The sequence below is a fragment of the Oceanobacillus halotolerans genome (assembly GCF_010993955.1).
GTDB classification, from domain to species: domain Bacteria; phylum Bacillota; class Bacilli; order Bacillales; family Amphibacillaceae; genus Oceanibacillus_A; species Oceanibacillus_A halotolerans.
Genome location: NZ_WIXL01000002.1, coordinates 288,358 through 346,028 on the forward strand (window position 1 = coordinate 288,358; position 57,671 = coordinate 346,028).

At 36.2% G+C, this 57,671-nt stretch carries 54 protein-coding genes, 1 other RNA gene and 2 other annotated features (1 of these 57 running past the window's edge); of the genes, 13 read left to right on the forward strand and 42 right to left on the reverse strand.

The genetic code is table 11. From position 1 onward, the window contains the following. Positions 1-35: 35 nt before the first annotated feature. The 9 genes from GHC26_RS04440 to GHC26_RS04480 all read right to left on the reverse strand — a co-directional run bounded on the left by GHC26_RS04440 (position 36) and on the right by GHC26_RS04480 (position 5,807). Complete coding sequence (locus tag GHC26_RS04440) at positions 36-626, reverse strand: helix-hairpin-helix domain-containing protein (protein WP_226376847.1); 591 nt, start codon at positions 624-626, stop codon at positions 36-38. A 151-nt stretch (positions 627-777) separates the two neighbouring features. After that, complete coding sequence (locus tag GHC26_RS04445) at positions 778-1,536, reverse strand: class I SAM-dependent DNA methyltransferase (protein ID WP_163970060.1); 759 nt, start codon at positions 1,534-1,536, stop codon at positions 778-780. A gap of 3 nt (positions 1,537-1,539) precedes the next feature. Further along, positions 1,540-1,896, reverse strand: coding sequence for a ribosome silencing factor (gene rsfS / locus GHC26_RS04450; protein ID WP_163970061.1), 357 nt, complete (start codon positions 1,894-1,896; stop codon positions 1,540-1,542). After that, the gene (gene yqeK / locus GHC26_RS04455; protein ID WP_163970062.1) at positions 1,896-2,471 is read right to left on the reverse strand and encodes a bis(5'-nucleosyl)-tetraphosphatase (symmetrical) YqeK; all 576 of its coding nucleotides are present in this window, start codon (positions 2,469-2,471) and stop codon (positions 1,896-1,898) included. The genes rsfS and yqeK overlap by 1 nt, the downstream gene beginning before the upstream one ends. Continuing rightward, positions 2,464-3,027, reverse strand: a complete 564-nt coding sequence (locus tag GHC26_RS04460; RefSeq protein WP_163970063.1) for a nicotinate-nucleotide adenylyltransferase — start codon at positions 3,025-3,027, stop codon at positions 2,464-2,466. The genes yqeK and GHC26_RS04460 overlap by 8 nt, the downstream gene beginning before the upstream one ends. Before the next feature lie 15 nt (positions 3,028-3,042). Further along, a complete protein-coding gene (gene yhbY, locus GHC26_RS04465; RefSeq protein WP_163970064.1) occupies positions 3,043-3,333 on the reverse strand; it encodes a ribosome assembly RNA-binding protein YhbY in 291 nt (96 codons plus the stop codon). A gap of 1 nt (position 3,334) precedes the next feature. Continuing rightward, positions 3,335-4,177 carry a shikimate dehydrogenase gene (gene aroE / locus GHC26_RS04470; RefSeq protein ID WP_163970065.1) on the reverse strand — a complete coding sequence of 281 codons (843 nt, stop codon included), beginning with the start codon at positions 4,175-4,177 and terminating at the stop codon, positions 3,335-3,337. A gap of 11 nt (positions 4,178-4,188) precedes the next feature. Next, entirely contained in the window at positions 4,189-5,289 is a 1,101-nt protein-coding gene (gene yqeH, locus GHC26_RS04475) for a ribosome biogenesis GTPase YqeH (protein WP_163970066.1), read from the reverse strand. A 2-nt stretch (positions 5,290-5,291) separates the two neighbouring features. Continuing rightward, positions 5,292-5,807 (reverse strand): YqeG family HAD IIIA-type phosphatase, encoded by a 516-nt coding sequence (locus GHC26_RS04480; RefSeq protein ID WP_163970067.1) that lies wholly within the window; start codon positions 5,805-5,807, stop codon positions 5,292-5,294. Between the two features lie 1,323 nt (positions 5,808-7,130). On the opposite strand from GHC26_RS04480, the gene sda reads away from it, so the two are divergent. From sda to sigK, 8 genes are all read left to right on the forward strand, one after another. After that, positions 7,131-7,271 (forward strand): sporulation histidine kinase inhibitor Sda, encoded by a 141-nt coding sequence (gene sda / locus GHC26_RS04485; RefSeq protein ID WP_163970068.1) that lies wholly within the window; start codon positions 7,131-7,133, stop codon positions 7,269-7,271. Between the two features lie 352 nt (positions 7,272-7,623). Continuing rightward, positions 7,624-9,957, forward strand: a complete 2,334-nt coding sequence (locus GHC26_RS04490) for a Na+/H+ antiporter subunit A (RefSeq protein ID WP_163970069.1) — start codon at positions 7,624-7,626, stop codon at positions 9,955-9,957. Between the two features lie 3 nt (positions 9,958-9,960). Then, positions 9,961-10,299 carry a Na(+)/H(+) antiporter subunit C gene (locus GHC26_RS04495; protein WP_163970070.1) on the forward strand — a complete coding sequence of 113 codons (339 nt, stop codon included), beginning with the start codon at positions 9,961-9,963 and terminating at the stop codon, positions 10,297-10,299. Then, on the forward strand, positions 10,292-11,773 hold the full coding sequence (locus tag GHC26_RS04500) for a Na+/H+ antiporter subunit D (protein ID WP_163970071.1): 1,482 nt from the start codon (positions 10,292-10,294) through the stop codon (positions 11,771-11,773). Before GHC26_RS04495 ends, GHC26_RS04500 begins: the two co-directional genes overlap by 8 nt. Positions 11,774-11,779: 6 nt before the next feature. Next, complete coding sequence (locus GHC26_RS04505) at positions 11,780-12,256, forward strand: Na+/H+ antiporter subunit E (protein ID WP_163970072.1); 477 nt, start codon at positions 11,780-11,782, stop codon at positions 12,254-12,256. Next, complete coding sequence (locus GHC26_RS04510; RefSeq protein ID WP_163970073.1) at positions 12,253-12,564, forward strand: Na(+)/H(+) antiporter subunit F1; 312 nt, start codon at positions 12,253-12,255, stop codon at positions 12,562-12,564. Before GHC26_RS04505 ends, GHC26_RS04510 begins: the two co-directional genes overlap by 4 nt. Before the next feature lie 7 nt (positions 12,565-12,571). Next, positions 12,572-12,922, forward strand: coding sequence for a monovalent cation/H(+) antiporter subunit G (gene mnhG, locus GHC26_RS04515; RefSeq protein WP_264175951.1), 351 nt, complete (start codon positions 12,572-12,574; stop codon positions 12,920-12,922). Positions 12,923-13,935: 1,013 nt separating this feature from the next. Continuing rightward, entirely contained in the window at positions 13,936-14,643 is a 708-nt protein-coding gene (gene sigK / locus GHC26_RS04520) for an RNA polymerase sporulation sigma factor SigK (RefSeq protein WP_163970075.1), read from the forward strand. 34 nt (positions 14,644-14,677) lie between these two features. On the opposite strand, the gene GHC26_RS04525 is transcribed toward sigK, so the two are convergent. From GHC26_RS04525 to cymR, 18 genes are all read right to left on the reverse strand, one after another. After that, positions 14,678-14,905, reverse strand: a complete 228-nt coding sequence (locus GHC26_RS04525) for a YrhC family protein (protein ID WP_163970076.1) — start codon at positions 14,903-14,905, stop codon at positions 14,678-14,680. Positions 14,906-15,029: 124 nt separating this feature from the next. Then, entirely contained in the window at positions 15,030-15,719 is a 690-nt protein-coding gene (gene mtnN / locus GHC26_RS04530) for a 5'-methylthioadenosine/S-adenosylhomocysteine nucleosidase (RefSeq protein ID WP_163970077.1), read from the reverse strand. Between the two features lie 26 nt (positions 15,720-15,745). Then, positions 15,746-16,411, reverse strand: coding sequence for a YrrS family protein (locus GHC26_RS04535; protein ID WP_163970078.1), 666 nt, complete (start codon positions 16,409-16,411; stop codon positions 15,746-15,748). 126 nt (positions 16,412-16,537) lie between these two features. Continuing rightward, on the reverse strand, positions 16,538-17,014 hold the full coding sequence (gene greA / locus GHC26_RS04540) for a transcription elongation factor GreA (protein WP_163970079.1): 477 nt from the start codon (positions 17,012-17,014) through the stop codon (positions 16,538-16,540). 136 nt (positions 17,015-17,150) lie between these two features. Then, positions 17,151-17,792, reverse strand: a complete 642-nt coding sequence (gene udk, locus GHC26_RS04545) for a uridine kinase (protein WP_163970080.1) — start codon at positions 17,790-17,792, stop codon at positions 17,151-17,153. Continuing rightward, on the reverse strand, positions 17,771-18,448 hold the full coding sequence (locus tag GHC26_RS04550) for an O-methyltransferase (RefSeq protein WP_163970081.1): 678 nt from the start codon (positions 18,446-18,448) through the stop codon (positions 17,771-17,773). Before GHC26_RS04550 ends, udk begins: the two co-directional genes overlap by 22 nt. A 464-nt stretch (positions 18,449-18,912) precedes the next feature. Further along, positions 18,913-20,031 carry an endolytic transglycosylase MltG gene (gene mltG / locus GHC26_RS04555; RefSeq protein WP_163970082.1) on the reverse strand — a complete coding sequence of 373 codons (1,119 nt, stop codon included), beginning with the start codon at positions 20,029-20,031 and terminating at the stop codon, positions 18,913-18,915. A gap of 136 nt (positions 20,032-20,167) precedes the next feature. After that, on the reverse strand, positions 20,168-20,452 hold the full coding sequence (locus GHC26_RS04560) for a DUF1292 domain-containing protein (protein ID WP_163970083.1): 285 nt from the start codon (positions 20,450-20,452) through the stop codon (positions 20,168-20,170). A 12-nt stretch (positions 20,453-20,464) separates the two neighbouring features. After that, entirely contained in the window at positions 20,465-20,881 is a 417-nt protein-coding gene (gene ruvX / locus GHC26_RS04565; protein ID WP_163970084.1) for a Holliday junction resolvase RuvX, read from the reverse strand. Then, complete coding sequence (locus tag GHC26_RS04570; protein WP_163970085.1) at positions 20,882-21,148, reverse strand: IreB family regulatory phosphoprotein; 267 nt, start codon at positions 21,146-21,148, stop codon at positions 20,882-20,884. Between the two features lie 85 nt (positions 21,149-21,233). Beyond that, positions 21,234-23,870 (reverse strand): alanine--tRNA ligase, encoded by a 2,637-nt coding sequence (gene alaS / locus GHC26_RS04575; RefSeq protein ID WP_163970086.1) that lies wholly within the window; start codon positions 23,868-23,870, stop codon positions 21,234-21,236. Between the two features lie 465 nt (positions 23,871-24,335). Beyond that, positions 24,336-24,545: a binding site (T-box leader), on the reverse strand. Positions 24,546-24,609: 64 nt separating this feature from the next. Then, complete coding sequence (locus GHC26_RS04580) at positions 24,610-25,677, reverse strand: AI-2E family transporter (RefSeq protein ID WP_163970087.1); 1,068 nt, start codon at positions 25,675-25,677, stop codon at positions 24,610-24,612. Between the two features lie 53 nt (positions 25,678-25,730). Beyond that, entirely contained in the window at positions 25,731-25,922 is a 192-nt protein-coding gene (locus GHC26_RS04585) for a hypothetical protein (RefSeq protein ID WP_163970088.1), read from the reverse strand. An 867-nt stretch (positions 25,923-26,789) separates the two neighbouring features. Next, a complete protein-coding gene (recD2, locus tag GHC26_RS04590; RefSeq protein WP_163970089.1) occupies positions 26,790-29,114 on the reverse strand; it encodes an SF1B family DNA helicase RecD2 in 2,325 nt (774 codons plus the stop codon). A gap of 17 nt (positions 29,115-29,131) precedes the next feature. Then, positions 29,132-29,800, reverse strand: a complete 669-nt coding sequence (locus GHC26_RS04595) for a tetratricopeptide repeat protein (RefSeq protein ID WP_163970090.1) — start codon at positions 29,798-29,800, stop codon at positions 29,132-29,134. A gap of 85 nt (positions 29,801-29,885) precedes the next feature. Then, complete coding sequence (gene mnmA / locus GHC26_RS04600) at positions 29,886-30,998, reverse strand: tRNA 2-thiouridine(34) synthase MnmA (protein ID WP_163970091.1); 1,113 nt, start codon at positions 30,996-30,998, stop codon at positions 29,886-29,888. A 14-nt stretch (positions 30,999-31,012) separates the two neighbouring features. After that, entirely contained in the window at positions 31,013-32,155 is a 1,143-nt protein-coding gene (locus tag GHC26_RS04605) for a cysteine desulfurase family protein (protein ID WP_163970092.1), read from the reverse strand. A gap of 26 nt (positions 32,156-32,181) precedes the next feature. Beyond that, complete coding sequence (cymR, locus tag GHC26_RS04610; RefSeq protein WP_163970093.1) at positions 32,182-32,601, reverse strand: cysteine metabolism transcriptional regulator CymR; 420 nt, start codon at positions 32,599-32,601, stop codon at positions 32,182-32,184. 376 nt (positions 32,602-32,977) lie between these two features. Here cymR and GHC26_RS04615 point away from each other — a divergent pair, with 376 nt between their 5' ends. Further along, complete coding sequence (locus GHC26_RS04615) at positions 32,978-34,258, forward strand: replication-associated recombination protein A (protein WP_163970094.1); 1,281 nt, start codon at positions 32,978-32,980, stop codon at positions 34,256-34,258. Positions 34,259-34,361: 103 nt separating this feature from the next. Next, on the forward strand, positions 34,362-35,024 hold the full coding sequence (locus GHC26_RS04620) for an RsfA family transcriptional regulator (protein ID WP_163970095.1): 663 nt from the start codon (positions 34,362-34,364) through the stop codon (positions 35,022-35,024). Between the two features lie 754 nt (positions 35,025-35,778). On the opposite strand, the gene ssrS is transcribed toward GHC26_RS04620, so the two are convergent. The 4 genes from ssrS to GHC26_RS04640 all read right to left on the reverse strand — a co-directional run bounded on the left by ssrS (position 35,779) and on the right by GHC26_RS04640 (position 39,971). Next, a non-coding RNA gene (ssrS, locus tag GHC26_RS04625) (6S RNA) lies at positions 35,779-35,958 on the reverse strand. Between the two features lie 127 nt (positions 35,959-36,085). Continuing rightward, a complete protein-coding gene (aspS, locus tag GHC26_RS04630) occupies positions 36,086-37,846 on the reverse strand; it encodes an aspartate--tRNA ligase (RefSeq protein WP_205599195.1) in 1,761 nt (586 codons plus the stop codon). Beyond that, on the reverse strand, positions 37,843-39,129 hold the full coding sequence (hisS, locus tag GHC26_RS04635) for a histidine--tRNA ligase (protein WP_163970096.1): 1,287 nt from the start codon (positions 39,127-39,129) through the stop codon (positions 37,843-37,845). The genes aspS and hisS overlap by 4 nt, the downstream gene beginning before the upstream one ends. A gap of 364 nt (positions 39,130-39,493) precedes the next feature. Continuing rightward, positions 39,494-39,731 (reverse strand) — a binding site (T-box leader). Between the two features lie 66 nt (positions 39,732-39,797). Beyond that, positions 39,798-39,971 carry a helix-turn-helix domain-containing protein gene (locus GHC26_RS04640; RefSeq protein WP_163970097.1) on the reverse strand — a complete coding sequence of 58 codons (174 nt, stop codon included), beginning with the start codon at positions 39,969-39,971 and terminating at the stop codon, positions 39,798-39,800. Positions 39,972-40,068: 97 nt separating this feature from the next. Between GHC26_RS04640 and GHC26_RS04645 the strand changes: the two genes are divergently transcribed. Then, complete coding sequence (locus GHC26_RS04645) at positions 40,069-41,118, forward strand: N-acetylmuramoyl-L-alanine amidase (RefSeq protein WP_163970098.1); 1,050 nt, start codon at positions 40,069-40,071, stop codon at positions 41,116-41,118. A gap of 144 nt (positions 41,119-41,262) precedes the next feature. Here GHC26_RS04645 and dtd read toward each other — a convergent pair whose 3' ends face one another. From dtd to GHC26_RS04680, 7 genes are all read right to left on the reverse strand, one after another. Next, the gene (gene dtd / locus GHC26_RS04650) at positions 41,263-41,709 is read right to left on the reverse strand and encodes a D-aminoacyl-tRNA deacylase (RefSeq protein ID WP_163970099.1); all 447 of its coding nucleotides are present in this window, start codon (positions 41,707-41,709) and stop codon (positions 41,263-41,265) included. A gap of 23 nt (positions 41,710-41,732) precedes the next feature. Beyond that, a complete protein-coding gene (locus tag GHC26_RS04655; RefSeq protein ID WP_163970100.1) occupies positions 41,733-43,934 on the reverse strand; it encodes a RelA/SpoT family protein in 2,202 nt (733 codons plus the stop codon). 253 nt (positions 43,935-44,187) lie between these two features. Then, positions 44,188-44,700 (reverse strand): adenine phosphoribosyltransferase, encoded by a 513-nt coding sequence (locus GHC26_RS04660; protein WP_163970101.1) that lies wholly within the window; start codon positions 44,698-44,700, stop codon positions 44,188-44,190. Further along, a complete protein-coding gene (gene recJ / locus GHC26_RS04665) occupies positions 44,690-47,029 on the reverse strand; it encodes a single-stranded-DNA-specific exonuclease RecJ (protein ID WP_163970102.1) in 2,340 nt (779 codons plus the stop codon). Before recJ ends, GHC26_RS04660 begins: the two co-directional genes overlap by 11 nt. 75 nt (positions 47,030-47,104) lie before the next feature. Beyond that, the gene (locus GHC26_RS04670) at positions 47,105-47,440 is read right to left on the reverse strand and encodes a LapA family protein (RefSeq protein ID WP_163970103.1); all 336 of its coding nucleotides are present in this window, start codon (positions 47,438-47,440) and stop codon (positions 47,105-47,107) included. Positions 47,441-47,989: 549 nt separating this feature from the next. After that, positions 47,990-50,248 carry a protein translocase subunit SecDF gene (secDF, locus tag GHC26_RS04675; protein ID WP_163970104.1) on the reverse strand — a complete coding sequence of 753 codons (2,259 nt, stop codon included), beginning with the start codon at positions 50,246-50,248 and terminating at the stop codon, positions 47,990-47,992. Between the two features lie 53 nt (positions 50,249-50,301). After that, on the reverse strand, positions 50,302-50,610 hold the full coding sequence (locus tag GHC26_RS04680) for a post-transcriptional regulator (protein WP_163970105.1): 309 nt from the start codon (positions 50,608-50,610) through the stop codon (positions 50,302-50,304). Positions 50,611-50,740: 130 nt separating this feature from the next. Here GHC26_RS04680 and spoVB point away from each other — a divergent pair, with 130 nt between their 5' ends. After that, a complete protein-coding gene (gene spoVB / locus GHC26_RS04685) occupies positions 50,741-52,294 on the forward strand; it encodes a stage V sporulation protein B (RefSeq protein ID WP_163970106.1) in 1,554 nt (517 codons plus the stop codon). 1,050 nt (positions 52,295-53,344) lie between these two features. Here the strand turns inward: spoVB and GHC26_RS04690 are convergent. Next, positions 53,345-54,646: an ArsB/NhaD family transporter gene (locus GHC26_RS04690; protein ID WP_163970107.1), complete on the reverse strand. Its 1,302-nt coding sequence runs from the start codon at positions 54,644-54,646 to the stop codon at positions 53,345-53,347. A 139-nt stretch (positions 54,647-54,785) separates the two neighbouring features. Between GHC26_RS04690 and GHC26_RS04695 the strand changes: the two genes are divergently transcribed. Beyond that, positions 54,786-55,172, forward strand: coding sequence for a TIGR04086 family membrane protein (locus GHC26_RS04695; protein WP_163970108.1), 387 nt, complete (start codon positions 54,786-54,788; stop codon positions 55,170-55,172). Positions 55,173-55,281: 109 nt separating this feature from the next. Here the strand turns inward: GHC26_RS04695 and yajC are convergent, their stop codons facing one another. The 3 genes in view from yajC to queA are tightly spaced (at most 19 nt apart) and all read right to left on the reverse strand, a layout consistent with a single transcriptional unit that may run on beyond the window. Further along, a complete protein-coding gene (gene yajC, locus GHC26_RS04700; protein WP_163970109.1) occupies positions 55,282-55,545 on the reverse strand; it encodes a preprotein translocase subunit YajC in 264 nt (87 codons plus the stop codon). Positions 55,546-55,564: 19 nt separating this feature from the next. Then, entirely contained in the window at positions 55,565-56,704 is a 1,140-nt protein-coding gene (gene tgt / locus GHC26_RS04705) for a tRNA guanosine(34) transglycosylase Tgt (protein WP_163970110.1), read from the reverse strand. A 17-nt stretch (positions 56,705-56,721) separates the two neighbouring features. Then, positions 56,722-57,671, reverse strand: partial view of a tRNA preQ1(34) S-adenosylmethionine ribosyltransferase-isomerase QueA gene (gene queA / locus GHC26_RS04710; protein ID WP_163970111.1) — the 3' portion only. The gene runs 79 nt beyond the window's last position; 950 of the gene's 1,029 nt are visible here — the last part of the coding sequence; its start codon lies off the right edge, out of view — the gene reads right to left on this strand; the stop codon is at positions 56,722-56,724.

The following is a 57,671-nucleotide window of genomic DNA, read 5'->3' on the forward strand; positions in this document are numbered from 1 at the left end:
TTAGTGTACAACTCCCTATCAAAACCGTCAATCCATTATGGAAGTTGAATCATTTCTCTAATTGTTTCAAGTGTCTTCTCACCAATTCCAGTAACATTTAATAACTCATCTGCCGATTGGAAGTAGCCATTTTCTTCACGATATTGAATGATTGCTTTAGCCTTTGTAGGCCCAATTCCAGCTAAACCTTCTATTTCTTCTTGTGTTGCAGCGTTTAGATTAACTTTATCCGAACCTCCACTTGAAGTAGATTCAATAGATTGGCTTGGTTGATCTGTAATATTGGGAACAATAATTAACATCTCATCCTGTACTTTTTGAGCAAGATTGACTACTGTTTGATCTGCATCTGGTGTGAATCCTCCAGCTAAAGCAACGGCATCATTTACACGAGCATTTCGCTTGAGTTCGTACACACCTGGTGTTTTCACTTCCCCTTTTATATCCACAGTAACCATTTCTTCTATTGCTTCAGTTGGATTATCACTTTCGTTTGAAGCCAATTCGATCGGATCCATCTCTTGTAACTCACCATTTTCACTAGAATCAGGGGGAAGCCATAATAATAACAATACGACAGCAATTACAATAATGAAAAAAATACCTTTCTTCAGTAACTCATTCAAATGGGATCACACCTTTTGAGGAAAAGCCAATGCTTTTTTATTTTGAGGAGTATGTAGAAAAAACGAGGAATTTGTCAAAATTTTATTTCTTATATTATAACTGTTTGTTTTTAATTTTGCAAATACTCCAACCACAAAAAAATCGAGATTATCACGCTCTCGATTTTTTTTCGGCAACTATAAAAATCCTCTCTGCCTTCTCATCTATTGTAGTATTATAAGTGGAAAAATCGTTGTAAACTGACAAATTATAAAAACCTGCTTCCTCTAACAAATGTTTATACACTATTATTGGATAGGTTCGTTGATGATGATATTCCTCAAAACGTTGGTAAGAGCCACTTTCCATTTCAACAAAAAAGGTCAAATCATGATACATTTCTCCTCGTTGATCTCCTTCAATACAAAACCAAATATAAGATACCTCATCTTGAACATCAGCAAATGTTTGATTTACATAAAAATTCTCGACATGATTGATAGAATGAATATCAAATAAAAGTAAACCACCTGGTCTTAAGATTTGCTCGATTTGCTGGAAAACAACCTGGAGATCATTTTTATCTGTAATATAATTCATAACATCACAGTAACTAATAGCTACATCTATGTTTTCCACCCCGTTTATATCACGTAAATCTTGCTGAATAAATGTGATAGGAAGTTGTTCTTTACTTGCTCGATGCTCTGCTGCCGTTAACATATTAACAGAATTATCGATCCCGATCATTTGGTATCTTTGTTTTGCCAATCTGGCCGTTATTTGACCAGTTCCACATCCTAAGTCCACTATCTTTTCTGGCTTGACTTGATATTTCTTTAACACCTCTTCTGTAAACGTAACCCATGCATCATATGGTGCGTCTTCCATTAAACGATCATATAACGATGCCATTTGTTGATATGCCATTGGTCACCCTTCTTGTCCAACACTTAAGGGCACACGTATTGCATCTCCCCATAAGCGTTCTAAATTATAGTAAGCACGCTCATCCTTATGGAATATATGACAGACAATATCCCCGACATCTACTAATACCCAACGAGCTTCTTCCAATCCTTCTAAACGTTTCACATCAATGCCTTTTTCTTCTACCGCATCTTTAACTGCACGAGCAATAGCTTGAACTTGTCGCTCATTACCCGCATGACATATCAAAAAGTAGTCTGCCACTAAAGAGACATCTTTCATATCCAGTGCAACAATATCTTCTGCTAGTTTATCATCACAAGCTTCTGCTGCAATTTCTAGAATTTCTTTATAGTCCATCAATCATTACCTCCATTTAATTGTCTGGTTAAATCATTGTAGGCGTGAAAGGTATCAGGATAAATTGTAGCGTTTTTTTGCATTAAAAAGTTAATCGTATTTCGTGTCGCTAACCAAGAAGCACGATATAGATCATGATGTACAATATCACGAACTTCTTGAACACCTGGAAAGTCCCTGCCTGGTTCACTATAATCCGCTATAAAAATAATCATTTCTAACATACTCATGTTGGCTTTTCCCGTGGTATGGTACCTTATTGCTTGTTGTACATCAGAATCGTTTATTCCGTGCTCTTGCTCTAATAATAAAGCACCAGCCGGTCCGTGCCAAAGTTCATGATGATAGTCCAATAAATCCTTAGGCAAATTGCTGGTAAGGATAGATCTTTTTAGTTCTTCCTTTGGTCGATATTTTGCATAATCATGTAGTATTCCTGCCAACTCTACTTTTTCTTTATTTACATTATATGTTTCTGCCAACTCTAAAGCTGTTTGGGTAACACGTAACGTATGTTCAAAACGTTCCTCCGTTAACTGAGGTTTCACAATCGATATCGCTTTCTCTTTATTCATACAAATGCTTCTCCTTAATATAAGCTTCTACCTTATCAGGAATAAAATATCGGACTGACTGTCTATTGGCTAAACGTTTTCGTAATCCTGTGGAAGATACTTCAATCGTTGGTACACTCACTTCTATTATCGGATAATTTGTTTTCAAATCATGCTCATACCGCTTAACACCGATAAATTTGACCAATTCCATTAATTGGTCAATGCTTTGCCATTTTGGTAAATATTCCACCATATCAGCGCCGATTATAAAATAAAATTCTTTATCAGGATGTTCATTCTTCAGTATTTTCATTGTATCAAATGTATATGATTTCCCTAAACGTTCTATTTCAATGGTATTTACAACAAAGTTTGGATTATTCTCCGTTGCAAGTCGAACCATTTTGACACGATCTTGTGCATCAATTTTCGCTTTTTCCTTATGTGGAGGGATATTAGAAGGCATAAACCATACTTGTTCCAGTGACAATGCTAAGCGTACCTCTTCAGCGATAATCAGATGACCAATGTGTGGTGGATCAAAAGTTCCTCCTAAAATACCAATTTGTTTCAATGTAATAATACCCCTTTATGGTAGCTCGATTTCTTTATGTTCTGTTGATTCCTTATATAATACAATATTATTCCCGATAATCTGGACAACATGGGCCTGTGTCCCCTCTGCTAGTTGCTCTGCTACAACACTTTTATCTTCTAAACAGTTTTGCAAAATACTCACTTTTATTAATTCACGCTTTTCTAAGGCCTCATTAATTTGGTTAATCATATTTTCATTCACACCAGTTTTTCCAACTTGGAAAATTGGTTTTAGTTGATTCGCTTTCGCTCGCAAAAAACGCTTTTGTTTACCTGTTAACATTTTATCTTCCTTCCAATTGTTTTTGTAATGGTTCTTTGAGGTCTTCGACAGTTATTTGTTTTCCTGTCCATATTTCAAAGGCATGTTGAGCTTGATACAAAAGCATTGTATGCCCATAATGAACAGATGCCTTCTTTCTTTTAGCTATCTGTAACATACGCGTGCAAATTGGTTGATAGACAATATCACTCACAATACTCGATTCCGTAACTTTCTCTGGAACCATTATGATCTCATTATCATTTGGTTTCATTCCAACAGATGTTGTTTGAATAATCAAATCATACCCATCCAATCCGTTTTTCACCTTGTCTAAGGAATATATTGTCGTTTCAGTAAAAGTATTTCCCAATTCTTTAATTTGTACAGCATGGTCTGTGGTACGATTTGCTATATCAATATAATAAAATCCATTTTGCACTAATGCATCGTATATTCCTCTAGCAGCACCACCTGCTCCTATTAGGATAATTCTTATCGATTTATTTAAGAATATGTCAGGATAGGCATCCCTTAGTGAGCGGATATAACCACTTCCATCTGTGTTATAACCTATCCACTTTCCATTTCGGCACGCCACTGTATTAACTGCTTCAACACGTTTTGCAGTCGAGTCTACTTCATCTAAGTGTCTCATAATAGCTTGTTTATACGGCACAGTAACATTAAATCCGTCAAGTTGTATACCTTTTAGCTTTTCAATCTCCCTCGAAAAAGATTCTACTGGGATATTATACAGTGTATAAGTACCTTCTAACACTGCTTTTTTTAACAAGTTCTGATGTATCCATGGTGATAAAGAATGAGAAATAGGATGGCCTACTAGACCTAAGGAATACGCCATTTAGTTCCCTCCTACAATAAGGATGATCGTACAGAAACAGAAACGCCTTTTGGGCTGTGTGCAATTACTGTACAATCCCCATCTAAAATCCGTACCCAACCAAGACCTGGGAACACAATATCGACATTTGAATCAGTTAGTTTAAATGTATGTTGTTCTAATTCAGGTAAGTGTTTCAATGTTTCATTATTTGGTGGTGACAGTAGTTCCCCCTTATGTACTTCATATAAGGAATCAGCTTTTTCTAGTTTTGTTCGGTGTATCGAAAGATCATTGGAAAAATAACAAACAAACGATTGTCTGTCTCCTCTTATAAAATCTAGGCGAGCAAGCCCCCCAAAAAACAATGTTTGGTCACTATTTAATTGAAAAACTCTAGGTTTAATTTCTTTTGTTGGCGTTATTATTTTTAAATCTTCTTTCGATACATAATGGGCCATCTGCGCTTGATTTACAATTCCTGGTGTATCAATTAATGCCGTATCATCATCTAAAGGAATTTCGATAAAACCTAGTGTGGTTCCTGGGAAATATGAAGTTGTTATCACATCATTAGCTCCTGTAGATTGTTTAATTAATCGGTTGATAAATGTCGATTTGCCGACATTTGTCGTTCCAACAATATAAACATCCTGTCTGTCTCGAATCTCCTCCATGGCCTCGGTTAATTCTTCAAACCCATACCCTTTTGTCGATGAAATTAAAAAAACACCTTTTACTTTGACCCCTAATGAGTTTGCTGACGCTTGAAGCCATTGTTTTAATTTATTTCGATTCGTTGATTTTGGTAGTAGGTCCATTTTATTCCCGACTAAAAGTATCGACTTATCGCCAACAATCCTAGGTAAACTTTTTAGCATCGTTCCATCAACATCAAAAATATCAATAATATGAACCACTAAACCATTGGTATCCGCTATACTACTGACCATTTTTAAAAAATCATCATCGGTCATGTCTATATCCTGAATTTCATTATAATGCTTTAATCGAAAACAACGTTGACATAATATTGTCTCTCTATTTAATGCTGCTTGTGGTGTATAGCCAGTTGCCTTTTTGTCCGATGTTTGAATGGTCACACCACATCCCTGACATTCTATTGATTCCATCCCTATTCCTCCCAGTTAATTTGACCTTTTTTACGCATATATGCTAAAATTCGTCGCTCAATTTGTCGATTGATTCGAGTTAGTTTTCCATCCGTTTGAACGATTGGAACAACGAGGATCGTATGAAATCCAGCAATATTTCCCCCTAACACATCTGTTAGAATTTGATCTCCAATAACGACTATTTCACTTTTTTTTAGGTTCATTTGCTTCGCTACTAATTTAAAAGCTCTACTTAAGGGTTTCCTAGCACTAAATACAAATGGTGTACCTAAAGGTTCCGAAAATATTTTTACCCGCTCTCGATTATTATTCGAGATGATGGTTACTTTGATACCATGGTTTTCCATTAACTCAAACCATTTAACAACTTCTGGAGTTGCGTCTTTTTCATCCCATGCAACGAGCGTATTATCTAAATCTGTAATAATTCCTTTAATTCCTTTTTCCTTTAATAAATCTGGATGAATTTCAAAAATACTTTTTACATGCTCATTCGGCAAAAAATGTTTAAACAAACCTTCCACCTCTTTATGACATTCGACAATTTATATGATTTCTATTTCCAATAATTTACTAGTTATGGAATACTTTACTTTCTTTATCCTATCTCATCTTTCATTATTTATAAAGTATAATCTTAATCACGGTAGATTTCCGAGGTTAGGAATATTATGATGGCTTTCGATATATGTAGCATCTTTTAAATTGTTTATTAAATGGAAGAACTTTTTTAAATATAGAAAAAACGACGCTGAAAACAAGGGATCTTTCCGTATACTCTGTTTTTATCCATGTCGCATAATCTATATTATATGCAGTAAGCGATGTTTAGAGTGTTTACCCGTTCTGGAAATACACTTCGCTTTCACCAGGGGCATAAGTGCGACATCTGTTCAAACTATTCGTTTTCACAGTGTCTTCTTTACCGCGGGTGGCTGATGAGCCTCTTTGGGCTAGCGCCCTGTGGGGTCTCACCGATCTCCTACTTCCCGCAGGAGTCTTCGTGTTTTTTCTCCGCCAGATTTGAGAAATGTTAATTCTTATCATTTATGTTACTAATAGGATAATTATTTGACGTATTTTCCTGGTGGAGTCTAGCATTTTACCCTTATTAGAAAAATTTTCAGGCACAAGTAAGAGAACCCCAAGAGACGCATTTATTGGGTGATATCACTACTGGATTAGAGCAACAAAACAGTGGAGGCAGAATACGTAGACTCCTATGGAAACAACACGTGTCCGAAGACCCCGGAAGAAGCGGTCTTTGCTTCTGAGGAGGCTGAGGCCGTGTCCATGGAAAGCGAAGTATTCTGCCGGAACGAATTCGCATGCTTGACCCTTATTGAATGAGCAAAAGCGACTGTCCAAAGTGGAAATCAACGGCTTTAATTTATTGCGCATAATGCATCTTATATGCAAGACATTCCTTACTAGAAAGAAACAATCTTTTAGAAAACAGCCAAAAACAACAAAAATTGCTAAATGAACCTTTTTCAAAGAGTTTGATCCACTGACAACCTTCCTTATTTTCAACTACAATACTACTTTCAATTATAAACGGTTATAATTTCATCACAAGAACTTCGTAAAAATATGTCTTTTTTGCGAAATTATGCGAAAAACCGTTCGACAATTCCCTACATTTTTTGCATTGTGGATAAGTTTATTCACAAAAATAGTGCTTTAATACCAACATTTTAAAGTAGTCGATTAATGATTATGCACAAGTTATCTACAGGGTTATGTAGATAACTCAAATCTTGTTCAACCTATCATTTCATGGTAAATTAAACATAACGTAAGCTTACTAGAGTAACGAAGTAAGGAGGGCTGCCAAAATGGAACATTTATCAGATGATTTGCTAATTGAAGCTTATTATAAAGCAAATGAATTAAATTTAAGCCCTGATTTTCTATTATTAATCAAAAAAGAAATTGAAAGACGGAATCTAACAAACAAAATAAAACAATCAAGTTAGCTTATCTGGAAAAATCAATATACGTACTTGTGATCTTAAACTCTTGTCATTTTATAAAATGGTAGGGGTTTTTTATTTTTTCCAATGAGAACTTTGTGTTAAGCTATCCTATGAATAAATCTTTTTTATGCTATAGTGCTCCAAATGAACATTTATTACATATCCTTAGCTAGATTACCCTTTTTTTCATCTTACAAATATAGAAGAACTTATACGAAACATATTAAAAAAAATGTTAATTGATTACACTAAATCTTAATGATAATAAACCAACCATCATATACTTAACATAGAAATATATCCCCAGTTCCAAACATCCTAACATTCATAATTTAAGGAGGAAATTAAATAGATGATATTCGCAGTTTTTTTACCACTTCTCTTTGCCTTATTTGTTCCATATATTAGTAAGATAAAGGCTAAAGTTCACACAGGTATTTTTGTACTAATTATTCCTATCCTTATTTTCCTTTATTTTATACGTTTTATCGGTACCGATTTTTCACCAGTTACCGAGACAATTAGCTGGATTCCATCACTTGGTATAAATCTTACATTTTACTTAGATGGATTAAGTCTACTATTTGTTTTACTCATTAGTGGGATCGGGTCACTTGTTGTCCTTTATTCCATCTATTACTTACATAAATCAGAACGTTTAGGACATTTCTATGTTTATTTATTAATGTTTATGGCAGCAATGTTAGGTGTAGTCCTATCTGATAATGTTTTTGTACTCTATATGTTTTGGGAATTAACTTCTATATCATCCTTTTTATTAATTGGATACTGGCATTATAATCAGCGCTCTCGTTATGGTGCACTTAAGTCCATGTTAATTACCGTATTTGGTGGCTTAAGTATGCTTGGAGGATTAATCCTTCTATCTGTGGTGACCAATACAACTAGTATTCAATCCATGATCGCGATGAGTGATGTTATTTTAAACAATGATTATTTGCCACTAATTTTAACTTTATTGTTATTAGGAGCTTTCACGAAATCAGCGCAATTCCCTTTCCATATATGGCTACCAGATGCCATGGAGGCACCTACACCAGTTAGTGCTTATCTCCACTCGGCAACAATGGTAAAAGCTGGTATATTTTTAGTTGCTCGATTCTCACCTATTTTTGCTGGTTATGAATGGTTCTTTATAATTGTTAGTATATTTGGTATCGCTACATTATGCTGGGGTTCCTATATGGCTGTAAGGCAAACGGATCTAAAAGCAATCCTCGCCTTTTCCACTATCAGTCAATTAGGAATGATCATGGCAATGCTTGGCTTTGGTACTGAAGTAGCGATTTTTGCAGCTGTTTTCCATATTCTAAACCATGCAACATTTAAGGGTAGTTTATTTATGGTCGCTGGTATTGTTGACCATGAGACTGGTACTCGAGATATACGTAAGCTAGGTGGATTACTAACTTTCATGCCTATTACAGCTACCCTTGCGTTATTTGGTACTTTTTCCATGGCAGGTATACCATTACCATTTTTAAATGGATTTTACAGTAAAGAATTATTCTTTGATGCAACCCTACATTTGAATGAAGGAACACTCCCAATCACAAACTTCCTTGTTCAAATTATTCCCTATTTAGCAGTATTTGGTAGTATTTTTACCTTTGTTTATTCCTTATATTTCGTGTTTGGTGTATTCGGTGGAAAGAAACAAATAGATCAATTACCGAAAAAACCACATGAGGCACCAATTGGGATGCTAGTATCACCAATTGTCTTAGTCCTTGGTATTATTTTAATCGGATTATTCCCAAATATGGTGAATGGTACATTTATTGCACATGCTGCCCAGGCTGTGAGTGGTGTCCCCATTGAAAAAGACATTTATTTCTGGCATGGATTCATCACACCATTCTTTATGTCTTTAGCAGTGGTTGGCATAGGATTTGTTTTATTCCTAACACGTGCAAAATGGGCAAAGGTATATCATGCTGTGCCAGGGAATTTTAGTTTTAATGGTGTATATGATTGGACATTATCGAAAATGGATACTGTTCCAAGTAAAATTACGAATACGTATATGACGGGATCGTTAAGATTATATGCAGCTCTAATATTAAGCACCGTATTTCTTATAACTTTAGGAGCACTACTCCTAACAAATGGATTTACCATTTCCTTTGATAATTTAGCAGAAATTACTGTTTTAGAAATAGCGGTTGTAACGATCATGGCAGTCGCTGCTATCGCGACTATATTTGCAAGACATAACGTTTCAGCAATCTTAATATTAGGTGTTGTTGGATATGGATTGGCCATTTTATTCGTTATTTATCGTGCACCTGACTTAGCGTTAACACAGCTTGTTATCGAAACCATCACTGTTGCATTATTTTTACTATGTTTTTACCATTTACCAAATCTACGCTCCCCAAATGAACAGACAGGATATAAATTTACAAATGCATTGATTGCAATTGGTTTTGGTGCATTAATGACGGTAATTGGAATTGCAGCACATAGCAGTAAATGGTTTGATACCATTTCGGAATACTTCCTTGAGACATCCTATAAACTTGGGGGAGGAGATAATGTAGTAAACGTCATATTAGTAGATATGCGTGGTTTAGATACATTGTTTGAAATCGTCGTATTAGGTATTGCAGCTCTTGCAATATTTAGCCTCATTAAGCTAAAACGAAATAAGGGGGCGGAATAAGATATGGAGATCGTCACATCTATTTTAGCGGGGCTTCTATTCGCTACTGGTATATACAATTTATTGCAAAAACAATTACTTCGTATCGTTATTGGAACAACATTGATATCACATGGAGCACACTTATTTATCTTAACAATGGGCGAACTAAAACGGGGGCTTCCGCCTGTTTTAACAGATGGAATAACCGAATATAGTGATCCGTTACCACAGGCATTAATATTAACCTCGATCGTTATAAGTTTTGGTACGACAAGCCTGTTATTAGTACTAGCGTATCGTACTGCTAAAGAAAATAATACGGATAATATGGGACAATTAAGGGGTACTGAAAATGAGTAACTTAGCCGTTTTACCAATCATCCTTCCATTACTATTTGGAATTATATTAGCTCTGACACACAACCGAATACCTTTATCTCGATTCCTAACCAAAACCTTTACCATCATTAATTTAGGTGTTGTATCATATATCACTTTCCGTGTTTTTAACCAAGGAACAATCACTTTAGAAACGGGAGGATGGGAAGCACCATATGGTATTGTAATTGTTGCTGATTCACTTGCAATGCTGCTTGTATTAACGACAAATATCATCGCTGTTGCATGTGCTTTTTATGCACCACATTCTTTATCAGAAAGACAGGAGAAATATTATTTTTATCCCTTTTTCCTCCTGTTAATCACCGGTGTATCAGGAGCATTCTTAACAGGTGATTTATTTAACCTATTTGTTTTCTTTGAGGTTCTTTTAATGGCTTCTTACGGGCTAATTGTACTTGGTGGAGACAAGGTTCAATTACGTGAATCCATTAAATATGTGATCATTAATCTATTCTCTTCTATGTTATTTGTTACGGCTGTTGCATTTTTGTACAGTGTTGTGGGGACAATTAATATGGCACAAATTGCAGAGCGGGTGCAAGAAGTTGAACAACAAGGAATTCTTACAACAATTGCAATTCTATTCTTCTTTGTTTTTGCAACAAAAGCGGCTTTATTTCCGCTTTACTATTGGATGCCAAAATCCTATATTGTTCCAAATCCAGTCGTTTCGGCTCTGTTTGGTGCATTATTAACAAAGGTTGGAATCTATTCGATATTACGTATGTTCTCACTTATTTTCATCCATAATATAGACTTTACACACCCATTGTTTATTTGGATTGCAGGTCTCTCTCTCATCTTTGGCGTGATTGGTTCCATTTCAACCAACAACGTCAAATTAATCGTCGCATACAATATTATCCCGGCAGTAGGTTTTCTTATAATGGGAATTGGTGTTTTTAATGAAGATGCATTAAGTGGAACCATTTATTATCTTGTGCATGATATGTTTATTAAAGCAGTGTTATTTTTAATTGTTGGAGTAATTGTTTATGTTGCAGGGACATCTGATCTACGCAAGATGAATGGGTTAATTAATTATTATCCTTTATTAGGTTGGCTACTATTTATTTCTGCTTTTGTATTAGCAGGTATTCCACCATTTAGTGGTTTTATAGGCAAATTATTATTATTAAAAGGGGCATTATCAGTTGATGAAGTGATTATTGTATTAATCGCGTTAATTTCAAGTCTGCTGATTCTGTACTCTATTATGAAAATATTTATCAATGGTTTCTGGGGAGAAAAACAAGAATCAGATAATATTAAATTAAAATCTACAAAAGGTTTTATGGGTCCGATAGTATTTCTATTAGAATTTTCTGTTATGCTAGGTATTGGAGCGGAATTTGTATATCCGCCTATCGCATCCATATCTGAGTATTTACTTAATCCTGAATTGTATATTGATTCTGTATTAAAGGAGTAGACCACTATGGCCTTTCAAATTGTTATTAACCTAATAATAGCGTTTATGTGGATGTTTTTAAGTGAATCCTATACAACACCTAGTTTTATAGTTGGGTATATACTAGGGCTTCTCTTATTATTTCTGTTAAACCGATTTATCCCAGATACATTCTACTTAAAACGTTTGTTTAGAATTGTAAAGCTATTAGTATTATTTGTGAAGGAATTAGTTGTATCTAATATTGATATTGTCAAACTAGTTTATAGCCCGAAACCAACATTTGAACCAGGAATTTTTGCCTTACCAACGGATTTAAAGAGTAATTGGGAAATTACCTTATTAGCCAATTTAATTTCATTAACACCTGGTACATTATCGGTTGCTATTTCAAGTGATAATACACATATCTATATTCATGCAATGGATATTGACGACATTCATGAATCCATTAATTCGATTAAAGATACATTTGAAAAAGCAATCATGGAGGTGACGCAATGACAAGTGTTCTACAAGCCACCGAAACGTTTTTAGACATTGCGGTATGGATTTCGCTAATAGCTATAGGCATTTCTTTATTATTGCTATTATACCGAGCTATTCAAGGCCCTACTAATCCTGATCGTGCTGTTGCATTAGATGGTATTGGTGTTAACTTAATGGGGCTAGCAGCCTTAATATCGATCATGATCGTCACAACAAAGTTTAATGATGTGATTCTTTTAATTGGGATACTTCTTTTTATTGGTACACTTGCCATCGCAAAATATATTGAAAAGGGTGCTTTAATTGATAGAGACATGGATTAACATAATCATGAATATCATTATTATAGTACTATTGTTAGCGGGGACGTTTTTCGTATTATCAGCCTCGATCGGGGTAATACGGTTTCCAGATGTTTATACCAGATTACATGCTTCGACAAAGGCGGCTACCTTAGGGGTTGCTAGTATTTTGATTGGCGCTTTTCTATTTTTATATGGCTCACACAATATTATAAGTGGAAAATTGTTGTTAGCCATATTCTTTATCCTTTTAACAGCACCAGTATCTGCACACATGATTTCACGAGCAGCACATCATGTTGGCATAAAACCTGTTACGAATAATCGAACAGATGCATTTGAAAAAGCAAAAGCAAAAGAATTAAACGAAACGAAGTAAAAAATGATCTTGGAAAAGGTCATTTTTTTTATTTTTAGCCAAAGCTGTTTCTAAAGGAGTGTTGCTTTTTACATTCTTTGTTGTTTTTAACGTATGTGGCTGGCCTCTTTCTTATCATTGCTATTGCTAATATAGCAGTTGATTGGAGCGTAGGACAGTCGACTCCTGCAGGAACAGCACGTGTCCAGACCTGAGCAGGAAGTGGTCTTCTTCTGATGTCTAGCTACAGCGCCTACCCCCTCGAGGTCTTAAGTCAATCCTCTTTGTGGCAAAAAGCGCCACGCCGAGGCTCGGCTTAAGCTTGTCGGGGGTGGCCAAGGCGCTTCCGCTTTTCTAAAAATGTCTAGCTACGACGGACAGGACGTCCTAGTGCCGATAGACATAAGGACGTGGCGTTTTCATCGGCCAGTGCCTACCCCCTCGAGGTCTTAAGTCAATCCTCATTACGCGCAAAAAGCGCCACGCCAAGGCTCGGCCTAAGCTTGGCAGATAAGAAAGAAAACGTTCTTACTGCATAAGTGCAACTAAGGCTTTCGGCACTTGGCGAAAAGCCAAGTTTTCTAATCGTGGGTGACCAAAGCGCTTTTAGCTTCTCTAAAGAGGAGGCTGAGGCCGTGCCTGCGGTAAAGAAGACACTGTGAAAACGAACAAGTTTGAACAGATGTCGCACTTATGCCCATGGTGAAAGCGGCTGCCCGGTGCGGAAATGAATGGCGCAATTTTCGACGCATAATATATCAACTATGACGTTAAGAAACATCAAAGTATGTGAAAGGCACTTTTACCAAAAACGATCATCATGAATTCATCATTAATGATCAGAGGTTGTGTTGTTTTTTCTGGAAAGTTGAAGATAAAGATAACAGTATTGTCTAAATTATGATGGAATTCGAACCATTTTGACCTAAAAAAATACATAACTTCTTTTTTTGGACAGACACAAAATGAAAAGACGCCTCATAAAGATAAGGTATAGGCAAAAGCCCAGCCAATCTTTTAGGAGGTGTATCTGTTTGTCAGGAATTTTAACGGTTCTGGCACTATTAATCAAAGAAGCACTCTTTTTCGTATCTTATGTAAAAAATCATGCATTTCCGCAACCATTACCACAAGAAGAAGAGAAAAAGTACATTAAAGCCATGCAAGAAGGTGACGAAACAGCTAGGAATAAGTTGATTGAACATAATTTAAGACTTGTCGCACATATCGTGAAAAAATTCGAAAATACAGGGGAAGACACAGAAGACCTCATTTCCATTGGTACAATTGGGTTAATAAAAGGGATTGAAAGTTATTCACCTGATAAAGGAACCAAACTGGCCACATATGCTGCGCGTTGTGTGGAGAATGAGATACTGATGCATTTACGTGCGCTCAAGAAAGTAAAAAAAGATGTTTCTCTCTATGATCCCATCGGACAGGATAAAGAAGGTAACGAGATTAGCCTAATGGATATTTTGGAAGCAGAAAATGAGAATATCATCGAATATGTGCAACTTAACATGGAAATTGACAAAATGAAGGAATATCTAGCTATTCTGGATAAACGTGAAAAGGAAGTAATTATATTGCGTTATGGTTTAGGTAATCAAAAAGAAATGACGCAACGAGAAATCGCTAAAAAATTAGATATTTCACGTAGCTATGTTTCTCGAATTGAAAAACGGGCACTAATGAAGGTATTTCATGAATATTATCGAAATGAACAACAAAGTGATTAAAAAAAAGCGCGTTACCACAAAGCGAAACGCGCTCCTAATCTTGTAATTCTTTTCTAATTCGTATCGTTTTATATAGAAAAATGCTTGCAAGAACAATGAGAATCAATGATAGCATATATAAGTATGGACTATGATGGTTTGGCTGAATATACGTATTAATAATAGCACCCATATACAAATAACTCGCGAGTATTAATAACGTAACAAGGAAACGTTGATAATCTTTCAATTTTAATAATAAATCATCCTTATTCACGTTCATAATTACCTTCTCCTTTTCTACTAGTAAAAGGCTTATGCCATCTGCTATGGTATAAGCCTTTAAATACTAAAAAAGTATATCATATAATATACGTATAATAGAGAGGTAAATGATGGGTAAAAACTTAAATATCTTGTATTACTGACATCAAAATAGTTGTTGCATTTCTGGCAGCTTTATCTAAAAATGTGTCAAAGGATACAGATGATTCTTTTCCAGCTATGTCAGACAGTGCTCGTATGACAACAAATGGTTTACCAAATTGATGACATACTTGTGCAACTGCAGCAGCTTCCATCTCTAATGCAATCATATTTGGAAACATCGATTGCACAAACTTTACTCGCTCTGGATTATCCATAAACGAATCCCCAGTTGCTACTAAGCCAGTTTTATAGGATACAGAGATTCCCTCCAATGCCTTTATCGTTTTCTTTATTAACTCCGGATCACCTTTGAAGGTTGCTGGCATTTGAGGTACTTGTCCATAAGCATAATTAAAAGCAGTAACATCCACATCATGATGAACAACTTCCGAAGAAATAACTATATCACCCACTTCAAGTTCTGGGTCATACCCGCCTGCTGAACCGGTATTGATTACATGCGACGGAGAAAAACGTTCATGCATAATAGTTGTTGCCATAGCTGCATTGACTTTTCCAATTCCTGATTTTAATAAGACAACATCTTTTCCAAGTAATTTCCCTCTTACAAATAGACAATTTGCAACTGTTCTTTCCTGCTTGTTTGTCATATTTTCGATAATAAGTTTAACTTCCTCATCCATTGCACCTATTATTCCTATTGTCATAATGGTTCCTCCAATTGGCTATTTCCTTAGTCTTTCTTATCATTTTCTATAAGAATTTCCACTCTAGTTGGTTTCCATCCTTGTTCATCTATCCATGATAAATAAACACGATATATTTCTGTTTCTTCAAGGTCAGAAACAGTTGCAATCACTTTTTGATCGCCACCATTTTCATATCGCCACTCAATCAGATTATCTTCCGTTAAGCCTGTTGCCATTAAAACAGCTTCACGCATTTCTTTCCAATCTTGTGATTCTTCATCAAATACAGTAGTATGTGGACCTTCTTGTTCGGTTCCTACTGGCTGCCAATTTCCAGTAAATGCATGTGAAACATTATCATCGTCCGTCTCAACTTCTTCTAACTCAACTTGTTCTTGATTTGAAACCGATTCATCATATTCTCTTTCATCATCATCTAAGGTATTTTCAGCCTCAGAAGATTCTTCACTGGATTCAACCTCAATGCTATTATTATCCTCGGATGACGACTCGTGATTTTCTTCCTCATTATATGTAGGGGAGTCATTCTGTGCTGTAGATGCTTCTTGGTCATTATCACCAAAAATCCATATTCCAACTAGCAGAAGAAGAAGTACGCTTCCTGTAACAAGAAAAATAGAGATAGATTTTGTATTTTTCCGACGCTTCTCAAATTTATTAACTCGACTATATCGATCAAAATTACTCATTTATCTCCCCTCCTATTTTCTATATCTACTTTATTAGCTAGTTTCTCTAAATATGCTAATAAATAAAAAGTGGGATAGTGCTGTAGAATATACGCTACTCTATCTGACAATCCCACCTAGTTTACACTATTCAACTTCTATAATTTTGACTTGAATATCCCCACCAGGTGTACTGACAGCAACCTCTTCACCAATTTCATGACCTAATAGACTCTTAGCCATTGGAGAATCATTCGATATTTTCCCTTCGAAAGGATCTGCTTCTGCACTACCAACAATAATATATGTTTCTTCTTCTCCGTCTGGTAATTCTTTGAAGGTTACGGATTTACCTAAGGAGACAATATTTGGATTTTCATCATCATTTTCAATAATAACCGCATTACGAATCATTTTTTCTACCTGTGCAATGCGTGATTCAACGAAAGCTTGTTCATCTTTTGCAGCGTCATACTCAGAATTCTCGGATAGATCTCCAAAACCTCTTGCAATTTTAATTCGTTCCACAACTTCTTGACGTCTTTCCGTTTTTAAGTAATGTAATTCCTCTTCTAGTTTCTCTTTTCCCTCTTGTGTCATATAATAACTTTTCTCTATAGCCATTCCTAATACACTCCTTTTTCCTCCGATAAAAAGTACAATGTAACATATTATTATGATCAAAACTTTATGTTATGCAAACTATAAAAATATACTAATCATTACTATGGCAGATTTAATTTAAATTTTCAATACTTTTCTATGAATTATTTTGTTGATTTTCCGATAAAATAGTTGAAATTTTAGATGCCATGATATCGATCGCAACATGATTTTGTCCACCTTCAGGTATGATAATGTCTGCATAGCGTTTTGTTGGTTCTACAAATTGAAGATGCATTGGACGAACACTATTTACATATTGATCAATTACCGAATCTAATGAACGACCTCGTTCTTTAATATCCCGTAATAGTCGACGGACAATTCGAATATCTGCATCTGTATCGACAAAAACCTTAATATCCATTAAATCAACAAGTCTTGGATCTTCTAATATTAATATGCCTTCTAAAATAATGACTTCTTTTGGTTCAACAGGGACAACTTTGTTTGATCGGGTATGAAGTTTATAATCATATACAGGCTTTTCAATCGACTTAAAATTTAATAGTTGATGTATATGCTCGATTAATAAATCATTATCAAATGCTAATGGATGGTCATAATTTGTTTGAAGTCTTTCTTCAAATGGTAAATCAGACTGATCTTTATAATAATAATCTTGTTCAATAACTAGAATTGTTTTATCCGAAAAACGTTGACATATTGATTGTGTCACAGTTGTTTTCCCACTGCCACTTCCACCAGCAACACCAATTACAACTGGTTTTCCTTGCATAAATCCTGTTCCTCCTTTGATTCATTCCTGGTGGTGATTGCTACTCCATCCCCAATTGGAACGATCGTTGTTTCGTAATTTGGCAATTGGATGAGCCATTCATTATAAGCTCTTATTGAGGTAGCCATTTTCTGATATCTTGGATGCTGTTTGAAAGGATCTGCAACATACCCTTTAAACAATACATTGTCTGATACAATCACACCATTTGGGGTGAGATAGTCATTTGCCAGCTTAAAGAATTGTTTATATTTCCCTTTTGCTGCATCTATAAAGATTAAGTCAAATAACTGATCTTGTGGTAACTCTTTTATCTTTTCCAATGCATCGCCTTTAATTACCTGTATAGTAGATTGTTTCTCAAGTAATTGTATATTTTGAAGTGCTTGCTGATAGCGATGTTCATCTCGTTCAATGGTAACAACAGATGTTTCTGGATATGCCTCCACCATTCGCAAGGCAGAATACCCGATTGCCGTTCCAATCTCTAATATTGATTTTGGTTTATGTACCTTGACCAATTGCATTAAGAAATGAATACTGACCGGATCCATAATTGGCACATTTTCTTCCATTGCTTGGTTTTCTAACTTGGTAACCCACTCTTTTTTAGGAGGTAATAAGTTTTTTAAATAGCTTTCTAATTCTTTTTCCATCTGTATACTCACCTTCAGTTAGTTTCCCATCTAATTGTGATGACAAATCCATGTAACAAAAACTAGAAGCGCCCTGATCACCCTCGATTAGAAAACTTGGATTGACCATTGGGCGAAAGCCTTAGTTGAACTTATGCAGTAAGAACGTTTTCTTTCTTATCTGCCAAGCTTAAGCCGAGCCTCGACGTGGCACTTTTTGCCTGTAATGTGGATTGACTTATGATCTCGAGGGGTAGGCACTGGCCGATGAAAACTCAGGCATCCTTATGTCTATCGGCACTAGGTCATCCTGTCCATCTCACTGGCTAAAATCGTCACGTCAAGCGCAACGCCAGTACTAGGATGTCAATCGCTCGGAGCTGGACGTTGTCTTTCCTATAAAAGGCAGCAATGAGGCCAACTTTTTTATACTATCTTATCTTGTAAAAAAACGGGAAATGTGAACATCATTCACACTTCCTATCTTAATCAATATATTGGCTTTTTAGCTGTTCGTGTTCGTCATCAGTTTCCGAATAGTGGATATTTCCTTCACTATCATGTAGGAAATATAAATAATCGGATTCTTCAGGATATAGAATTGCTTCTAAGGAGCTTTCAGCAAAATTCGATATTGGTCCGACTGGTAGTCCATCTATATAATACGTATTATATGGTGATTCTACTTCTAAATCCTTTAAATAAATTTTCTCCTTATGCTCCCCAAGTGCATATAATACTGTTGGATCTGTTTGTAATTTCATTCCTATATCCATTCGGTTATAAAAAACACCCGCAATTTGAGAACGCTGATCTTCTGTACTGGCTTCTTTTTCAACTAATGAAGCCATTGTAATTGCCTCGTGAATGGTTAAATCACTTGCTGTAATATCATCCAAATAAGAGGATAGGACAGATTCTGTTTTTGATAACATCGTCTCTATAATCGAATCGATACTGGGATTTTCCTCATATATACTATACGTCGCAGCAAACAAATATCCTTCTAGAGGCATTTTAATATCTATATTTAAAATCTCTTCCGTTAAAAATGATGGATATTGGTCCATTAACTGTTCGATATATTCTTCATCATTAACTCTCTCTAAAAATGCATCGGCTTCTATTGGTGTTGATTTTTCAAATATATCGGCGATTTGTTCCAATGTTTTCCCCTCAGGGACTGTAACAGTATAAATCGCTTCTTTTAGTACTGTTCCATTTTTTAACGATTCAATTATCTCATCTATTGTTAAAGATGGAGTAAACGTATATTCCCCCGCTTGAAAATCTGATTCATTCTTAAATTTCGTATAAAAGCGAAAGATAAGTGCATTATTAATAACTCCATTTTCCTCTAGGATTTCTGCAATATCCGAAGATGAGGAACCCATCGGTATTTCTACCTGTATCTCTTCATCACTATCTGGGTCAACTGGCTCCAACGAAGATTTTATAAACATATATGCTGAGATACCACCAATAACAAGTATAAGGACAAGAGCTAATATAATGATTGCAACAATTTTTCTTACCGTTTCGGCCTCTTGGCTACGAGTGATAAGATTTTCCTTATAATCACCTGTTTTTTTACGCTTGGTCATTCAGTATCCCCCTTTCACCCGGTACATTATACTAAAAATCGACAATATAATCCATCAAAATGTAAAAGAACATAGAAAAAATAGCTGATGTTAGTGATAAACAACATCAGCTATTTTAGATGATCTACTTTGCTTATTACTCCGTTTCTTCATTTGCCAATGTATTTAACATTTCTTCTACCATTTCCCATTCTTCATCTGATTCAATCGGAAACAAAGATAAGTCATCATCCTGTTCTTCCTTTTCTTCATAACGAAAGGCATACACCTCTACTTCTTCCGCTTCCTTTTGTTCAACAGGGACAACTGCAATATAGGATTGATTGGTTTCATCAACATCAAATGTAAATAATACTTCAAATAAATGTTCTTCACCATTTTCATCTGGAACAATAATTCGTTCTTTTTCTTCTAATGCCATTCCGACACTCCTTTACTTTTTTTGGTCTAAATAACCTTGTAAGATCATAACTGCTGCCATTTTATCAATCACTTTTTTTCGCTTTTTTCTACTGACATCAGCCTCTAATAAAACTCTTTCAGCAGCAATCGTGGATAACCGCTCATCCCATAAGATCGTAGGGATATGAAAGGTTTCCTCTACATGCTTGGCAAATTTTTGACATGCTTCACCACGTTCCCCGATGGTTCCATTCATATTTTTAGGTAACCCAATAACTGCTTTTGTAATATCATGTGTCGTAATAATCTCTTTTAACGCCTCATCTGCTGACTGGATATCTGTTTCATCCCAATAAATGGTCGTCAATCCTTGCGCTGTCCATCCTAATGCATCACTTATTGCGACACCAATTGTTTTTGAACCGACATCTAATCCGATTAGTTTCATTTATTGATCCTTTTGTTGTTCAAGATAGAATGTCACTAGTGCCTCAATCACTTCATCACGTTCTATTTTCCGAATTATATTACGCGCATCCCTATACCTTGGTATATAAGCTGGGTCACCGGATAATAAATATCCAACAATTTGATTAATTGGATTATATCCTTTTTCTTTTAGCGCATCATGGACCGTAAACAAGATTTCTTTGATATCCTGGTCAAATGGTTCTTCTGAAAAGTCGAATTTCATCGTTTTATCGATCGAGCTCATCGTGACACCTCTTCCATATTTTGCATTCTTCCTCTATTTTAACATGTTTATACAGTTTAATATATCTTTTTTTAAATGTTAAAGCTTACAGATTTTCTCTCACATAGGAAGTAGCGTAATTTAATGCTTCTTCTATTTTTTGTGGATCCTTTCCTCCAGCTTGTGCCATGTCAGGACGGCCACCACCGCCACCACCACAAAGTTGTGCTGCCTGTTTGATTAATTTACCTGCTTGAAGCCCTCGTTCTATTAAATCTTGGGAAACACCTGAAGCCAACTGAACTTTCCCATTATTTTCAGCTGCCAGTAGGATAACACCAGAATCTAACTTGTCTTTTAAATTGTCTACCATATTTCGTAGCTGATTCATATCTTTCACACTTACTTTTTGGGCCAATACTTGAACACCCTCAACAGTTTCTACCTTTTCTAATATAGATGCAGCTTCAGCATTTGATAATTTTGCGTTCAACGATTCATTTGCTTTTTGTAAGGCTTTTATTTCATCATATAATGCTTCTACTCTTTCTGGTACAGAAGTATCATTTGTTTTCAACATATTTGCCGTCGTCTGCAATAACTCCAGCTTGTCTTTCACATACATATAGGCTTGTTTACTTGTTACTGCTTCAATTCTTCTCGTACCTGCTCCAATACCTGATTCTGTTACAATTTTAAACATACCGATTTCCGCAGTGTTGTTCACATGATTACCGCCACAAAGCTCTAAACTAAAATCGCCAATCTTCACTACTCGAACAACATCTCCATATTTTTCTCCAAAAAGTGCCATTGCTCCCATTTGTTTAGCTTCTTCCAAGTTCTTATAATCTACAGTAGTGGATATGGACTCCCAAATTTTCTCATTTACAATTTGCTCTATTTCTTCAAGTTGTTCACCGGTTACGGCATCAAAATGAGAGAAATCAAAGCGTAAACGATCAGGTGCAACTAAAGACCCAGCCTGATTAACATGGTCGCCTAACACATCTTTTAGTGCTTGGTGTAATAAATGGGTTGCTGTATGATTTTTCATCGTTAGTGTACGCAATTGCTCATCAACTAGTACTTCCACTTCATCATTTATATGAAATGTACCTTCAACTACCTGAAGCTGGTGTACATGTTGTCCATTCGGTGACTTTTGAACATCCTTTACAAAGCCAGAAGCATGTTTTGTTTTTATCCATCCATGATCGGCAACTTGTCCTCCACTCTCTGCATAAAATGGAGTCTCAGCTAGTAGAACAGATACCTCTTCCCCTGTTTTTGCTGTCTCTAGCTGTTCTTTATCCCTAATAATATGAAGTAATGTTGTCGTCCCTTCCAACTTGTCATACCCTATAAACTTACTATCCACATCCAATTCACTAAAGATATCATCCTGTACTTGCATCGAGTCTACCTTTTGGCGGGCACTTCTAGCACGTTCTCTTTGTTGTGCCATCTCCTTTTCAAAACCTTCTTCATCAATCGAGAATCCTTTCTCATGTACATACTCCTCTGTTAACTCCTTAGGAAAGCCATACGTATCATATAGTCGAAATACTTCCTCTCCTGGAAAAACAGAACTACCTTTCTTTTCCTCTTTTTCCATTATCGATGATAAAATGGTAAGACCTTCGTTTAATGTCTCATGGAATCGCTCTTCTTCTGTCTTAATTACCTTTTGAATATACTCTGCTTTCTGATTAACTTCTGGATAGTAGTCTTTCATAATATCCCCTACTGCTGGAACGAGTTGGTACATAAATGGCTTTTCAATACCTAATTGTTTCGCAAATCGTACCGCACGGCGTAACAACCTTCTTAATACATAACCTCTACCTTCATTGGATGGTGTTGCACCATCACCAATTGCAAATGCGACAGTACGAATATGGTCGGCAATCACCTTAAAGGCTGTATCCATTTCTTCAGATTTTCCGTATGTCGTTTCTGCTATTGATGAAGTCTTTTCAATAATTGGCATAAATAAGTCTGTTTCAAAGTTTGTTGGCGTATCTTGAATGACAGATACTATACGTTCTAATCCCATACCAGTATCAATATTTTTCTTGGGTAGTGGGGTATACGTATCATCTGGATTATGATTAAATTGAGAAAATACTAAATTCCATATTTCTAAATAACGTGCATTTTCACCACCAGGATATAGTTCAGGGTCTTGAGGATCATTTCCATATTTTTCTCCTCTATCATAGAAAATTTCCGTATTTGGTCCACTTGGTCCTTCCCCAATATCCCAAAAGTTTTCCTCTAACCGAATAATACGATCTTTCGGTAACCTTATATCATGTAACCAAATATCATATGCTTCATCATCTTCAGGATGCACTGTTACAGACAAGCGTTCAGGATCGAATCCAATCCATTTATCACCAGTTAAGAATTCCCACGCCCACTCAATTGCTTCTTTTTTAAAGTAATCTCCAATTGAAAAGTTACCTAACATTTCAAAAAAAGTGTGATGTCTCGCTGTATATCCAACGTTTTCTATATCATTTGTCCGAATGGATTTCTGCGCATTTACGATACGGGGATTATCTGGAATCACTCGACCATCAAAATATTTTTTTAGTGTTGCTACCCCACTATTTATCCAAAGTAATGTTGGATCTTCCTTTGGTACAAGTGATGCACTAGGTTCTACTCGATGACCTTTTTCTTTAAAAAAGTCTAAAAATAATTGCCTCACTTCAGCTGATGTTAGTTGTTTCATACTATTTCCTCCCAATTTATACATATTAGTTTGATTTGTTTCTAATTTTTGTCTAGAACGAAAGTGCAAGTGCCCTGACCACCCCCGATTAGAAAACTAGGCTTTTCGCCAAGTTCTTATGGCGAAAGCCTTAGTTGCACTTATGCAGTAAGCATGTTTTATTTCTGATCTGCCAAGCATAAGCCAAGCCTCGACGTGGCGCTTTTTGCGCGTAATGTTGATTGACTTATGACCTCGACGGGGGGAGGCACTGGAGCTGAACGTGGCTGTTCCTGTTGTTCAGCTATCCACAGCTCTTTTTTTACACGTTAGGAAAGTATAAAATTTTAGCTAAGAAGTGGACTCAACGTTGCTAAAATTTTAATGTCCCAAGTATAAGAAAAACTAACGCATTCGCTAAAGGACGAGCGAATTCGAGTTTTTCTAATAATTTCCTAGACGATAAAAAAATCCCATCTCTGCACTAGCAGGGACGAGATTTGTTCGCGGTACCACCCTAATTATGAATAAGTTACATTATTCATCACCTTAATCATGGTAACGGCATGATACCGGCGGGGATTAACCGCACTCCAGTTTAGCTTTCCACGATGTCTCAATAGGATTTCTTACAGCCATTGGAAATCCCTCTCTGTAAAAGGCGTTTCGTGTACTCGGAACCTTCAGCATTTTAGCTTTATAAAAGTTACGAAAATATATCTAATTTTACCCGATATTATAGAAAGATTTTCAAAAAATGTCAATCCATCTGCCTTATTGTAAGGATATGCGATACAATTACCTTCATAATTGTTAATAATGGGACTGCCACTATCATTCCAATTACACCACCAATTTGTCCTCCTAAAAGAAGTGCAAATATAATCGCAATTGGATGGGTCTCTACACTTTTTCCAACAATATATGGGGATAGAAAGTTCCCTTCAACCAGTTGAATAACAAATATTACAATAATCGCAATGATCACGAGTTTTGTGGATACTGTCATCGTGATAGCGACAACTGGAATAGCACCGATGATGGGCCCGAAGTAGGGGATTATATTGGTTAAACCCATAACAACGCCTAACACAAGTGCATATGGGATTTGCAAAAAATAAAATGCAATAAACGAGATAACACCGACAAAAAAACTAACGAGTAATAACCCCCGAATATAACCACCTAGACTTTCATCTATTTTATGAACTAGGCTGCTTGTTTGAGATTGATATTTAGACGGTATCCATGTTTTTATATATTGTTTTATTTTCTGGTAGTCTTTTAGAAAATAAAATACTAATACGGGAATAACCGTTAATAGTACAATCATATCAAAAACTTTTGTTACTCCACCTACAATGTTTCCAATTATTTCATCGACACTAGCTTCTATATCATAAATTAATTGATCCATCTTATCATGAACCGTCTCAGGAAGAAAGGCTGTGTATTCATATAATTGATACACAAATCCCTTGTACATCTCCAGTAGTTCAGGTAATTGTTCATTCAAGTCATGTAATTGATGAACAATCGTCGGATATACACGATAGATTAAATAACTAATTCCTCCAAAGAACAATACATATATGAAAAGTATGGCTAAACTCCTGGGAATATTTAAACGTTGTATTTTAGTTACTATCGGATAGAGAAAATAAGCAATTAAACAAGAAATTAAAAAAGGTGCCATAAGGCTCCATATAAATGAAAAAAAAGCTCCATAGATTGGAGACAATTTAGCTACTAAATAAAGAAATAAAAATAAAAATATACCTAGAAGAATCCAATAAAGAAAAGTCAATGGTGTCTTTTTATCCATCATACGAACTCGCTCCTTAGCTGCCAATTTGATATCAGTTGCTTACTAAGAAGAGTCTACCATTGTACTTTCCTTTCATCTTCTGTGAATAAGTCGTTTAGTGAGCTTAAAGATCCATCCGATTCCACTTGGTGGAGCGTTAATTCATTATTAATGACTGCCATCTCTATAAAACAGTTCCAACAATAGTATTGTTCAGATCCAATTATTCCGATATCCTTACTATTACAATTCGGGCATTTTAGCATACATAAAGCTCCTTTATCGTCAAGTATCCATTATTATGCTATCCTAACCCGAATACAAGTAAAATATACATCGTTACAGAGTTGCATTGCGTATAATCTATATAATGCACAGTAACATTTAGCTAATATTACCGCTACGGAAAAACATTTCGCTTTCCGCGGACTCCCCACGAGCCTCCTCACTCGTAACCTCGTTGCGGGGTCTCTTAGGCTCGTTTTTCCGCAGGAGTCTCCATGTTTTTCCTCCGCTAAGTTGTATTGCCACATTTTTATCATTACTATTGACAATATAACAGTTGATCGAAGCGAATGATAGACATTGTCAATATTGCGTCTTTTTAATATAGAAAACTATTCGAAGCTGTGGAAAATGCGAGACTCCTACGGGAAAAGGAACAGTCTGAAGACCCCACAGCGAGTGCTTTTAATAGAAAAAGGTCTAGCGCCTTGGTCACCCCCGATTAGAAAACTTGGCTTGTCGCCAAGTGGTGAAAGCCTTAGTTGCACTTATGCAGTAATAAAACTTTTCTTATCTGCCAAGCTTAAGACGAGCCTCGGCGTGGCATTTTGTACCACAAAGAGGATTGACTTAAGACCTCGAGGGGGTAGATGCTAGACCTAGACAATGCTCGCGAGGAGGCTGAAGCGTTCCCCGTGGCAAAGAAGACACTGTGAAAACGACCAGAGAGAGTTTGAACAGATGTCGCGCTTGTGCCCATGGTGAAAGCGAGTGTTTTCCACAGCGAAAATTTAGCACTCACTTTATAAAGAATTAAGGAAGCCATACTAAACATTTACTGCGTATAATATATCAACTGTGCATTAACATTTATTAGGATAATGTACCAATCTGCTAGAAACAAACGATTACATAAAATCATATGGGGAGATATCTTCTTCCTCTTCTTCCGTAAAAGTCTCAGACGCATTTATCCTTTCTATTAGTTGTTCTTTCAATGATGTATACCGTTGATTTGTATCATAGGTTTGAATCCCTTGTAGAAAAGCTGAATGATCACCACAAATAATTAAGGATTGTTTACTTCTTGTAATAGCTGTATATAGCAAGTTTTTTCGCAGCATTCGACGATATGCTGGTAAAACAGGCATGACTACAATTGGGAATTCACTGCCCTGAGACTTATGAATCGAAATACAATAGGCATGCATAAAGTTTATATAGTCTTTACGCTCATAGACCACTTCTTTCCCATCATAAGAAATCACAATCTGTTCAACATGATCCGTATTTTCATCCTCTTCAAAAATGGCGACTACTTCCCCAATATCTCCATTAAACACACCATCTTCTGGTTGATTAACAAGCTGGATAACTTTATCCCCAATTCGATAGATGCTATCCTTTACCTTCACTTCCCGTTTTCTAGCATCTTTTGGATTCACTAATGCCTGAAGTTCCTTATTAATATTTGTAATTCCGGCCATGGAACGATACATTGGTGCTAGCACCTGAATGTCTTTTACATCAATTCCTCTTTCTACTGCTCGTTTCACTATTTTTGTTAACACCTCAACCATTTGAGAAGCATGGCAGGAAATAAAACTAAAATCTTTATCGTTTTGTAAAGATGTTGATGTGCATCGATCGTGTTTTATTTCATGTGCTAACTGAATAATTTTCGATCCTTCTTTTTGTCGATACACTTCTTGAAGACTAACAAATGGCAAAATATTACTGCTTAATAAATCGGATAAAACTTGGCCAGGACCAACTGATGGTAATTGATCTTCATCTCCCACTAATAGGACTTGCATTTCATCTGAAATCGCTTTAAAGAGACTATTGGCTAACCAAATGTCGACCATCGAAAATTCATCAACTATAATAAATTTTCCGGATAGTTGTTCCCGCTCATCCTTTTCGAACGTATTCTTTCCATCCCATCCTAAAAGACGGTGTATCGTGACAGCTGGTAATCCAGTTGATTCATTCAATCGTTTTGCAGCACGTCCTGTTGGTGCAGTTAAAATAAATGGGTAAGTGGATTCATCTTCATAATCTTTCGGATCCAGAGCAAGATCGTGAATGGCAGCATATGCTTGAAGAATCCCCTTAATGACGGTTGTTTTTCCTGTTCCAGGACCGCCTGTTACAATCATTACTTTGGAATGAAGTGCCTTTTGAATGGCTTCGAATTGATCTTTCCCGTAGCTAATTACTTCTTCTTCTTCTACTTCACCCGTAATTTTCATTAATTCTGCAATAGGTATTGTATCTTTCACAGGCTGGTTAATTAATCTTTGTAAATGGGAGACAAAACCATCTTCGGCGTAATAAAGGGATGGTAAATATATTTTTCGATGCTGAATGACGATTTTCTTTTCACTATTTAATTGTTCTAGTTGTTCGACAATTACTTCCTTTGGTAGTGATACACTATTTATTGTTAATAATTGAAGCATTCGTTGGATACATTCATCATAAGGCAAATAGACATGTCCATCCTGTATGCTATTTTGTAAAACATAGATACAGCCAGCCCCAATTCGTGTTGGATGTGTTGAGGAAATCCCATTTTGTCTTGCTATCTCATCTGCTGTTTGAAAGCCAAATCCTTCTATATCAAATACATATTGATAGGGATCTTGTTCTAATATTTCAATCGCATTTTCCTTGTACACTTTATAGATAGTTTGTGCCATTTTTAATCCGATTCCATACTTGGATAATGTTACGACTATATGCTCAAAACCTTGATTTTCTTGTAACATTTTTGTGAGTGATTGTGCCTTATCCTGCTTCAAGTTTGGTACTTCCTTTAACACATCTGGATCATTTAATATTTTAGATATTGCGTTTTCTCCTAAGATATCAACAATTCTTGTCGCTGTTTTTTTCCCAATACCGTAGAACAAATCACTCGATAAATATGCAATCAAACCATCTTTTGTATCTGGGATAAAGGTTTGGTACGTTTCTACTTTAAATTGCGTTCCAAATTTCGGATGCTCTTCAAAACTACCATAAAATTGATAAATGGTGCCTTCTTGTAAATTAGAAAAGTGTCCTTTAGCAACTATATCTTTTGCCTTATAATCTTCATTTGTGTCATGAATCTTAATTTTAGCAATAGAGAAATGCTCTTCTTCATTATGAAAAATGGTATAGATCAATTCCCCTTTTATATAACTCCGATCATTTGGTTGGTTTGATTGCAATTGTCGTTCCATCCCTTATCCCCACTATTCTATTCATTCATATGTTTCAATAGCTCTTCTACTTGTTTTTTACCATTTGCTGCTAACACATGGTCTGATTGTGCTTCAAGTGCAGCATCAAAATGTCTTAAACTTTCTTTTGGTTGATCTTGATATAGTGCAATAACACCTAAATTATAGTGTGCATCACTATGTTGATCGTTTAAAGATAGTACTTTATGAAAAATTGGTTCTGCCTCTGATATATGGTCACTTTGTGCAAGTGATAATCCATATTGAAATAACATTTCCTCATCATCTGGATTTAGCTCAGTGGCACGTAATAAGTAAGGGAGTGCTAACTTGTCATGTTCTTGTTTTTGAAATGTTATACCAAGCATATAGTAGACATCTGCTTCTTCTAACCCTAGTTCAATCGCTTTTTGATAATTCTCTTGTGCTTTCGGATATAATGACTGTTCAAAGTACAAATTTCCTAAACCGTAATAGGCTGTTGCTGCATGTGGATCTATTTCAATTGCTTTTTCAAAAAAACGTTGGGCGCGTTGATAGTCGTTTATATGAAGTAATAGGTTGCCAAAATTAATATATCCTACGGGCTGTTCAGGATTCTCTTCAATTTCCTCTGTAAACAACTTAGCCGCCTCTTCATAATTCTGTTCTTTCATTAAGTGAATCGCTTCTTTATTTTTATTCATTATCAACCACTCCTCTCTTTACATCAAAGAAAAGGATCTAGTTCTATCAACAATAACTGTCTTCAAGAACACGATCCTATTGTTTTTATCCTACATAATCAAGGGTTTTTTCATTTTTGATCACTTCATCAATAGTACCCCCACCTAGACATACTTCATCTTGATAGAAGACAACTGCCTGTCCTGGGGTAATCGCGCGTTGGGATTCATCAAACACTACTTTAACGCTTCCATCTTGCAATGGATAAACGGTGACACTACTATCTTTTTGACGATAGCGGAATTTTGCCGTACAAGTCAATTGCTCTTCTAAATTTTCAATATTAATCCAATTCATATCTGTTGCAATCAATGCATCAGAATATAAATGATCATTATAAAACCCTTGACCAACATATAAAATATTGTCTTCTAAATTTTTACCAACAACAAACCAAGGTTCTCCAGACCCACCAATTCCAAGACCTTGACGCTGTCCAATAGTATAGTACATAAGCCCATCATGTTGGCCCTTCACTTCACCAGTTAACGTTTGCATTTGACCAGGTTGGGCTGGTAAATATTCACTTAAAAACTCCTTGAAGTTTCGTTCTCCTATAAAACAGATACCTGTACTATCTTTTTTGGTTGCTGTAGCAAGATCATGTTGTTTAGCAATTTCCCGTACTTCTTTCTTTTCTAAATGACCTAATGGAAACATAACACGTGATAGTACATTTTCTGACAATTGATTTAGGAAGTAAGTTTGATCTTTATTATCATCAACACCACGCAGCATTTCATAACGGCCATCCTGATTTCTTACTTGAGCATAATGACCTGTTGCTAAATAATCTGCACCTAATTTCAATGCATGGTCTAAAAATGCTTTAAACTTAATTTCTTTATTACACATAACATCTGGATTAGGTGTTCGACCAGCCTTATATTCATCTAAGAAATACGTAAATACTTTATCCCAGTACTGTTTTTCAAAGTTCACTGCATAGTAAGGAATGTCTAATTGATTACAAACTCGTATCACATCTTCAAAATCCTCTGTTGCGGTACAAACACCAAATTCATCTGTATCATCCCAATTTTTCATGAAAATACCAACAACATCATAGCCTTGTTCTTTTAATAACAAGGCAGCTACAGATGAATCGACACCACCACTCATACCGACCACTACACGTGTATCTTCTTTTCTTTTCAATGAAATCACCTCTTTTAGGTTGTTAACCGTTTGACAATTTTTGCCACACGTTTAGCCGCTTCCTCTACATTTTCCATTGTGTTAACTAAACCGAAACTAAATCGGATCGAATTGGTTGTCCGGTCATCCTCTTCGCCAAACATCGCACTTAAAACATGTGATGGATCTATTGAGCCTGCTGTGCATGCACTACCACTAGAAGCTGCTATTCCATCTAAATCAAAATTGGTAAGTAATGCTTCCACATTTGTACCTGGAAAACTAATATTGACAATGGTTGGAACAGCATTTTCTTGATCACCATTTAGTTGGAAATGAACACCAAACTCACTTAAAACAGATAAGAAATGTTCTTTATATTGCTTATACTGATGTTCTCTGTCTTGTCTGTGGTTCATAGCTAGTTCAACAGCTTTTTGAAAACCGACTGCGCTTACAACATTTTCAGTGCCTGGTCTACGTTTTCGCTCCTGCTCACCACCATATTGTAAGGCTTGTAAGCTAATTCCTTCCCTAGCATATAAAAATCCGATTCCTTTTGGTCCATTTATTTTATGGGATGATGCTGTCAAAAGATCAAGCCCTAAATTATCAACATGGATATCAATGGAACCGTATGCTTGGACTGCATCAGAATGAAAATGGGCTTGATGATCTTTTAACAATTCGCCAATTTCTTTTATTGGTTGGATGACACCTGTTTCATTATTGACATACATGATAGAAACTAGAATGGTATCATCTGTTAACACATCTACTAGATCTTGAACAAGAACTTTACCATCTGTTCCAACAGGTAAATAGGTCACTTGAAAGCCTAATTTCTCTAAATAATTTGCAGTATGAAGTGTTGCATGATGTTCTTGAGAAGTTGTAATAATATGATTTCCTTTTGCTTTATTGGACATTGCTGTTCCAATTAACGCTAAGTTATCTGCTTCCGTTCCACCACTTGTGAAAATAATTTCCTTTTCCCGAGCATGAATACTCTTGGCGATTACTTGTCTAGCACCATCTAAGTGTTGTCTTGCTTTACGTCCATATGAGTGTACACTAGATGGATTACCAAATACATCATTATAAATAGGATACATTGCATCGACAACATCTTTATGCACTGGTGTTGTTGCGGCATGATCCAAGTAAATTGTTTCCATTTGGTTTCGTTCCTTCCTTACAAAGACTAGATATAAAACATATAAGCTTCTTGCACTTGATCATTTTCATGATGAACTAAATCTTCTAATGTGGTGGTATCGAGTACTTCCTTTACAGCATCACGAATCCTTAGCCAAAGTGCCTGCTTGGCAGGATCTTCATCCTCAATCCCTTCGACTGGCGTTATGGGTCCTTCTAATACACGAATAATATCTCCTGCCTTAATATCTTTCGGCTCTTTGGCAAGGATATACCCACCGTATGCACCTCTAATACTTTTGATTAACCCAGCATTCCGTAGGGGTGTAGCTAGCTGCTCTAAGTAATGTTCACTGAGATCATTATTTCGAGCAATTGCCTTTAGAGATAGCGGGCCATCCCCATTATGTTTTGCTAGTTCAATCATGATCGTTAAACCATATCTTCCCTTAGTTGATATCTTCATTATTTACACCTCTATACTTCTTATAAAGCTTGGCCTATCGCCAAGCCTTTATGGCGAAAGCCTTAGTTGTATTTATGCAGTAAGAAAGTTTTATGCTTTCTTATCTGCTTAGAAAAAATCGCATTAGCTCGTCCTTAGCGAATGTGTTCGTTTTTCTTATACTTGGGACATTAAAGTTTTGGCAACGTCGAATCTACTTCTTAGCTAAAATTTTATGCTTTCCTAACGTGTAAAAGGAATACCATCAATCCGTTTAATTATATCTCACTCTAAGCTATGGGCTATTATAGCATGAAATGTATTCCTCTTGCATTTTAAGAAAATCATCTCTACGCTTTTAGTAGATAACTTTAATTTTAAACAAAGGACGATTCTTATGAAACAAAAACCACTTGCCTTTCGCATGAGACCTACTCATATCCGTGATATTATCGGACAAGACCATTTAGTTGGAGAAGGAAAAATCTTGCATCGCATGATCCAAGCAGAACGTTTAGCATCAATGATTTTGTATGGACCACCTGGGACCGGCAAAACATCCATGGCAGTTGCCCTTGCGAAAAGTTTAGGTATACCTGTCAAAATGCTTAATGCTGTCGTTGATAAGAAGAAAGATATGGAAATCGTTGTTGAAGAGGCAAAAATGACTGGTCAACTCGTATTAGTTTTAGATGAAGTTCATCGACTTGATAAAGGGAAACAAGACTTTCTCTTACCATATTTAGAAAATAATACCATTACCTTGATTGGCTGTACAACGAGTAATCCTTATCATTCTATTAATCCTGCAATAAGAAGTAGATGCCATTTATTTGAATTACACACCCTAACTGGGGATGATATTCAACTAGCATTAAAACGTGCAATACATGATGAGGAAAATGGACTTGGAATGTATCATATTTCCATTACCGAAGAAGCAATAAGTCATATTGCCAATACATCTAATGGAGACTTACGAGCTGCTCTAAACGGAATAGAATTAGCGGTTGTATCCACTCCTGAAAACGATGAAGGAGAAGTTGTGATCACATTAGATATTGTCGAGGAATGTATGCAAAAGAAAAGCTTTTCTCACGATAAAAATGGTGATGCTCATTATGATGTTTTATCCGCTTTTCAAAAATCAATTAGAGGCAGTGATGTGGATGCAGCATTACACTATTTAGGAAGACTGATTGAAGCTGGTGATTTAGATAGTATAGCAAGAAGAATGATTGTTTGTGCCTATGAAGATATTGGTCTTGCTAATCCCCAAGCTGGACCACGAGCACTAGCCGCTGTTGAAGCTGCGGAACGAGTAGGTTTTCCTGAAGCTAGAATACCACTATCTGTTGCGATTGTAGAGTTATGCTTATCACCAAAATCCAATACTGCCTACAAGGCTTTAGATGGAGCTTTATCTGATATTCGCAATGGAAAAAGTGGTGATATTCCAAATCACCTAAAAGATGCTCATTACCAAGGTGCAAAAACCTTAGGTAGAGGTGTTGACTATAAATACCCTCATCATTATGAAAACGGATGGGTGAGGCAACAATATTTACCGGATTCTATCAAAAATAAAAACTACTATCACCCAAAAAATTCTGGTAAGTTTGAACAAGCGTTAAAGCAAGTATATGATAAAATTAAATCTGAAAAAAATAATTACTAGATATATGAGGTATAAATCCTTTTCATAACGGTCAAAATAGAAATACCAAAAGAAATCTATAGATTATATGAAATTACCGTTATTGTAAAAGGAGTGGAAGAAATTGGTTAAAGTCAGACAAGATGCTTGGTCTCATGAAGATGATCTATTACTTGCCGAGACAGTGTTACGTCATATAAGAGAAGGTAGTACACAACTAAATGCATTTGAAGAAGTCGGTGATAAATTAAATCGGACATCAGCTGCATGTGGATTTCGTTGGAATGCTGAGGTAAGAGCAAAATACGAAAATGCTATTGATCTTGCAAAAAGACAACGAAAAGAAAGAAAACGTGCAATGGCTAAAGAGCAGCAACCAGTGAAAAAAGAAGTTGTTGCCCAAACTAGTCAACAGCTTACTGACACAGATATAAATTGGAATCAATCAATGAATACTGAAAGCTCATTAACACTTGATAGGGTTATTCAATTTCTTACAGATATGAAAAAGGACTATCAGGCTTCTAATCAATCGAAACAAACACTAGAAGAAACACAAAAAGAAAATGAGCAGTTACGCGAAAAAGTAAGTGAATTAGAAAAAAAATTAGCAGATACAGAAGATCAGTTAAATACAATTCAAGAAGACTATCAAGTGTTTATGCAAATTATGGATCGTGCTAGAAAGATGACTGTATTAGAGGATCAAGGATCTTTAAAAACTCCAGCCTTCAGAATGGACAAAAATGGAAATCTCCAACAAGTAGCAGAAGGATCCAATCATTAGAAAACTAGGCTTATCGCCAAGCCTTTATGGCGAAAGTCTTAGTTGCACTTATGCAGTAAGAAAGTTTTGTTTCTTATCTGCCAAGCATAAGCCAAGCCTCGACGTGGCGCTTTTTGTGCGTAATTGTGGATTGTCTTATGACCTCGAGGGGATAGGCGCTGGCCGATGAAAACTCGTGCGTCCTTATGTCTATCGGCACTAGGACGTCAATCGCTCTCACTGGCTAAATTCGTCACGTCCTGTGACAACGCCAGCACTAGGACGTCCTGTCCGTCGAAGCTGGACGTGGCCTTTCCTATATAAGTGCGTGTTCAAAAAGGAGGATTAAAAGGACCGAGTCGGCTAAGGTCTCGGGCATCCTGTTACAACGCCGACACTAGTACGTCCTGTACGTCGGAAGTTCGGGGCAGCGTAGCTTTGAGTAGCTGAATGTTTGCATTTAATACATGAGTAACGGAAAAGCAAGCTAACAGAAACACAGATGCGTCATATTCACTGGACTTTTTGAACAACCTCTAAAAGACAGTAATGAGGCCAACTTTTTATACTTTCTTACCTTTTTAGAAAAACTCGCATTCGCTCATCCTTTAGCAAATGTGTTTAGTTTTTCTTATACTTAGGACATTAAAATTTTAGCTACGTCGAGTCCACTTCTTGGCTAAAATTTTCCTAATGTATTAAAAAATCCCCAATAAAAATACGCTTCCATGACACATTGGAGGCGTTTTTTTATTGGGAATTATAAGTAAAAACTATCAATCCCAATCGTGCCGTCTATATCTAGTTTTGATCCCGCTCCTGGCAGGTGGGTGCCCTGTTCTATATCTTGTACGTCCTCTATTTCAAGGCATGCACGCAATATAGAAACATCAGGCTCCCATTTTAATTAGTGTTCGGTCAAAACGATTTTGATAGACGCACACATTAGGATTGATGAGTAATCATTTTCTTTATTTGTATTTATATAGTACCATACAGAATTTCCGTTTTCAATAAATAATCATATGAAGTGTTGTTTACAGATGTTACGAATTAACAACAATTGTTTTGTTTAAGCATAATTACTCTTTTAAATGAATACCTAGTTCATCTAATTGCTCTACGGAAACTTCACTTGGGGCATCTGTCAGTAAATCGGATGCAGATGCTGTTTTCGGGAATAAAATGGTATCCCTTAAATTAGTACGTCCAGCTAATAACATAATGATCCGATCTAACCCTAGAGCAATTCCACCATGTGGCGGTGCTCCATATTCTAATGCTTCCATTAAAAATCCAAACTGTTCATTGGCTTCCTCCAAAGAAAAGCCTAATACTTCAAACATTTTTTCTTGTTGTTCCCGTTTGTATATACGTAGTGAACCTCCTCCAAGTTCATAACCATTTAACACAAGGTCATACGCATTCGCACGTACACTGCCAGGATCAGTTGATAGCTTATCAATATCTGCTTCTACTGGTGATGTGAATGGATGGTGTGCTGCAAAATATCTGCCTAAGTCTTCATCATATTCTAGAAGTGGCCAATCTGTAACCCATAAAAAGTTAAAACGGGAGGTATCAATTAACCCTAAATCATTTCCTAATTTCAGACGGAGTGCACCTAATGCATCATACACAATCGCTTTTTTATCTGCACCAAATAATAATAAGTCACCATCACTTGCTTCTGCTCGATTTACAATTCCTTCCTTCTCTTCATCTGTTAGAAACTTTGCAATCGGACCTTTTAATTCTCCGTCTTCTACTTTTAACCAAGCTAGTCCTTTGGCCCCATATACCTTTACAAAATCAGTTAATTTATCAATATCTTTTCGTGAATAATCATTAGCATGTCCTTTTACATTTAATAAACAAACTGTTCCGCCTGATTCAATTGCACCTTGGAATACTTTAAATGATGAATTTTCAACAATATCTGGAACGTGGATTAACTCCATTTCAAATCGGGTATCTGGCTTATCAGAACCATAGCGTTCCATTGCTTCTTGATAACTCATTCTTGGGAATGGAACAGGAATATCCAATCCTTTTACTTCTTTTAATATTTTATGCATCATTTGCTCTGTCATTTCCATAATCTCTTCACTAGTCATAAAAGATGTTTCAATATCAATTTGTGTGAATTCTGGTTGGCGATCAGCTCGTAAATCCTCATCACGAAAACAACGGGCAATTTGATAATACCTTTCAAAGCCACTCATCATAATTAGTTGCTTAAAAAGTTGCGGGGATTGTGGTAATGCATAAAATTCCCCTTCATGCACACGACTTGGGACTAAATAATCACGTGCTCCTTCAGGTGTACTTTTGGTTAAGATAGGTGTTTCCATTTCAAGGAATTCGTTGTCATTTAAGAAATTACGAACGACCTGTGTTGTTTGATGGCGCAATTTAAATGTATCCTGTAGATCTTTACGACGCAAATCGATATAACGGTATTTTAACCGTAAATCTTCTGCTACATCTGTATTCTCTTGTATTAAGAATGGTGGTGTTTTTGCTGAATTGATCACGTTTAATTCAGTAGCAATTACTTCTATAGTACCTGTTTCCATCGCTGGATTAATCGTTGCTTTATCTCGTTTGACCACTTTACCCGAAACTTCAATAACAAATTCTGTGCGAACATCTTCTGCAATCGCCAAAGCTTCAGCAGAATAGTCTGGATTGAAAACAACCTGAACAATACCTGATTTATCCCGCAAATCAATAAAGATTAAACCACCTAAGTCCCGGCGTTTTTGTACCCATCCTTTTAACAGAACATTTTTATCAATCTCTGTCTCCCGTAATGTACCAGCAAATACTCGTTCCGTCATGATTGACTTCCTCCTTGCACTTTTTCTGCAACATAATCTACTATTTTATCCAATGGAACCTCGACTTGATCCCCTGTATCCATAGCTTTTACGTTAGCCACCTGTTTTTCTAGCTCACTTTCTCCAAGAACGATCGTATATTTAGCTTTTAATCGATCAGCAGCTTTAAATTGTCCTTTCATTTTTCGCTGTTGATAATCCTTATCTACCTGCACATTTTGCTGTCGTAATTGATGAACAACTTTTACACCTTCTTTTTGTGCCATTTCTCCTTGAGCGATAACAAAACAATCTAACGCCTCATTTACTGGGAGCTCGATGTTTTCCACCTCAAGTGCCATTAATAATCGTTCAATCCCCATTGCAAAACCAATTCCTGGGGTATCTGGACCACCCAGTTCTTCTACTAAGCCATTATAACGTCCACCACCTGCCAGTGTAGTAATAGCGCCGAATCCTTCAGCTTCACTCATAATTTCAAACGCTGTATGGTTATAATAATCTAATCCACGAACTAAGTTTTGATCTACTTCATAATCAATTCCCATCGCTTCTAAATACTCTTTTACTTTCTCGAAATATTCTTTTGACTCGTCATTTAAATAATCTAAAATGGCTGGTGCTGTTTTCATTGCAGGATGGTCTCTATCAGTTTTACAGTCCAAAATACGTAGTGGATTTTGCGCTAAGCGAGATTGACAATCCGAACAAAGCTCTGATTGGTGTGGTGTAAAGTGTTCCACTAATGCATTTCGGTAATCCTGTCTACTTTCTTGATCTCCAAGGCTATTTATGAATAATTTCAAAGAAGAAAGCCCTAGTTTTTGATAGCAAGTCATAGCAAGATCAATAACCTCTGCATCAACTGCTGGATCACTACTTCCTAGAACTTCGACACCAAATTGATTTAGTTGACGCATTCTACCTTGTTGAGGTCGCTCATATCGAAACATTGGTCCAAAATAATACATTTTAACTGGTTGGTTAACAGCTCCATGTAATTTATTTTGAACAAATGCACGAACAACAGAAGCTGTCCCTTCTGGGCGCAATGTTAAACTTCTCCCACCTCGATCTTCAAATGTATACATTTCCTTTTGAACGATATCTGTTGTATCCCCAACACCGCGTTGGAATAACTCTGTATGTTCAAAAATAGGTGTCCTGATTTCCTCATAACAATAATGATTACATATCCGTTTAATTTCATTTTCTACATATTGCCATTTTTTTGCATCCTTTGGCAGGATGTCCACTGTTCCCCTTGGTGCTTTCATGCTCATTTACGATACCCCCTAGTTATCTTAACTTCCTTTATTACTTACTTTACATAAGTCTGTTTTTTATTAAATTTTTGTTATTTCAAGTATGCATCCTTAACGAATAATTGATATATTATGTGCAATACTTCCGCGGGAGGCTGAGGCCGTGCCTGCGGCGAAGAAGACACTGTGAAAACGAACAGTTTGAGCAGATGTCGCACTTGTGCCCGTGGTGAAAGCGTCTGGATCGGAAATTCAATTTCGTTACGACGTATAATATATATTATAAGCAATAAGTTATGCGAAAAGAGTCTTTATAAAAATTCACTTTTGTGTTGGATTTTCACTTTTTTTATGGTACAAAAAAACCCTCATCCCTATATGAAAAAGGGACGAGAGTTTACCCGCGTTGCCACCCTAGTTGACGCACAAAATGCATCCGCTTATACACAGTTAACGCCTGCAAAACGTCTACACCTACTACATTCAGCTAGTAATAAATGATTCGATATAGATCCCTCAGGAATGTCTTTCATTAGACTATTATGCAAAAATGCTTTCAGCCATGGCATTTTCTCTCTTTTCATATAGGATCTAACTACTTTTTCCCTCATCGGTTTTACTATTTCACATAAGTAATTACACTACTCTAAACATGTCATCTATAATAATCGTTCCACCAAATATTGTCAAGTACGAGTAATCCTTTTCTTTAGCTTCTTCACTTCACCTAATGAAATCCCCAATTCTTCGGCAATCTCCATGTGGTTGGCATGTCCCTCCATTTCCATAAATTGATGTAAATCAACACCAAAAATATCCTTATTATTAGATGAATTCCACTGTTTCTCCTGCATTCGCATAACCGATGTACCTCCTTTTTAATTGGTATAGTTTTGCCATAACGCTCTATTTTTATTAAAATAAGCAATAGAGATTTGTTAACGGAGGAGGAATCCAATGATTCGTAGTATATACCTGTTTGTACTAATGTTTAGTATAGTAATTTTACTGTCACAATCTTTGCCACATCCTGTTTTTGCAAATGAAGCAATTATAACAGCTGATCATGTTAATGTGAGAACGGGTCCTAGTATTCATTATGAACAAATTGGACAAGTTCATACGGATGAAGAATACCCTATCATCCAGCAACAAAATGGATGGGTGGAAATTGAGTATCAAAATCAATCAGGATGGATTACTTCAGAATATGTACACATTCAACAGGAAACAGAATCGAACGGTAATTTGCAAAAAACAAATATCATTATCCAAAATGACAATACACACATACGTGAAGGTGCCTCTTCAAGTTATCCTATCGTAGATTTTGTGAATAAAGGAGAGGAACTTTCAATTATCTCACAAGAAGGGAATTGGTATGAGGTAAAAGATGAACAAATTCATGGATATGTTTTAAAAGATCTAGTAGATGAACGGAACGAAACAACTAGCACAAATGGATTTGACAATAAAACAATTGTGATTGATGCAGGTCATGGTGGGAAAGATGTTGGGGCAATCGGTGCATCAGGAACATATGAAAAAGATTTCACATTCCAAACGGCACTTGCCTTAAAAGAAGAACTTAACCTTTTGGGTGCTAATGTGATTTTAACAAGAGATGAAGATGAATTTATTTCGTTAAATAGTCGAGCTAGCCTTGCAAATCGTTATCCTACAGATGCCTTTATTAGTCTTCATTACAATAGCACGTTAGATATGCCAGATGTGACAGGAGTTGGGACATATTTTTACCATGATCAAAATAAATCTTTGGCTAAATCCATTCAACAGAATATTATTAAAGAAACGAACGCCAAAAACCGTGATATCTCATTTGGAGACTTTCAAGTAATGCGGCAAAGTCGTGTGCCATCTATTTTGGTTGAATTAGAGTTCATATCTAATCATGAAAAGGAACAACTATTACTAACAAACGGCTACCAAAAAAAGCTTGTAACAGGAATCGTAAAAGGACTACAATTCTATTTTAGTAGTCTTTAAAAATGGCACTTTTCACATACTTAGTGGTTTTCTACTACGCAAGACGTTTCATACTAGAAAGTAACAATCTTTTAGAAAACATTTTAGAAAACAGCCTTAAAAATAAAAAAAGTGGGATTAGACTAAATTTCTAATCCCACTTTTTTATTTATCTTTACTATCAAGTATAATCGTAACTGGCCCAACATTAGTGAATCGGACATCCATCATTTCACCAAATTGCCCTGTTTCGACTCGAACTCCTTCTTCAAGTAGTCGTTTATTAAATTGATTATACCATTGAGTCGCTACATCAGGTTTTGCCGCCTGTATATAGCTTGGTCTTCTCCCTTTCCGAGTGTCAGCATATAACGTAAATTGTGATATGGATAAAACACTTCCACCAGTATTGATTAAGGAATCATTCATTTTTCCATCATCATCTTCAAATATACGCAAATGCACTAATTTACGAACAATATAATCTACATCTTCTTCTTGGTCATCATGCGTTACGCCTAATAGGACAACTAATCCATTAGCAATTTGACCAACTACTTCGTCTTCAACTGTTACACTTGCATTTTTTGCTCGTTGAATTACTGCTCTCATCCCACTACGCCCCCTTGAAAAAGTTACTGTATTGTTCTTGTTACGGCATAAACATCTTGTATTTGCTTAATTCGTTCAACAATTTTTCGTAAGTGACTAGTATTATGAATTAAAATAGTAATGTTAATAACAGCCATTTTATTTCGATCAGACTTTCCATTTACTTTCGTAATATTTGTCTTCATTTCATTAACAACTTGTAATACTTCATTTAATAAACCACGTCGATCATATCCTGATATTTCTAAGTCAACATGATATTGTTTCTTCGTTGTTTGGGTATTTTCCCATCTTACATCCAATTGTCGTTGCTTTGCCTCTTCTGTTTGAACATTCGGACAATCCGCGCGATGTACAGAAACCCCACGGCCTTTTGTAATATATCCGATAATTTTGTCACCTGGTACTGGATTGCAGCATTTAGATAAGCGAATTAATACATTATCTATCCCTTCTACTTTAACACCAGAATCCCGCTTTTGTGCTCTATATTGTTTAACATCATTATTTACTTCTTCAATCGTATCCTGTAAATCTTGTTCTTTTTGCTGGGAGCGTCTAACTTTTTCGGTTAATCGTGTAGCAATTAATGCGGCAGTGATCCCTTGGTAGCCAACCGCTGCATACATATCATCTTCATTTGTAAAGTTAAACCGTTCGTAAACACGTCCTAGATTGTCGGAAGTCAGTACTTTTTTTGGTTCAATTCCTAAAGCTCTAATTTCGCGTTCAACCGCTTCTTTCCCTTTTTGAATATTTTCTTCACGACGCTGTTTTTTAAAAAACTGTTTAATTTTATTTTTTGCTTGTGATGTTTGTGTTATTTTCAACCAATCCTGAGAAGGTCCATAGGAATGTTTGGACGTCATCACCTCTATAATGTCGCCATTTTTCAATTCATAATCGAGTGGTTCCATTTTACCATTCACTTTTGCACCAATTGTTTTATTACCAATCTCCGTATGAATACGATAAGCAAAGTCTAACGGAACAGACCCTGATGGAAGTTCAATCACATCCCCCTTTGGTGTAAATACATACACCATATCCGAGAATAAATCCATTTTAAGAGATTCCATAAATTCCTCTGCATCATGGGTTTCATTTTGCCATTCTAATATTTCGCGAAACCAAGTTAATTTTTCTTCAAATGATTTCTTTTCTTTTCCAAGCTGTCTTCCCTCTTTATACGCCCAATGTGCTGCGATTCCATACTCTGCAATCTCATGCATTTCCTTCGTCCGAATTTGAACTTCCAGCGGATCCCCTTTGGGACCAATAACGGTTGTATGCAAGGATTGATAAAGATTAGGCTTCGGCATTGCAATATAATCCTTAAAACGCCCTGGCATTGGCTTCCAACAAGTATGAATAATCCCTAAAACCGCATAACAATCCTTAATACTATTTACGATAATACGTACAGCTAACAGATCATATATTTCACTAAACTGTTTACTTTGTTTTACCATCTTTGAATAAATACTATATAAGTGCTTGGGTCTACCAGAAATATCAGCATGAATGTTAACATCCTTTAGCTGCTGATTGACTTCTTCCATTACCTCTTCTACATAAGACTCACGTTCTTCTCGTTTTTGTTTCATCAGTTGAACAATCCGATAGTACTGTTGCGGATTCAAATAACGTAGAGCAGTATCTTCTAATTCCCATTTAATGGTAGAAATCCCTAAGCGGTGAGCTAATGGCGCGAAAATTTCTAATGTTTCATTTGAAATACGACGTTGTTTATCAGGTGGTAGGTGTTTCAATGTACGCATGTTATGCAGACGATCTGCAAGTTTTATCAAAATAACACGTATATCCTTCGCCATTGCAACAAACATTTTCCGATGATTTTCTGCTTGTATTGCTTCTTTGGATTTATACTTAATTTTACCTAGTTTCGTAACACCATCAACAAGCATCGCAACTTCATGGTTAAATTCCCTTTCTAAATCTTTAATTGTCACTTCTGTATCCTCTACAACATCATGCAAAAACCCACCAGCAATTGTTTCAGGATCCATTTCTAGTTCTACTAGGATCCCTGCTACCTGCACTGGATGAAGAATATAAGGCTCGCCTGATTTACGGTACTGATCACGGTGTGCGTTTTCAGCAAATTCATATGCATGACGTAAAAAATCGATATCCTTTTCTGAGAGATATTGTCTAGCATTTTCAAGTACGTCTTCCATTGTTAAAACTTCCATTTTAGCCATATAATCACCTATATTCATTGTAGAGAATAACTTTTATAATAGTATCAAAAATATTTATGAAAAAGTAAAGAAATAAATATTATAAAGCTTAACTCATTCGGCAAAGTTTTCAACTCGACAGGTCGTGCTAGTACTTGCGAATGACGTGCGCGCTCTTAGTCAGCCTGTTAGTTAACGCGATAACTCTTACCTTTATAAGAATAGGTCTGACGATGTATTTAAACGCCAGACCTTTTCAATCATACTCTTTTTATTAATAACGCATTAGTGTAAGTACATCATAACCTTCTAATTTATCTAATCCATTTAGATATGATAATTCAATTAAAAATGCACACCCAACTACTACACCACCAAGTTGTTCTACCAAATTAATGGTTGCTTCAATCGTACCACCTGTTGCAAGTAAATCATCTGTTATTAACACACGTTGGCCAGCCTTTATTGCATCTTTGTGGATTGTCAATACATTTTTACCATACTCTAAACCGTAGTCAACCTTAATAACCTCTCGGGGTAATTTCCCTTCTTTCCTTACGGGAGCAAATCCTACTTCTAACGCATAGGAAACAGGGCAACCAACAATAAACCCTCTTGCCTCTGGCCCAACAACAATATCAATTTCTTTTTGACGTGCATACTCAACAATTTCATCAACTGCAGCTTTATATGCTTTCCCATTATCCATTAATGGGGTAATATCTTTAAATTGAATTCCTTCCTTTGGCCAATCTTCCACAATTTTAATATAGTTTTTATAATCCATTCCTTACTTCCTCCTCGGACACGTACCCATCACTAACTGCCATACAGTCTTGAAACCAGGACTTTAATTGTTGATAGGTTGAATAGTATAATGCTTTTTCCAGTTGTGCTTTTCTTAATCGATTTTGATATAGCTTAGAATCCTTTAAATCTTTCTTAATAGGATTTTTATTACAAGTAATGACACCTTTATTTATTTTAACAAATCCTAATTCAAAAAACACTTTCGACATAAAAATAATTCGATCTTTTGTCCAAGATTTCATATTCATGATCAAATGTATTTCTTTATTCAAATCTAGCGTATTTCGTTTTCGAATTAAGCCATAATACCATTTAAAATCCTCTCTGGATGGGAATGGCTTCATATATACACTGTCACTCACATTATAACATGCATATATCTTGGAAGGACTTGTATGTTTGATTATTTCCTTTAATTCGTCACTTTCATTAGGTAAATCTAGAATAATTAAACTATCAATATTAGTAAATGACGGAACAGAAGTATTATAGCTTATAACATGAACCCATTCAGGTAATGATCTACTACTATCTTCCATATTTTCACCAATAGCAAGAAACCCCTCATTTTCATTTGTTAATGTATTAAAATCAACCTGTTTTTTTCCACGATAATCGAATAGTTGCCAATCATCAATTTTTATATCTTGTACAATGACTTGCATTTTCTTCGTACCATTCCACTCATTTATGGATAGTTCGCCAATAATTGAAATCGGTGTATTTGGAGCTATTTGATGGTAGAGATCTCCTAGCTGAAAACCTATTCCATCAACAGAATGGTCAGCTTCTTTAAACAATAATTTGATATGTTTTTGTCCATTTCCAATTTGTCTAATTTGTGCTGGTACATGGTTCATATGAAAAACAGGTTTGGGATTCCCCATTCCAAAAGGTGCTAAACGGGAAAGATCGTTTACTAATGTTTCAGTAATATCACTAATCGATAATGTCTTACATATCTCTACTTCTTGTGTGAAATCTTCTGGTCGCAATTGGTCATATATAAGCTTGTTTAGTTCTAATTGTATTGTAGAAAGGTTATCTAAAGGGAATGTCATCCCTGCTGCTTGTGCATGACCACCAAAATGAGTGAATAAGTTTCGTACCTTCATACAATTATGGAATAAATCAAAGGCTGGTATACTTCGAGCAGACCCCTTTGCCTCATTTGTGTCTGTTTTAACTGTTAACACGATAGCAGGACGTTCATACTTTCGCACTAAGCGAGAAGCAACAATACCTAGAACCCCTTCATTCCATCCTTCTTTAGCTACGATAATAACTCCTTGATCAGAAGGATCTATCATCTCCACTGCTTCACTGACAATGGTTTTGACAATTTCCTGACGCTCTTGGTTCAACGAATCTATTTGATTAGCATACATTTCTGCTTCTTCTCTATTCTTTGTTGTTAACAATCGTACTGCTAAGTCAGCATCCTGAAGTCTTCCAACAGCATTAATTCGCGGTCCTATTAAAAAACCAACATCTTCTTCTGTCACATTTCCATCTATTTTACAATGGTTTTTGAGTGCCTGAAGACCAGAACGTTTACTTGTGGTAAGTACCTTTAATCCGTAATACGCAAGAATACGATTCTCATTTATCAATGGTACTAAATCAGCTATTGTACCAATTGCTACTACATCTAAGAATTGCTTCGGAAAATAACCTAATAAATTTTCAGCAAATTTAAAAGCTACACCAACTCCTGCTAACTCTTTAAACGGATAATCATTTGAACATTTTGGATGAATAATCGCATATGCATCTGGTAACTGGTCTTGGACTTCATGATGATCCGTAATGATTAAATCAATACCAAGTTCCCTGGCAACTTCCGCTTCATGTAGTGCAGCAATACCTGTATCTACTGTAATAATGAGCGAAAAACCACTTTCGTAGGCTTTTCGGAATGCTTGTTCATTTGGACCATAACCCTCTGTAAAACGATTTGGTATATAATAATCACAGTTTGCACCAAGTTCCTCTAATGTTTCAAGCATGACAGTAGTAGAGCTTACACCATCTGCATCATAATCACCATATATTAATATTTTTTCATTATGATGGATTGCTTCGTGTACTCGATTTGAAGCAATGTCAATTGAATCTAAAGTAGCAGGGCTATGTAATTCGTTTAAATCTGGCGATAGAAACGATTGTGCCTCCGCTTTTGTTTGAATACCTCGTTGAGATAATAATTCCGTTATTATAGGGGACATGTCACTGAAGTTGTCCATCCACTTTGCATTATTTTCTGGTGATGATCTAAAATTCCATCTCATCTTACTTTTTAACATATATAATTACACCCCTGACTTTACTATTATACAAGACGAGGTCAATGGTAGCAATGTGAAAAAATGAGATCGAAATTAGTATTCATCACCTGATTTCTCATTCGTAGTCTCTGGTGATCCCCCCATTTCTGCCTCTTTTTCTAGATTGTTTTCTTTAAGTAATGTATTTAAGCGTTCATTTTCTTCTTTATACTTTCTTATAGAACGCTCTAAACGAAATACTTTTATCATCCCAACAGCTGCGGTTATAATCCCACCCATTAAAACCGCAAACAATATAAGTAAAACTAAGGGAATTTCTCCTGATCCAAACACAAAATTGACTTGCACTGGTTCAACATTTGCAACAGCAAATATCGCTACAATAATAACGACAATAATGGCGATAATTGTATAGGTTTGTCCTTTCATCATCACCCCTCCTTTACACTCGTATCTTATCATTACCCAATCTCCGTTTAAAAAATTACTTATCAAAGAAGACCTATTTTCTATTATATAAACGTTTTTTCAATTTAAATCTTCATGAATAATTGGTAGATATGCGAATATCTTACCGTTCCAGCAGAACACTTCGCTTTCACCAGGGCATAAGCGCGACATCTGTTCAAACTTGTTCGTTTTCACAGTGTCTTCTTTGCCATGGACGCCGCCTAAAGCCTCCTCTACAGAAAAGCTTAAGCGCCTTGGTCACCCCCGATTAGAAAACTTGGCTTGTCGCCAAGTGGCGAAAGCCTTAGTTGCACTTATGCAGTAAGAAAATTTTTCTTATCTGCCAAGCTTAAGCCGATCCTCGGCGTGGCGCTTTTTGCGCGTAATGAGGATTGACTTAAGACCTCGAGGGGGTAGGTGCTGAAGCTAGACATCGGAAGAAAACCGCTTCCTGCGGGGGCTTCGGACACGTGCTGTCGCCATACCCAAAAAATCAAACCCTTGTTTTTCAACAAGGGTTTGTAAACATTATACTTGTGGTCCTTCTGGTTTCTTTTTCTTCACAAATACAACTGGTTTCTTTTTAATCATTTTCCCGCGCCATACAAGCCATATTTGTGCTGCTAAAAATAGGGAAGAATACGTACCTACTAGCAGACCGACTGCTAAAGCAATTGCAAACCCCGTGATTGACTGAGCACCTAGGAAAAGAAATGCCAATACAGCTAACATAGTTGTTACAGTTGTATTAATACTCCGCATAAACGTTTGAACTAAACTTTTGTTAACCACTTTTGCGAGCTCTTTAAACGATTTAACACGTTTCTTTTTCTTTAAGTTTTCTCGAATCCGGTCAAAGGTTACAATGGTATCGTTGATTGAGTAACCGACAATTGTCAGGATAGCTGCAACGATTGTAATATCAAATTCTATTCTAGTTAAGCTGAAAATAGCAAGAACAAAAAATGCGTCGTGTAATAGGGCAATTAATGCTGTAATTGCAAAGAAGAATTCAAAACGGAATGTAACATAAATAATCATAAAAATCGATGCAATTCCGACTGCATAAATAGCATTTTTTACTAATTCTTCTCCTACGATAGGGGAAACGACACTAACACTAGGCTCATTCCCATACAAGCCAACAAAATGTTCTTTAACTTCCGCAATCTCATCTTCTGATAATACAGTATCATATCTTGTCACGGCAATATCATTATTATCACCAGAAAGAACGATTGACTTTGGCTCCAATCCTAATTCATCTAGATTTTTTTCCACTTCCTCACTAGTCAATCCATCTTCTGCTAAAATCTCGACACGTGATCCACTAGTAAAATCGATTCCAGGATTTAATTGGAACAAGAGAATAGAAGCTAATCCTAATATGACCATTACAATAGAACCTGTAAAGAATTTCTTACGATGTTGTACGACATTTACTTTCCGGTCCATAAAGGTCACATCATCTGTCTCTTTATAATCCGCAATATCCTGAATATCTTTCTTCTTAACACCAAACCAGGTTGGCTTTTTATTTAAAAATCTACTCTTCACCCATAGGCCTAGCAATAACCTTGACCCATAAACTGCTGTTAAAAAGCTAACCACAATACTGACGATTAACATCGTTGCGAATCCTTTAACAGAGCTTGTCCCAAAGATAAATAGTACTGCAGCAGCAATTAATGTCGTTAAGTTGGCATCAAAAATGGTAGACAACGAGTTTTTAGATCCTGCTTTAAACGAAGCCATAATTGATTTACCAGACTTAATTTCTTCTTTTATTCGTTCAAACGTAATAACATTTGCATCGACTGCCATCCCGACTCCTAAAATGAGAGCAGCTATTCCAGGGAGGGTAAGCACACCATTCATTAACTCAAACACCAATAATACTAAATAAATGTAAATACTTAAATTAACGGCTGCAATAACACCTGGAAAACGATAGACAACCATCATATAGACAAAAATTAAACCTATTCCAATAAATGCAGCAAATACCGTTTTATTTAAAGCCTGTTCCCCAAATTGTGCACCAACAGAATCTGAATATAACTCCTCCATATGAACTGGTAATGAACCAGAATTAATAATGTCAGCAAGTCGTTGTGCTGATTCAACCGTAAAATTACCAGTAATCATGACATTCGTTGTATTTAAGGTCTCATCCACACCTGGTGCTGATACATATTTTGGTTCCTCTTTGGTCACTTCTTCCTGATAGGAGTCCTCCTCTTGATAGTCCATCCAAATGACGAGACGATTATCGGGTTCCCCCATATTCTTAATTTTTGTTGTTACCTCACCAAATTTGGAGGCATCCTTTAATTGAAGTGTAACAATTGGTGCATTTGTTTGTGGATGAAAGTCTTGCGTGGCACTCCCTTCTTCCACATCTGTACCATCTAAATATTCTTTATCATTGACATCTCGGAAGGAAAGTCTTGCAGATGTAGCTAGCATTTCTCGAGCTTCTGTCTGGTCTTCTACACCAGCCAGCTGAACACGGATTCTGTCCTCTCCTTCAATATCAATACTTGCTTCACTAATCCCTAAGCGGTTTACTCGGTCATTTAATGTTTGAACCGTTGATTCTAATAAACTCCGTGTTACATCTTGCTCCTCATCGACAGGCTCAACCTCATAAAGGACTTCAAATCCTCCTTGAAGATCTAGTCCTAAGTTAATGTCTTTTGTTATACCTGTTACCGTTGTTCCAATCGTTGTTGCAAATAACAAGACGATTAGAAAGAAGGCAACAATTCTGCCTCGATATTTCATCTATACGTTTCCTCCTCATTCATTCCAGGACTCTTAATATATATCCATGAACATTAAGTAGTTTCATCATCATTATTTGTTAAAGCAGCAATAGAGGCCATTATATCATCATTTTGGGTTTCTTGATATGTATCTACTGTAAGATAACTCATATAAATATTAGAACTAAGATGGAAAATATCTTGAACTACTTCATGTAACCGTTTTGTTGGATTACCTCTCCAAACTTTTTTCATGAGACAATTCCAAACATTTTCCTTTGTTGCTTGTGTATACCCCATTAATTGTAATTCGTTCACTTTGCTCTCTAAAGCAGGTTGTAAGGTAGTTCTCCATTCTTCAACCGTTTTCGTACGTGTCATTACACCAATCCCCCTACCATTAAGTAGTACATTAATATTAATTCACACCTTTTGTCATGCTTGGCCCACTCTTTCGCATATATATCATTGTATATGAAAATTTAATTTTTGAGAAGGCAGGTCGTCGTCCATGGCCAAACAAACATTTCTACAAGGAACAATCATTTTGATTATGGCAGGTCTTATCACACGATTTTTAGGTTTTATTAACCGATTAGTGGTAGCACGGTTAATGGGAGAAGAGGGTGTAGGCCTTTATATGATGGCATTGCCAACACTTTTTCTCGTTATTACATTAACACAGCTTGGACTACCTGTTGCCATATCTAAACGCGTAGCAGAAGCCGAAGCAAGAAACGATCAACAAAAGATTAAAAAAATCCTTACTGTTTCGTTTGCGATCACCGCCGTTACATGTATTTTATTCACAACTGGAATGATCCTTTTTGCACCATTTATTGCTTCCACTTTATTAACAGATGGACGAACTATTTATCCGTTAATCGCGATAAGCCCAATTGTTCCAATCATTGCAATATCTTCTATCTTAAAGGGATACTTCCAAGGAAAGCAAAACATGAAACCGCAAAGCTTCGGTCTCGTAATAGAACAGATCGTTCGTATTGCATGTGTTGCGTTTTTTGTAAATCTACTACTGCCTTATGGCGTGGAATTTGCTGCTGCTGGAGCAATGTTTAGTGTTATCTTAGGTGAATTCGCTTCATTAGCTTTTATGTTTTATCTTTTTAAGCGAAATAAATCGATTAAGGTTAGAAACCGTTTCTTTCATTACTTGAAAACTAGTAAAAGCACCTTACGTGAATTGTTTTCTATTGCGTTACCTAGTACAGGCAGTCGTTTAATTGGCTCCATATCTAACTTCTTAGAACCAATTTTGGTAGCTCAAAGTTTGGCAATCGCTGGTGTGGCTACAACAATAGCTACAAAACAGTATGGTGAGCTTACAGGGTTTGTGCTTCCATTATTATTTTTACCAACATTTATTACTAATTCACTATCCATTGCATTAGTTCCTAATATTTCAGAAGCAGAAGCAAATAAAAATAAAAAACTAATTCATTATCGAATCCATCAATCTATTCGAATTTCATTTGCTTCTGGTGCAATTGCAACGATTGTCTTAACTTTTTTTGCGGAACCAATTTTAACGTATATGTATGGAACAGATAATGCTAGCCGGTTCCTCGTATTTATGGCACCATTCTTTATTTTACTTTACATTCAAGCTCCTTTACAGTCTGCTTTACAGGGTCTAGATCTTGCAAAGCCAGCAATGTGGAATAGCTTGGTAGGCGCATTCTTTAAGTTTATTGTACTCTTTTTCCTTGCATCAAACCCTGATTTTGGAATTATGGGTGTTGCCATTGCCATGTCTGTAGGTGTTGTGCTAGTAACCCTAATGCATTTAGCATCATTAAAAAAAGCCATTCATTTCTATATTCCATTTAAAGATTTATCAAAAATGGCTTTACTTTTATTAATGACCGGCGTGGTTGGACATCTTTTAAAAGGCATATATGATGGAATTGGACAACAAAATATTATAGCCTTTATCTGCTTACTCATTTTATTAACCTTCATTTATCTATTATTCTTACTCATATTACGATTTGTTACCAAAGAGGAATTAAAGCAAATCCCTCTTATCCAACGATTTGTGTAATATGCTGATTAAAATTGTTAGAAGTTCTATACACCTTGTCTAAATATCTAACAGTATAAATCGTAATGCATAGTTGATGTAAATTGCGACGTAAATTGCGTCGTTGATTTCCGCTTCGGACAGTCGCTTTCACCATGGGCATAAGTGCGACATCTGTTCAAACTTTACGTTTTCACAGTGTCTTCTTTACCGCAGGCACGGCCTCAGCCTCCTCTTTAAAAAAGCTAAAAGCGCCTTGGTCACCCCCGATTAGAAAACTTGGCTTTTCGCCAAGTGGCGAAAGCCTTAGTTGCACTTATGCAGTAAGAACGTTTTCTTTCTTATCTGCCAAGCTTAAGCCGAGCCTCGGCGTGGCACTTTTTGCGCGTAATGAGGATTGACTTAAGACCTCGAGGGGGTAGGCGCTGGCCTATGAAAACGCCACGTCCTTATGTCTATCGGCACTAGGACGTCCTGTCCGTCGTCGCTAGACATCGGAAGAAGACCACTTACTGCTCAGGTCTAGACACGTGCTGTTCCTGCAGGAGTCTACTATCCTACGCTTCAATCAACTGCTATATTAGCAATAGCAATGATAAGAAAGAGGTCAGCCATATTAGTGAAGGAAATACATGGAGACTCCTGCGGGAAGTAGGAGATCGGTGAGACCCCACAGGGCGTTAGCCAGAGGAGGCTCACCACTTCCCCGCTAAAAAGCGAAGTGTATTTCTGGAACGGATAAACATTCTATACATCGCCTTAACTTACGTCGCATTCTATAGATAATACGACGTTAAAAACAATAAAAGAGCTAAACACAAAAACCATATCGCTTTACTAGAATGTTAGCGATATGGTTTTTATTTTTTGTTACAACTAGTTTTCTGTTTATCCCGCATGTAACGTGCAGTAAGACCCCCATTTCAAGATTTCGAGAGATCCAAGAAAGATAAGTGGGGGATCAAACTGCCCGTAAATGTCCGATTCGTTCAACTAACAATCAGTGGGGGAGGAAAGGAAACCCCCACTGATTGAAGTTTCACTTTATTCACAAACAAAAATACAATCACTTCATGAAGTCATCCCAATATAAGGAAGCAAATATCGCACATAAATGTAAATGGTTGAAACGACTAACGAAAATAGAACAAAAGGTACCCCATATAACATAAACCGGATAAACGGTATTCGTTGATTAGCACCCTCTGCTAACCCCGCTACTACAATATTAGCCGATGCACCTATTAGTGTAGCATTCCCGCCTAAACAAGCTCCTAATGCTAGTGACCACCAAATCGGGTCTAAGTAGATCATTCCATAACTTTCAAACTCCTGAATGACTGGAATCATTGCTGCAACAAATGGAATATTATCTACAATTCCAGAAAATAAACCAGATACCCATAGAATTAATAGAGCAGTATAGGTAAAGTTACCATCTGTATATAACATAATTCCTTTGGCCAACTCGTCAATAATCCCTACTTCCTGCAACCCCCCTACTAAAGTGAAAAGTCCAATAAAGAAAAATAGCGTTACCCATTCCACCTTCTGAAAAACCTGTTCTGTCTCTATTTCATTTTCTGTCAGTAAAAGCAATAATATTGCTCCACTAAGTGCTATAACTGTTAACTCAATGTGCAAAAATGAATGTAGCATAAACCCAAAAAGTGTCATACACAAAACAGCAGTAGATTTATAAAGCATTGGTGACTTCACAATATAAGATTCTGCCTCTATTTCCATCAATTCGTTTGTATCAATCGATATCTCGTTAAAGGAACGCCGAAACAATAAGACAAGTAAAAACAATACAACAATAAAAATAAAAAGTGCTAATGGAGCAAGATGGATTAAAAATGATAGAAACGTTAGTTCTTCCACTGCTTGACCAATCATTATATTCGGTGGATCACCAATTAAGGTAGCAGCCCCACCTATATTTGAGCTTAGGATTATTGCTAATAAATAGGGAAAAGAAGGTAACTTTAATAGACTAGTGATTTTTAAAATAATCGGAACAAATATTAAAACAGTAGTTACATTGTCCAATAATGCTGAACCAACTGCAGTTAATATGCTAATACCGATTAAGAGAGGAATCGGTGAGCCACGAACCTTTTGTGCAAAACGAACTGCAATAAAGGAAAATAATCCGGTTTTTTCCGTAATAGCAATGAGAACCATCATGGAAAACAATAGGGCAATTGTATTCCAATCAATATATTGGACAAAAACATCACTTGTTGTATAAATTCCAGTTAATAAAAATAATGTCCCCCCTGTTAAAGCGACAACTGCTCGATTAATCTTTTCCGTCATGATAAACATATAGCAGATAACAAATATGATTGTTGCAAAAATAATACTCATAATCCACCTCATCTTATAACCTTTTTGAAACAAGCCCTTTAACAAATATATGCAGTAATTAAATAAATATTTTCAGTCTATTTTAGAATTTCTTGAATAAATTTGTAATAAATGGACAAACAAGGGGGAGGAAAACATTATGAGACAGCAACAAATTGTTGCAGTATTGTACGGTTGGATTGTGGTACTCGGCCTTATTTTAATAACAAGTGTTTTACTAGCTTTTGTACTACGATTTATGACCATGACAGAAGGAACTCTAGCATGGGTTACCTTAGCTGTTGGGCTAATTTCATTATTTATCGGAGGAATTATAGCTGGTGCAAAAGGAAAACAAAAGGGATGGATTATCGGTACACTTACTGGATTAGGGTTTACGTTGTTTACATTCCTCGTGCAATATCTAGGTTATCAACAGACTTTTTCGCTAGAACAATCTCTACACCATGTTGGATATGTTCTAGCAGCCTTAATTGGTGGTGTAATAGGGGTGAATTTGGCAGGATCTGAAGAACAAAACACCTAATAAACTAGAAAAAACCAGGGATTAGACCCTGGTTTTTTCGTTATGACACTTTTTCTTCTCTATGTACCTTAATACGGAATAGATACAGTCTGTTAGTATTCACATTGTATTATGATTCATTTTTCACGTCTCTAACAGCTGAACGGTCATACGTTAACTTAGTACCATCACTAGCTTGAATGACAATTGTATCTTCATCTAGTGCATGGATTACACCATGAAAACCACCAATTGTAATAACATTATCACCTTTTTGCAAGTCTGCCTGCATCTGTCTTACCTGTTTTTGTCTTTTTTGTTGTGGTCTTATCAGTAAGAAATAAAAGATTACAAACATAAGAATAATTGGTGATAGGGATATTAGCAAGTCCATTATTTAGCTCACCTCCTTACTAAAAGTTCTTTGCATTTGGTTTATTAAACCCATATTGTTCAAAAAATGCCTCTTTAAAATCGCCAAGTCGATCCTCTTGTATTGCTTGACGTACTTGTTCCATTAATTTTACCAGAAAATATAGATTATGATAAGTAGTAAGCCTAAAACCAAATGTTTCATTACATTTGATTAAGTGACGAATATAGGCTCGAGAATAATGCTGACAAACATGGCAATCACAATGTTCATCAATTGGGCTAAAATCACGGGCATATTTTGCATTACGAACAACTAAACGTCCGTTTGATGTCATGCATGTCCCATTACGAGCAATTCTTGTTGGCAATACACAATCAAACATATCAATCCCACGAATAGCACCATCAATTAACGAATCAGGTGAACCTACTCCCATTAAATAACGGGGTTTGTCAATTGGCATAAGTGGTGTTGTAAACTCTAAGACACGATTCATAACATCTTTTGGCTCACCTACAGATAGACCTCCAACTGCATATCCAGGTAAATCTAATGAGACTAAATCATCTACACTTTGCTTTCGGAGATCTTCATATTCACCACCTTGAATAATTCCAAATAAACCTTGATCTTGTTTACGGCCATGCGCCTCTAAACATCTTTCAGCCCAGCGTGATGTCCTTTCAACAGACGATTTCATATAATCATATGTTGCTGGGTATGGTGGACATTCATCAAAGGCCATCATTATATCTGATCCTAAGGCATTTTGAATGTGCATTGCTTTCTCTGGTGATAAAAATAACCTCTCTCCACTTAAATGATTTCGAAAATGTACACCTTCTTCTTTTATTTCCCGCATATCACTTAAACTAAACACCTGAAATCCTCCAGAATCCGTAAGAATCGCACCATCCCAATTCATAAACTGATGAAGACCACCAGCTTCTTGGATAATATCCTCACCTGGACGTAGCCACAGATGATACGTATTGGAAAGGATGATATTTGCATTCATTTCCTTTAGTTCCTCAGGACTCATTGTTTTGACAGTAGCGAGGGTTCCTACTGGCATAAATGTTGGGGTATCAAATGAACCATGTGGTGTATGAATACGTCCCAATCTAGCTCCTGTTTGTTTACACGTTTTTATATGTTCATAAGTAATTGGTTTCATATTCACGTTCCTCTTTTTTATATAATTAACATCGCATCACCGAAACTGAAAAATCGGTAACGCCGGTCTACAGCTTCACGATACGCATCTAGTATTGACTCACGATCGGCAAATGCGCTAACAAGCATAATTAAGGTTGATTTTGGTAAGTGAAAGTTTGTAATTAACCCATCTATTGCTTGAAATTCGTATGGTGGGTAAATAAAAATATCGGTCCATCCACTAGATGCAACAAATGCTCCATTATAGTCTCGTGCAATTGTTTCAAGTGTTCGAGTTGATGTCGTACCCACTGAAATAATGCGACCATTTGTTTTCTTTACCTCTGTCAAAATATCGGCTGTTTCTTGTGTCATGTGATAAAATTCGGCATGCATTTGATGGTCATCAATATGATTTACACTTACAGGACGAAATGTACCTAATCCAACATGTAGTGTAATAAATGTAATTTTTACACCCATTTCCCTTATTTCTTGCAATAGTTCTTTTGTGAAGTGTAAACCTGCAGTTGGTGCAGCAGCAGATCCTTCCTCTTTGGCATAAACGGTTTGGTATCTTTCCCTTTCTGGAAGTTGTTCTTTTATATATGGCGGTAAAGGCATTTCGCCTAGTTCATCTAATATTTCATAGAATATACCATGATAAGAAAAACGGATTGTTCTTCCACCATGTTCCTTGATACCTATACAGGTTGCACGTAATTTCCCGTCGCCAAATACAAGGCTTGTTCCGATTTTTATCTTTTTTGCTGGTTTTGCAAGTACTTCCCACGTATCTTCTTCTTCTTGATGAAGCAGTAATACCTCCACTTTAGCTCCTGTATCTTCCTTTACTCCATACAACCTAGCTGGTAATACCTTCGTATCATTTAAAACGAGACAATCGCCTGGTTTTAAATAGTGTTTAATATCTGTAAAATACTTATGGTCTGTCTGTTTTGTATCTCGGTCTATAACGAGCAATC

What these genes read in the sequence shown, in the direction of transcription:
- GHC26_RS04445 (WP_163970060.1), bottom strand. Translation starts at nt 1,536, where the DNA reads ATGGCATATCAACAAATGGCATCGTTATATGATCGTTTAATGGAAGAC.
- rsfS (WP_163970061.1), bottom strand. Translation starts at nt 1,896, where the DNA reads ATGGACTATAAAGAAATTCTAGAAATTGCAGCAGAAGCTTGTGATGAT.
- yqeK (WP_163970062.1), bottom strand. Translation starts at nt 2,471, where the DNA reads ATGAATAAAGAGAAAGCGATATCGATTGTGAAACCTCAGTTAACGGAG.
- yhbY (WP_163970064.1), bottom strand. Translation starts at nt 3,333, where the DNA reads ATGTTAACAGGTAAACAAAAGCGTTTTTTGCGAGCGAAAGCGAATCAA.
- aroE (WP_163970065.1), bottom strand. Translation starts at nt 4,177, where the DNA reads ATGGCGTATTCCTTAGGTCTAGTAGGCCATCCTATTTCTCATTCTTTA.
- yqeH (WP_163970066.1), bottom strand. Translation starts at nt 5,289, where the DNA reads ATGGAATCAATAGAATGTCAGGGATGTGGTGTGACCATTCAAACATCG.
- sda (WP_163970068.1), top strand. Translation starts at nt 7,131, where the DNA reads ATGGAACATTTATCAGATGATTTGCTAATTGAAGCTTATTATAAAGCA.
- GHC26_RS04490 (WP_163970069.1), top strand. Translation starts at nt 7,624, where the DNA reads ATGATATTCGCAGTTTTTTTACCACTTCTCTTTGCCTTATTTGTTCCA.
- GHC26_RS04495 (WP_163970070.1), top strand. Translation starts at nt 9,961, where the DNA reads ATGGAGATCGTCACATCTATTTTAGCGGGGCTTCTATTCGCTACTGGT.
- GHC26_RS04500 (WP_163970071.1), top strand. Translation starts at nt 10,292, where the DNA reads ATGAGTAACTTAGCCGTTTTACCAATCATCCTTCCATTACTATTTGGA.
- GHC26_RS04505 (WP_163970072.1), top strand. Translation starts at nt 11,780, where the DNA reads ATGGCCTTTCAAATTGTTATTAACCTAATAATAGCGTTTATGTGGATG.
- GHC26_RS04510 (WP_163970073.1), top strand. Translation starts at nt 12,253, where the DNA reads ATGACAAGTGTTCTACAAGCCACCGAAACGTTTTTAGACATTGCGGTA.
- mnhG (WP_264175951.1), top strand. Translation starts at nt 12,572, where the DNA reads ATGAATATCATTATTATAGTACTATTGTTAGCGGGGACGTTTTTCGTA.
- GHC26_RS04525 (WP_163970076.1), bottom strand. Translation starts at nt 14,905, where the DNA reads ATGAACGTGAATAAGGATGATTTATTATTAAAATTGAAAGATTATCAA.
- mtnN (WP_163970077.1), bottom strand. Translation starts at nt 15,719, where the DNA reads ATGACAATAGGAATAATAGGTGCAATGGATGAGGAAGTTAAACTTATT.
- GHC26_RS04535 (WP_163970078.1), bottom strand. Translation starts at nt 16,411, where the DNA reads ATGAGTAATTTTGATCGATATAGTCGAGTTAATAAATTTGAGAAGCGT.
- greA (WP_163970079.1), bottom strand. Translation starts at nt 17,014, where the DNA reads ATGGCTATAGAGAAAAGTTATTATATGACACAAGAGGGAAAAGAGAAA.
- udk (WP_163970080.1), bottom strand. Translation starts at nt 17,792, where the DNA reads ATGCAAGGAAAACCAGTTGTAATTGGTGTTGCTGGTGGAAGTGGCAGT.
- GHC26_RS04550 (WP_163970081.1), bottom strand. Translation starts at nt 18,448, where the DNA reads ATGGAAAAAGAATTAGAAAGCTATTTAAAAAACTTATTACCTCCTAAA.
- mltG (WP_163970082.1), bottom strand. Translation starts at nt 20,031, where the DNA reads ATGACCAAGCGTAAAAAAACAGGTGATTATAAGGAAAATCTTATCACT.
- GHC26_RS04560 (WP_163970083.1), bottom strand. Translation starts at nt 20,452, where the DNA reads ATGGCATTAGAAGAAAAAGAACGAATTATTGTTCCAGATGAAAATGGT.
- ruvX (WP_163970084.1), bottom strand. Translation starts at nt 20,881, where the DNA reads ATGAAACTAATCGGATTAGATGTCGGTTCAAAAACAATTGGTGTCGCA.
- GHC26_RS04570 (WP_163970085.1), bottom strand. Translation starts at nt 21,148, where the DNA reads ATGAGCTCGATCGATAAAACGATGAAATTCGACTTTTCAGAAGAACCA.
- alaS (WP_163970086.1), bottom strand. Translation starts at nt 23,870, where the DNA reads ATGAAACAACTAACATCAGCTGAAGTGAGGCAATTATTTTTAGACTTT.
- GHC26_RS04580 (WP_163970087.1), bottom strand. Translation starts at nt 25,677, where the DNA reads ATGATGGATAAAAAGACACCATTGACTTTTCTTTATTGGATTCTTCTA.
- GHC26_RS04585 (WP_163970088.1), bottom strand. Translation starts at nt 25,922, where the DNA reads ATGCTAAAATGCCCGAATTGTAATAGTAAGGATATCGGAATAATTGGA.
- recD2 (WP_163970089.1), bottom strand. Translation starts at nt 29,114, where the DNA reads ATGGAACGACAATTGCAATCAAACCAACCAAATGATCGGAGTTATATA.
- GHC26_RS04595 (WP_163970090.1), bottom strand. Translation starts at nt 29,800, where the DNA reads ATGAATAAAAATAAAGAAGCGATTCACTTAATGAAAGAACAGAATTAT.
- GHC26_RS04605 (WP_163970092.1), bottom strand. Translation starts at nt 32,155, where the DNA reads ATGGAAACAATTTACTTGGATCATGCCGCAACAACACCAGTGCATAAA.
- cymR (WP_163970093.1), bottom strand. Translation starts at nt 32,601, where the DNA reads ATGAAGATATCAACTAAGGGAAGATATGGTTTAACGATCATGATTGAA.
- GHC26_RS04615 (WP_163970094.1), top strand. Translation starts at nt 32,978, where the DNA reads ATGAAACAAAAACCACTTGCCTTTCGCATGAGACCTACTCATATCCGT.
- aspS (WP_205599195.1), bottom strand. Translation starts at nt 37,846, where the DNA reads ATGACGGAACGAGTATTTGCTGGTACATTACGGGAGACAGAGATTGAT.
- hisS (WP_163970096.1), bottom strand. Translation starts at nt 39,129, where the DNA reads ATGAGCATGAAAGCACCAAGGGGAACAGTGGACATCCTGCCAAAGGAT.
- GHC26_RS04640 (WP_163970097.1), bottom strand. Translation starts at nt 39,971, where the DNA reads ATGCGAATGCAGGAGAAACAGTGGAATTCATCTAATAATAAGGATATT.
- GHC26_RS04645 (WP_163970098.1), top strand. Translation starts at nt 40,069, where the DNA reads ATGATTCGTAGTATATACCTGTTTGTACTAATGTTTAGTATAGTAATT.
- dtd (WP_163970099.1), bottom strand. Translation starts at nt 41,709, where the DNA reads ATGAGAGCAGTAATTCAACGAGCAAAAAATGCAAGTGTAACAGTTGAA.
- GHC26_RS04655 (WP_163970100.1), bottom strand. Translation starts at nt 43,934, where the DNA reads ATGGCTAAAATGGAAGTTTTAACAATGGAAGACGTACTTGAAAATGCT.
- GHC26_RS04660 (WP_163970101.1), bottom strand. Translation starts at nt 44,700, where the DNA reads ATGGATTATAAAAACTATATTAAAATTGTGGAAGATTGGCCAAAGGAA.
- recJ (WP_163970102.1), bottom strand. Translation starts at nt 47,029, where the DNA reads ATGTTAAAAAGTAAGATGAGATGGAATTTTAGATCATCACCAGAAAAT.
- GHC26_RS04670 (WP_163970103.1), bottom strand. Translation starts at nt 47,440, where the DNA reads ATGAAAGGACAAACCTATACAATTATCGCCATTATTGTCGTTATTATT.
- secDF (WP_163970104.1), bottom strand. Translation starts at nt 50,248, where the DNA reads ATGAAATATCGAGGCAGAATTGTTGCCTTCTTTCTAATCGTCTTGTTA.
- GHC26_RS04680 (WP_163970105.1), bottom strand. Translation starts at nt 50,610, where the DNA reads ATGACACGTACGAAAACGGTTGAAGAATGGAGAACTACCTTACAACCT.
- spoVB (WP_163970106.1), top strand. Translation starts at nt 50,741, where the DNA reads ATGGCCAAACAAACATTTCTACAAGGAACAATCATTTTGATTATGGCA.
- GHC26_RS04690 (WP_163970107.1), bottom strand. Translation starts at nt 54,646, where the DNA reads ATGAGTATTATTTTTGCAACAATCATATTTGTTATCTGCTATATGTTT.
- GHC26_RS04695 (WP_163970108.1), top strand. Translation starts at nt 54,786, where the DNA reads ATGAGACAGCAACAAATTGTTGCAGTATTGTACGGTTGGATTGTGGTA.
- yajC (WP_163970109.1), bottom strand. Translation starts at nt 55,545, where the DNA reads ATGGACTTGCTAATATCCCTATCACCAATTATTCTTATGTTTGTAATC.
- tgt (WP_163970110.1), bottom strand. Translation starts at nt 56,704, where the DNA reads ATGAAACCAATTACTTATGAACATATAAAAACGTGTAAACAAACAGGA.